We start from the raw sequence: 46,662 nt of genomic DNA on the forward strand, positions 1-46,662 counted from the left end.
GGGAGGGGAGGGAGGGCACCCGGCGGCTGGGTAGACTCGGGCGAGGCGGGCACGGGCCGGAGGGGCCGGCTGGCGGCCCCGGCCGGGGGGCGGTGGGCCGATGGGCTGCGGGCGCGGGACACCGCCGAGGAAGAGGCACGGGTCGAACGCCGCATCCCGCCGTCGCGGGTCGTGTGCCCCTCAAGGGGCAAAGGGGGCCATCTGACGGGGAAAGGCTTGCACCGCCTGCTCAAGGATATTGCCGTCAGCGCGGGCATCAGCCCTGCCAAGGTCACGCCCCATGTGCTGCGCCACGCTTTCGCGACCCACCTGCTGCAAGGGGGCGCCGACCTGCGCGCGATCCAGATGCTGCTGGGTCATGCCGATCTGTCCACCACCGAGATTTACACCCATGTTCTCGACGAGCGCCTCAAAGAACTTGTGCTAGAACATCACCCCCTTGCCAAACGTGATCGCAGCGCTTGAATAGAGCCCCGGTGCACCCCATAACCTGAGCCATGGAAAATTCACTCGACCTTTATTTCTGGATCACCGCCGGTGCCATCGCGCTGCTACTGGCACTGTCTGCGTTTTTTTCGGGGTCTGAGACCGCGTTGACAGCGGCCAGTCGCGCCAAGCTGAAATCACAAGCCGACCGGGGCGAAAAAGGCGCGCAAGTTGCGCTTGAGGTGACCGAAGATAGCGAACGGCTGATCGGCGCGATCCTGCTGGGCAATAACGTGGTCAATATCCTGTCGGCCTCGTTGGCGACCGCGCTGCTGACAAAGGTGTTCGGGCAATCCGGCATCGTGCTGGCCACAGTGGTGATGACCCTGCTCGTTTTGATATTTTCCGAGGTTTTGCCAAAGACCTACGCAATCACCCTGCCCGAGAAAGTGGCCGCGAAAGTGGCCGCGCCGATCCGGCTTTTCACCAAACTGCTGTTCCCTGTCGTGGCGGTGGTGCGCATGATCGTGCGCGGCATTCTGTATGCCTTCGGGATGCGCACCGACAAGAACCAGCATATGTTCTCGGTGCATGAAGAAATCGCGGGCGCCTTGGCGATCGGGCAATCCGAGGGCAAAGTCGACAAAGAGGACCGCGACCGGCTGCTAGGCGCGCTTGATCTGGGCAATCGCACGGTCGAGGAAATCATGCTGCACCGCTCGGGCATTGAGATGCTCGACATCAACCAAGACCCCGATGCGATCCTAACGGCCGTGCTGTCCTCGCCCCACACCCGCCTGCCGCTGTATCGCGAAGAGCGCGAAAACGTGGTCGGCGTGATCCATTCCAAGGACTTGCTGCGCGCGGTGGAAAAAGTCGTGCGCGGGGGGGATGGAACGCTGGAAAGCGTTGCCGATCTGGACCTGTCGAAGGTGATGATGAAGCCCTATTTCATCCCCGAAACCACGCCGCTGGATGAGCAGATGCAAGAGTTTCTCAAACGGCGCACCCATTTCGCGCTGGTCGTGGATGAATATGGCGATCTGCGCGGCTTGCTCACGCTTGAGGATATTCTTGAGGAAATCGTGGGTGAAATCACCGACGAATTCGACCCCAAGGCCGATCGTCGCCTCAAACCCACCGATAGTGGCGACTATATCGTCGAGGGGGCAATGACGATCCGCGACTTGAACCGCGAAACCGACTGGAGTCTGCCCGATGACGAAGCCAACACCGTCGCTGGCTTGGTGATTCACGAGGCACAAACGATCCCGACCGAGGGGCAAGTCTTTGCCTTTCACGGCTTTCGCTTTGAGGTCGCCGCGCGCAAGGATAACCGCCTGACACAGCTGAAAATTCGCCCGCTTTCCAACGGCAGCTAACGGCACTCAGGCGGGCGACGCGTCAAGTCTTCCGGCAAAGATCGCGCTGAGTGCGACCATCACGGCGGCGCATCCCAGCACCAGTGGCAGCCCGCCAATCTGATAAGTGAGGCCCGAAAGCAGCGTGCCAATCAGGCGCCCGGCTGCATTGGCCATATAGTAAAACCCGACATCCATCGTGACCCGCTCGGCGCGCGAAAAGGCGAGGATCAGGTAGGAATGCAGCGATGAATTGATCGCGAAGATCACGCCAAACACCATCAGCCCCGCAATCAGCGTCAGCGTGAACCATGGCGCGGGTTGAGGGGCCAGCGCTGCCGCCACCGTCAGCACAGCGGGCACAAAGAACAGCGCCACCGCCCAATGGCGCGCAGCCCCGATCAGATCGGCCTCGGGACGCGCGGCGGCGCGCAAGATCCGGGGCGCCGCCGCCTGAACCGCACCGTAAAGGATGATCCAGACCGCCATGAACGTGCCGACAAGGAAAAACGCCGCGCGATCTCCCGCTGGCGTGCCATCCGAAAGCACGGCGTAAAAATAGATCGGGATGCCCACAACGAACCAGACATCGCGCGCGCCAAACAGAAACACTCGCGCCGCCGAGAGCCAGTTGACGTTGGCCGACTTCGAGAACACTTCTGAAAATTTCGCGCCTTTGCGACCCGTCGGCAGCCCCGCAGGCATCAAGGATATGATCGCAATCAACACAAGTGCCAGCGCGCCCGCCATGCTTAGCACAGCACCGTCAAACCCCAGCCACGCCAGCAAACCCGCCCCCAGCAAGAACCCCACGCCTTTGACCGCGTTCTTTGACCCCGTGAGCACCGCAACCCAGCGAAACAACCCGCCATTTTCGCGCGGCGCCAGCAGCTTGACCGCAGATTTCGAGGACATTTTCGCAAGATCCTTGGCCACACCGCTCAGGCCTTGAACCGCCATCACATAGGCGACGGACAGCCCGATAGCCCAACTCGGATCAAGCTGCGCCAACGCAAGCAGCGCAACCACCTGCAACGCCAACCCGGCATACAGCGTCACGCTGAGCCCAAAGCGGGCCGCGATCCAACCCGCTGACAGGTTGGTGACCATGCCCGCCACTTCATAAAGGACGAACAAATAAGCCAACTGCACCGGCGAAAACCCCAGCGTATGAAAGTGCAGCAACACCAACATGCGTAGCGCGCCATCACTTAACATAAAGGCCCAATAGGCGGCCGTCACGGCAATATACGCCGCCAAACCCGCGCGCTGAGGGGCCTGTGTCACAGCGAGCCCCCGACCATCATCGCCACATCGACAAGCCGATGCGCATAGCCCATCTCATTATCATACCACGCAAATATCTTTACCTGCGTACCATCCACGACCATCGTTGAGGGTGCATCGATGATCGCCGAGCGAGTGTCATTGGTGTAATCAGCCGAGACCAGCGGGCGGGTCTCATAGCCCAAGATGCCCTGCAGCGGACCTTCGGATGCCGCCTTGAGCAGCGCGTTGACCTCATCGACGGTGGTCTCGCGCTCGACCTCGAAGACGCAATCGGTCAGCGAGGCGTTCAACAGAGGCACCCGCACCGCATGCCCGTTCAAACGGCCCGTCAGTTCAGGGTAGATCAGCGTGATCGCGCTGGCCGAGCCCGTCGTCGTCGGGATCAGCGAATTGAGCGCCGAACGCGCGCGGCGCAAATCCTTGGCGGGGCGGTCCACAATCGTTTGCGTGTTGGTTACGTCATGGATCGTCGTGATGACACCATGCCTGATCCCAAGGTTTTCCTGCATCACCTTGACCACCGGGGCAAGGCAATTGGTCGTACAACTGGCCGCCGTGACAATCCGGTGACGCGCCGCATCGTAGGTCGCATGGTTCACACCGAAAACGATATTCGCCGCCCCGCCATCCTTGACCGGAGCTGAAACCACGACCTTCTTCACACCCGCCTCGAAATAGGGCGCTAAGGCGGCCTCGGATTTGAATACACCGGTGCAATCGATCACCACATCGACACCCGCAAGCGGCAAATCCTCGATCCGCTTGGTGCCGATGAATGGCAGCCGCGTGCCGTCGATCGTGACGCTATCCGCATCATGAGAAAACGCCCCCTCCCAACGGCCATGCACGCTGTCAAATTGCGCCAGATGCGCGTGCATTTCCGGGTCGCCAACTGCGTCATTGATCCACGCGATCTTGGCACCGCGCGCCAACAGCGGTTTCAACGCTAGTTTGCCAATCCGCCCGAGCCCGTTCAAAGCATAAGTGGTCATTGTTTAGGTTCCTGTGTTTGGCGTGCGATGTCGTCGATCGCAGATTGCAAGGCGATCCGCTCTAGCGAGGCGATTGGCAGCGCGGTAAACGCCTCGATCCGGCGTTTGAGCCCCCCGTAAGCCTGTTGAAACGCAATCGCCTTTTCTGCCTGCGTGCCTTGCACCTTGACCGGGTCGGGGACGCCCCAATGCCCGCTGATCGGCTGGCCTTTCCAGGCCGGGCATTCTTCATTCGCGGCGTTGTCACAAACGGTAAAGACGAAGTCGAAATTGGGCGCGTCGCCCTGCGAAAACTCGGCGATATTTTTTGCGCGCAAAGGCGCAATATCGTGCCCCTTCATCTTGAGCAGATCAAGCGCGAAGGGGTTGAGTTGCGATGACGCCTGCGTGCCTGCCGAATAGGCGTTGAAACGATCACCCGCCTGTTTTCGCAACAGAGATTCCGCAAAAATCGAACGCGCCGAATTGCCGGTGCAGATGAATAGCACGTTGTATTTGCGCCCCGAATCGAGAGGCGCGCGCACCTCTTCACGTGATGCTGGCGCGCAAATTTCGGGGCGACCACGGCAGCAATCAAAGAGCAGATAGTCGAAAACCTGACGCACGGACTCCATATCGATTTGGTAAAGACGCTGCGTGCCAGCACGCTCTTGACTGACCAAGCCAACCTGCAAAAGGGACGCAAGATAAGCCGAAAGCGTGCTTGCCTTCAGGCCCAGCGCCAGTGCGATTTCCCCTGCTGGCAGGCGGTCGGGATAACGACGCATCAACAAGCGAAACAAAGCCAGACGATGGGGATGTCCGAGGGTCGTGAGCTGATCTGAGATTTGTTTTTCCATATTTCATGAATATAGGAAATATGGACGTTCAGCCAGTGAAATTTGTGTAACATCCCCACGACAGGCCCCTACGCGCCGCAATCATGATTTGGTGCTGTCACCGGGACCGTACAGGCACTTGGAACCCGACGAGTTGGTTCATTTTGTAGGAAAATAATGGCCGAAATCGTGATGGCGGAAGACCTTCATTAAGATTTTTCACGCACTCTTGGCGAACACAAACATGCAGAGTTGCACCGCTTCTTGTCTTGGGACTGATCACAAATGACCAAAGATAAATCGTCACGCGAAATGATGGTTCCCCTTTGGGAATCGGCGTGGGCGCTGGTCGGGGTGGCGGTGTTTAGTGCAACGATCAACGTCTTGATGCTCACGGGCCCGCTGTTCATGCTGCAGGTCTATGATCGCGTGCTTGGCAGCCGGTCGACAAGCACGCTGATCGTGCTGTTTGGCATGGTGGCTTTCGTCTTTACAACGATGGGAATCCTTGATTTTTCGCGTGGTCGGGTGCTGGCGCGGATCGGCGCGAAATTGCACGCGCGCCTTGACGAGCGGGTATGTCGCGCCGTTTTGCGCCAGGCCGAGCATCCGGCCGCGCGCGCTCGACCCAGCTCTGCGCAAAGAGACCTTGCACAAATTCAGGGTATGTTTGCGGCCCCGGCCTTTGGCACGATTTTCGATCTGCCCTGGACCCCCCTATTCTTGGGCGTGTTGTTTCTCTTTCACCCACTGATGGGGTGGTTTGCGGTCGCAGGAACGATCCTGATTCTGCTGTTGGCAGTGGCCAACCAGGTCCTCACAAAACAAAGCCAGCTTGCAGCCCTGCGCGCCCTGGATGAGGCCGAGATGCGCAGCGCCGCGATGCGAAATGAAATTGAAACCGTCCTAAGTCTGGGCATGCGCGCCAGCCTGATGCGTCGCAGAAACACCGCAAGCGACAAGGCCTTGAAAGCGCGCATTCGTGCCTCTGATTTGGGTGGCGGAATCACAGCGACGACCAAGTCTTTACGTATCTTGTTGCAATCGGCAATGTTGGCCTTGGGGGCGTGGCTGGTCTTGCAAAACGCCTTGTCGGCAGGCGCAATGATCGCCGGGTCGGTTCTGCTTGGACGCGCGTTAGGCCCGGTTGAGCAAACGGTCGCGCAATGGCCACAGATTCAACGCGCGTGGAGCGCGCGCAAGTCCTTGTCGTCGCTGCTCGCAGCTCTGCCCGACCCCGACAAGCCGATGGATTTACCTGCACCCAAAGCCCGTTTGGTGGTGAAAAACCTTGCCATTGCGCCCCCAGGAGGGCGCGCCCCGACATTGCAAGGCCTTCAGTTTGCGGCAAAGGCTGGAGATACTATCGCTGTGATTGGTCCCTCTGCATCGGGGAAATCAACCCTTGCCCGTGCCCTTGTTGGCTTGTGGCCCCCCGCGCAGGGCGAAATCCGACTGGATGGCGCAAAGCTTGACCAATACGACCCGGATCTGCTGGGACGATTGTTGGGGTATCTCCCCCAAGACATCGTGCTTTTTGATGGAACGGTCGCAGAGAATATCGCACGCTTCGCGCGGGACACCAATCCCCGAGCCGTCGTAGCTGCAGCGCAAGCCGCAGCGGCCCACGACCTGATTCTAAGCCTGCCCCATGGCTATAACACCCTTGTCACGGATGGCGGCAAGGAACTCTCGGGCGGGCAACGCCAACGCATTGGGCTGGCGCGCGCATTTTACGGAAATCCGATCATGTTGGTATTGGACGAACCCAACTCTGCGCTCGACGATGAAGGTATTCGCGCCCTCAACCAAGCCATCGCAACAGCGCGCCGTGGAGGGAAGATCACCTTCGTCATGTCCCATCGCCGCTCTGCATTGGCGCATTGCAATCTGGTTCTGATGATCGACGCTGGCCATGTGCGTGCCTTTGGGCCGCGTGATGAGGTGCTTGTTCAAATGATGAACGCCGCGCCCGATGCCATGCAGCCAAGAAAGAGGGCGCAAGCATGACGCGCGACTGGTCGCCGGCCAAATTTCTCATACTTGGAATACTGACCTGGGCGATCGGACTTGGCGGCTCGCTTTGGTGGGCGATCGTCACCGATATTAACGGCGCGGTAGTCACAACAGGGCGTATCGCATTCAAGGCGCATACGCAGATCCTGCAGCATCCTGATGGCGGTCTGGTCGCTGAAATCCACGTGCAGAACGGCGATCACGTTGAGCAAGGCACCCCCTTGATTCGCCTTGATGGCACCGACCTAGAGGCCCAGCGCGCCTTACTGCGCAATGACCTTTACAATACGCTCGCACAGATTGATATGCGGCGTGCGGCAACGAACGACCAATCGACGCTACTCTATCAACCAGAATTGCTGAAAGTCGCGGATAAGACCCCCATGGTTTCACGCCTGCTCAGGGCGGAAAACCACCAAGTGGCTGCACGACGCAAGACTTTCGAACAGACACGCGCACAGTGGCGCGAACGCAAGAAGCAGACCGAAGCCCTGATTGAGGGCTACACTCATCAGCTTGAAGCGCGCAATCGCCAACTCGCACTTATTTCGCAAGAGCTTAGCGATCAGGTTTCACTTTATGAACGTGGGCTGACGCAAGCCTCACATGTTTTGGCCCTGCGCCGTGAGATCGCCAACCTCGAAGGCGGGATTGGTGAAATTGAGGCAGCCATTGCCAAAGCCCATAGTCAGATCGCAGAATATGAGATTGAACGCCTGCATGACGAGGCCGTGCGCCATCAAGAGATTGAAGAAGAAATCCGCGTCTTTGAACAGGACGCAATTCAGTTGCGCGAGAAGCTGCGTCTGATCAGGATCAAGTTGGGTCGTCTGGTGATACGCGCACCAATGACAGGCCGGGTATTATCGCTGAATGTTCACACAATTGGCGGCGTCGTTGCCCCCGGGCGCGATGTGATTTCAATCGTACCGCAAGGGCAGCAGCTTCACTTCGAGGTCAAAATTGATCCGCGTCAGATTGACCGGATACGACCCGGATTAACCGCAGCGATCACGTTTCCAAATTTCAACACCCGAACGACGCCTCACTTTACTGCTACCGTGCGCGCCATCTCTGCGGATACGATTTTCGATGAGCAAACCGGTGCACATTTTTACACTGCAGTGCTGACCCTTTCGCGGGAAAGCAACGCGGCGCTTCAACCGCTAGGTGCGAAACCCGGCATGCCATTCGAGGCGTTCATTGCGACGCGATCACGCAGCCTCGCCTCAATCCTGATCAAACCGTTTACCGACTATTTTTTCCGCGCGATGCGTGATGACTGAAACCGGAACAGGCGGATCGCTGAGAAAAGCTTTTTCTATGTGCCTTGCGGGGAAAAATCGCTAAGAAGTCTACGCGGTCGAAAGACCCCGGGGGAGTCACAGAATTTGCGCCAAAAATTTCTTCAAGCCGTTTTCGCCCTATTTTGCGCCGCCGCGCTTGGCGCGTGCTCCCTGCCACGCGGCATCGGAATGACCAACGAGATCATTGGGCATGATCAAAACGAAAAAGCCGACGCCCCCTTTGAAGTTGTTCGGGTCGAGCGTGACAATGTCAAAGCACTCGGTTCGTGGCCCGCCACGGGATGGTCTGGAAAATATCATTGGCTTGCTGCCAGCCGCGGCTCCAATGCTCCGCTCATCAGCACCGGAGATCGGGTGAACCTACAAATTTGGGACAATAGCGAGAACTCGCTACTCACCGATCAGGCGCAAAAAGTTGCGTCCATCAGACAAGCAAGCGTCGCTCCCGATGGCACGATCTTTGTCCCCTATGCCGGCGATATTTTCATCCGCGGCATGTCCCCCAGCTCGGCCCGCCGCAAAGTTGAAGCGGCCCTGCAGCCCTTCATCGCCTCGGCTCAGGTCCAGCTCACCTATGAGCCTGGTCAGGAAAGCTCTGTCGATCTTGTCTCTGGCGTTTCGAAACCTGGTAGCTATCCGCTGCTTGATCGCAACAGCACGATCTTGTCGATTATCGCGCAGGGCGGGGGCGTTTCACCGGGGCTGCAAAACCCGCTCGTTCGTTTGATGCGCAACGGAAAAACTTATGAAATTCGCGCCGACAAATTGTTCTCGGATGCGTCTTACAACACGGTCGTGCGCGGCGGCGATAAGGTGGTCGTGCAGGAAGATCAGCGCTATTTCACCGCCTTTGGCGCGAGCGGCACGGAAAACCTGATCCATTTCAAACAGGAAAAGATCACCGCACTTGAGGCGATGTCACTGATCGGCGGGCTCGACGATACGCGCGCCAATCCCAAAGGTGTTCTGGTCTTGCGCGAATATGACGCCAAGCAGGTGCGCACCGATGGAAGCGGTCCGTCACAGCGCGACGTTGCCTTTGTCTTTGATGTGACCAGTGGCGAGGGGCTGTTTGCCGCACGGAAATTCCAGATCAACCCGGAAGACACCGTGATCGTGACGGAATCACCGGTGGTGAGTGTGCGCACGGTCTTTGGCCTGCTCAATACGTTGTTGGTGACGGGAAACCGTCTCTAGGGCGGATCGACACCGCACCTTTCAAGACATGAAAACGCGCCCGTCAAAACCATGATGGACGCGTTTCTAAATTTGCAGATGGGCGTCAGATAACGCCATGCTCAGCGAAGAGTTTTTTGACATCAACTTCGGGACGCGCGCCGTAATGCCCGATCACTTCGGCTGCAGCGATACAACCCATTCGCCCCGCCGTTTCAAGGCTTTGACCCGTTGCGTATCCATACAGGAAGCCAGCCGCGAATTGATCGCCCGCCCCCGTGGCATCCACGGGCACGACGCGCTTGACGGGCACTTCGACGCGCTGATCGCCGCGCATCAACACCACATCAGCCCCCGACCGCGTGCACACGACCAGCTCGCATTCGCTCGCGGCCTGTTTGAGCGCTGTTTCCAAGTCTGTTTGGTAAAGCGATTCCCACTCATGTTCGTTGCCGATCACGTAATCCATCTGCTGGGCGACCAACCTGCGGAAATCGGCACGGTGACGCTCAACGCAGAACGGGTCCGACAGGGCAATCCCCGCCTTGCCGCCACCACGATGGCAGCCCTGTGCCGCCTTGAGGAACGCAGCCTTGCCGTGATCCTTGTCGAAAAGGTAGCCCTCAAGGAACAGAATCGCGGTGTTTTCCACCACATCCAGACTGACATCCTCGGTCGAGACCTCGGCAGAAATCCCGAGATAGGTGTTCATCGAACGCTCGCCATCGGGCGTCACAAAGATCATCGAGCGCGAACTGGGCAACTCGCCTTCCTTGACGGGTGCATTCGGGAAATCTGTGCCCTCACCATGCAGCGCAGCCTCATAGAAACGACCCAGCGCATCGTCGCGTACCCGTCCGATAAAGGCGGTCTTGAGCCCAAGATTGCCACAGCCCGCAATGGTATTGGCAACCGAGCCACCGGGGGCTTGTGTGCGCTCTTTCATAGCAGCGAACAGTGTCTCGGCGCGCTCGCGTTCGATCAGCTGCATGATGCCTTTTTCAATGCCCATATGGGCCAGAAAGCTGTCATCGCATTGCGCGATCACATCGACCACGGCGTTACCGATGCCGACAACCTGATAAGATGTCACAGAATTTTCTCCTCGAACTGGCACAGATCCCGGATCGGACAGGCGCCGCATTTGGGTTTGCGTGCCACGCAGATATAGCGACCGTGCAGGATCAACCAGTGATGCGCGTGGCGTTGATATTCGACGGGCACATTGTCTTCGATGGCGCGCTCGACCGCGTCCACATCCTTGCCCGGACAAATACCCGAGCGGTTGCCAACGCGGAAAATATGCGTGTCAACCGCCTGCGCAGGATGACCAAACCACATATTCAGAACGACATTGGCCGTCTTGCGCCCCACACCGGGCAGCGACTGCAGAGCGGCGCGCGAACTGGGCACCTCGCCGTCGTACTGATCCACAAGGATCTGGCTTAGATTGATGACATTCTTGGCCTTTTGGCGAAACAGTCCGATGGTCTTGATGTGCTCCGTCACGCCCTCAAGACCAAGCGCAAGCATCTTTTCCGGCGTATCGGCACGCGCAAACAGTCCCCGTGTGGCCTTGTTCACACCGGCATCCGTCGCCTGCGCCGAAAGCGCCACCGCGACAACGAGCGTGTAGGCATTCACATGCTCAAGTTCCCCCTGCGGATGGGGCTCCGAGGCTTCGAACCGGGCGAAGACCTCTTTCATCGTGGCGTAATCGAATTGCTTGACCATTCCCTCTAATGCCCGCCCGCGCGCACAAGGGCAAGACTGGCGCGAAAACCATGGGGGTTTTGCGCAAATTGAGAACAAATACCGCCAGCAGACCGCGCAGCAGTTAACCCGCTATTTGCCGATTTATCGCAAAGTTGAACGCAAAGGGTTGGATTGGAAAGGGGTTGCAATGGAATACGGGTATCCCATCGGCAGCATTTGTCATGACGCGACGAATAACAGTTGGCAACTTGCGCCAGATTTTGATCCGCTGGGCGACCTTTGGCAAATCGCGCCGCTGGCCGGGGCCAACGCAACGAACGTCATTCTGCGCGACTCCGCCGGTCAGATTGTCAACGAAGGGGCGCTGAGCGCCGATCTACCGCTTTTTCTGGATGGCCCTGACGGCATGATCCGCCTTGATCGGATTGAGATCGACGCAGAGCTGGTTCTGTTTGTCCCCTCCGTGCCACTGGAGCCGGGGCATACTTACAGTGTCTCTAAGCCAGATTGGCAGGCTGGACGTGCTGCCACACCCGAAGAAATCGCGACCTTGCCCGCGCTCGGTGCGGGAACTTTGATCGCAACCGAGAATGGCGAAGTCCCAGTTGATTGGCTGCGGCCGGGCGACAAGGTCTTGACCCGCGACAATGGCTATCAACCGCTTGTGTGGCTCGCCCAGCATGTGGTGCCGCGCCGCGCGCCGGTTCAGTCACGCCCGATTACGCTAGACGCCGGTCAATTTGGCGACGAACAGCCCTCGCAATCCCTTCTCATCAGTCCCGGCTGCCCGGTGCTTTTGGCTGGCGCCGAGCTGGATATCTGGTTCGGGGAAAGCGAAATGTTTGCGCGCGCAACCGATCTGTCGAATCCCGCAACCCCCTCGCTTGGGCGACAGGTAGTATATACCCTGCTATTTGATGCGCCCGAGGTGATTTTGGCAGCTGGGCTTTGGACGGGATCGGTCCATGCCGATGCGGCCTACCTGTCGTTGCTGCCTGCCGCGGTGCGCTCTGCCGTCGCGCCCTATTTGCTCGGCCCGCACCAGCAGCCCGCGCGCGCATGGCTCGCGCAATGGGAGGTAGATATGTTCATCCGGGAGCGGATTGAAAAGCACGAGACATTGGCCGCCTGAATGCGCAGCTTTCGGGTCGCACGATTGCCCGGCTCTGGCTAAGCTGGCGGGCAATCGAAAGGCCCTGCCAATGACCCAAGCCCCCTCCCTGGATGCGCGATACCATTACCGTCTGATCGCGCGCGCCCTGCAAGAAATAGATGCCGCCGAAAGCGCGGGTGAGATGCTTTCTTTGCAGGTTTTGGCTGAACGTCTTGCGATGAGCCCGGCGCATTTTCAGCGCCTCTTTTCGGCTTGGGTCGGGGTCTCGCCCAAACGCTATCAGCAATATCTGCGCCTTGATCTGGCGCGCGACTTGTTGGCGGCGCGTCAGCCGCTTGATGTGGTGGCAGATCGCGCCGGTCTTTCGGGCACCGGGCGGCTACATGATCTCATCTTGCGTTGGGAGGCGATGACGCCCGGGGAATTCGCGCGCGCCGGTGCGGATGTGACGATCCATTGGGGTCGATTTGACAGCGCATTCGGCCCGCTGATCGCGATGGGCACGTCGCAGGGCCTATGCGGCATGGGATTTTGCGCCGAGATGGGCGAGAGCGACGCTTTCGAAGACCTTGCTAAACGCTGGCCAGCGGCGCATTTCGTGCACGATCCCAAGCCGCTCACCGCTTGGGTCACAGCAGCCCTTTCGGGGCGCGGCGAGGCGCGCATGACCCTGATCGGCGCACCGTTTCAGATCAAGGTTTGGGAGGCGCTTTTGGCGATCCCCTCGGGCCATGTCACCACATATTCCGACATTGCAACCGTGATCGGCCACCCCAAAGCCACGCGCGCGGTGGGCACAGCGGTGGGGCGCAATCCGATCTCATATCTCATCCCCTGCCATCGGGCTTTGCGCAAATCCGGGGGCTTGGGCGGCTATCACTGGGGCTTGGGCGTCAAGCGTGCAATGCTAGGTTGGGAGGCCGCGCGCGCCGACGCCGCGCAATAATCCACGGCGTCGAGCCTTGATCGGCAGAGCCTGGCCAGTTTCAGAACTGTGATGGGCGGAAATCTGCCCGCGCGTAAATCGTGATGGAACCTGCTCAAATTTTCTGCATTAGATCAAAGCCAAGCCCTGCTGCATGGGGCGCAAAACAAGGCTGACGAGCATCATGACCATTTACCTCAAGACCAAAACCATTCTTTTGAGCTCCATCGCGGCGATCGCTTTGGCAGCCTGTGTGCCCAGTGGCTACAACGAGACAAGCAATCCCAACCAAGACCCGAACGCCAACCGCAACGCCGGAGCGGTCACTGGTGCGCTGTTGGGCGGTGCATTCGGGGCGACGCGGCGGGGCGATGACAAGCTGGCCAAAGCGGCTGCGGGCGCGGTTGTCGGCGGCTTGATCGGCGGTGCGATCGGCAATCAACTTGACCGCCAGGCGCAAGAACTGCGTCGCGATCTGACCACCAATGGGGTCAGCGTCGTACGCTCGGGCAACCAGTTGATCGTGACGATGCCGCAAGATGTCCTCTTTGCGACAGACAGCGCTTCGGTGCGACCCGATTTGCAGCGCGATCTGTATACCCTCGCGGGCAGTCTGAACCGCTATCCCGATACCACCGTCGAGGTCGTTGGTCATACCGACAACACCGGCGATGCGGCTTATAACATGCGCTTGTCGCGTGAGCGCGCGCGCTCGGTTGCCTCGATCCTTGAATCGGGCGGCGTACCGTATAATCGCGTGATCACGACCGGGCGCGGGGAAAGCGAACCGATCGCCTCGAACCTTACCGCTGAGGGGCGTCAGGCCAACCGTCGGGTCGAATTCATCATCCGCGCGAACAACTGATCGGGCCACTTACGTTCGAAGAGGCCGGGGAAACCCGGCCTTTTTACATTGTCTGAGTCCGGGCGCGGTCATATATCTTGACCAATCGGGAGGAGACATGCCGTTCAAAAAAATCGAATCGGAGAAGCTCGCTAGCGCGGTCGTGCGCCAGATTGAGGATCTCATTTTGCAGGGCATTTTACGCCCCGGAGAGCGCTTGCCCTCAGAACGCGAACTGTCCGAGCGCTTTGGTGTGTCGCGCCCAAGCCTGCGCGAGGCGGTGGCGGAGTTGCAGAAATCCGGCCTTTTATGCACCAAGGCGGGCTCTGGAATCTTTGTCGCAGATGTTCTGGGCTCGGCCTTTTCGCCCGCATTGATCCGGCTGTTTTCGAGCAATGAACAAGCGCTGTTTGACTACATTTCGTTCCGGCGCGACCTTGAGGGACTGGCTGCCGAACGCGCCGCAACCTATGGCTCGGATACCGATTTGAAGGTCGTCGATACGTTGTTTGCGCAGATGGAAGCCGCGCATGCCAAACGCAATCCGGCCGAGGAAGCGCAGATTGATGCGCAGTTTCACATGGCCATCATCGAGGCCAGCCACAATGTGGTCATGATCCACATGATGCGTGCAATGTTCGATCTTCTGGCCGAAGGCGTTTTCTACAATCGCGCGATCATGTTTCGCAATCGCACGACTCGGGTGCGCTTGCTTGATCAGCACCGCGCAATGAACGCAGCCTTGCAAGCGCGCGACCCCGTTGCGGCGCGCGCGGCGGTGGCGGGGCATATGGATTTCGTCGATCACGAGATGTCAGTAATACGCCGCGCCGAGCGCAATGAGGCTACCGCCCTATTACGCCTGTCACATAACGACGAGCGCTAGCGCTCACCGCGCATGAATAGGCATAGAAAAACCCCGGCCACTTGGACCGGGGTTTATTGTTTAGCGCCAAATCGCCAGTTTAGTTGAAGAGGCTTTCGACCTCGCCCAGCGAGGAGTCGATCAGCGCGGCGCGATCCTTGGCGGTGAACTGCTTGGACAGCACATCCCCCGCAGCCGCAACAGCCACGGCCACGGCGCGGTGTTTGACGTCACGCAGCGCTTGGGCTTCGGCAGAAGCGATATGTTCGTCAGCCGCCTTCAGACGACGGGCAATCGACACTTGCAGATCTTCTTTGGCCTTTTCAGCGGCGACTTCAGCGTCGCGCTTGGCAGCCGCCACGATCTTGTCGGCTTGTGTCTGCACTTCGCGCGCCTTGCGCTCGTAGCTGGCCAGCACCGATTGCGCCTCTTCGCGCAGACGGCGAGCCTCTTCGAGGTCCGAGCGGATATTGCCGGACCGCTTGTCCAGCATCTTGCCCAGCGTTCCCGGAACCTTCGCGTAGATCACCAGTCCCACGAAAAGCAGGAAGGCGAGCATCACGATGAAGTTGGTGTTCCAGATCGAAAAGAACGGGCCGGTTGCCGCAAAAGCGGGCTGCGCGGCGATCAGGAAGAGAAGCGAAAGTTTTTTCATCATCTTACCCTTTCATCCGCGCATCGACCGCGCCATTGACAGCGCTCGTGTCAGCCTTGCCGCCCAGTGCCGCAACGATCTCGCCCGCCGTATCCTTGGCGACCGCATCAATTGCAGCCAGTGCGCCATCCCGAATGTCCATGATGCGCTTGGACGACTCTGCAGCCCGCGCAGCAATCTCGGCATCGGCCTTGACGATCGCCGCATCCAGATCCTTCTGGATTTCGGCTTTGGTTTCGCCAGCAATCTTTTGCGCATTTGCGCGCGCTTCAGCCAGTGCCTTTTCATAGGCGGCTTCAGCTTCTTCGGCTTTGCGCTTGAAATCTTCGGCAGCGGCGATGTCGCCTGCGATCGCACCTTGACGATCGCCCAGCACGCCCGCGATGCGGGGCAGCGCAATGCGCGACAGCAACCAGTAGATCACCGCAAGGGCAACCAGAAGCCAGAAAATCTGGTTCGGGAAGCTCCCGAAATCAAGCTGCGGCATACCACCGGCATCGGCAGTATGCATAGGCTCGGCGCCCGGCAGCCCGCTTGCGGCTGCGCTCGCCATGTCGTGCGTTTCGCTTGCCATGTCGTTCCTCGACCCTGCTACACGGTTTCCCTGAAAGGTCACGGGATGGGCCCCGGATGAGCCCACCCGCCTCAAGGAAAAGAGTGCCGGATCAGACGGCGAACATCAGCAGCAGAGCGACGAGGAACGAGAAGATCCCCAGTGCTTCTGCGAATGCGATGCCGATGAACAGCGTCGCGGTTTGGCCAGCGGCGGCCGAGGGGTTGCGCAGAGCGCCCGACAGGAAGTTGCCTGCCACGTTGCCCACACCGATGGCCGAGCCGCCCATGCCCATGCATGCCAGACCCGCGCCGATGTAAGCACCCATTTGAACGATATCGCCTTGCATGATTGTCACTCCTTGAGGTTGCAATTGGCTAATTGATAGTGAAGCGTTGTGATCCCAAATCCGGTCAGTGTGCCGGGTGAAGCGCGTCTTTGAGATAGACGCAGGTCAGGATCGTAAAGACATAGGCCTGGATAAAGGCCACGAGCACTTCGAGCCCGTACATCGCGGCAATCGCGATGATCGACAGCGGGGTCACCGCGATGCCGACACCCGAGAACAGGATCAGCGGCGCGAAGGCAGCGAACACTTTCATCACGGCGTGTCCCGCCATCATGTTGCCCGCAAGACGAATGGAATGGCTCACGGGGCGCACGAAGTAGGAAATCACCTCGATCAGCGCGAGGATCGGACGCAGCGCCAGCGGTGCCGAGGACACCCAGAACAGCCCCAGGAAGCCCGCGCCGTTCTTGACAAACCCAACCACGGTGACCGTCACGAAAACCAGCAGCGCCAGCACGCCGGTCACGGCGATATGCGAAGTGGTGGTGAAGGCGCGCGGCAGAAGGCCAAGGAAGTTCGAGAACACGATGAACATGAACAGCGTGAAGATATAGGGGAAGAACTTGAGCCCGTCCTTACCAGCGACATCTTCGACCATCTTGTGGATGAAACCGTAGGCCAGCTCTGCAATCGACTGCGCACGGCTCGGGATCACGGCGCGACCACGCGTGCCGATCACCATCATGAAGAAGATCGCCGCAACGCAGATTGCAAGCCAAAGCGTCACGTTGGTGGGCGTGTACCAATGCACGGGACCATCGCCAAAGAGCGGCTTGACGATGAACTGATCCATCGGGTGAAACACCAACTCATTACGGACATCCTGCGGCACATCAGTCACGTCTGTCATCCTCTTCATCAGCAACCGATAGCGTCTCAGCCTGCTCGGCAGCACGGTCTTCGTTCATCTCTTTGGCCGAGCGCAACATTACCTTCACGCCCGCCGCGAAGCCCAGCATCGTAAACAGCACCATGAATATGGGCATCGTGCCAAACAGCGCATCCAGCCCCAATCCGATGCCGAAGCCGATACCCAGCCCCGAAACCATTTCGATCACCATACGCCACGCCATATTGGCCTGACTGAGGTGATGATCGACTCTTTGCGGGGGCGGCTCCTGTGACTTCCGCACCGCGGCAAGCTTTTTCTCAAGCGCGGCAAGGCGCTTGGGATCGGGCTCGCCTGGGGGGAGATCGGACATGGAATGACCCCGCTAAACTTGCAAGTTTGATAGACGCCACCCGCGCCTGAGTCAATCGCGTTAAGTCTTCGCTTACGAACATGTAACGTATTGTATTTAAATCATTTTTAGAAATCGGCGAAATTTCACCCCGACCCATCTTCACGAAAATGCGAGCATCAGCATATTCAACCGATCGGTTGACGTTTTCACCAAGGCGCGCCATCACACCTGCATGATGTCCCCGCCCCGCCCCTCACTCGACGCGATTTTCGCCGCCCTGTCAGACCCGACGCGGCGGGCTATTTTGACGATGCTGCTCGAAGACGACATGGCGGTGACCGATGTCGCCGAGCCCTTTGCGATGTCGCTGGCGGCGATCTCAAAACATCTGGGCATTCTGGCAGAGGCCGGACTGATATCGCAGGAAAAGCGCGGGCGCGTGAAATGGTGCAAGCTCGAACCGCTGTCCATGCAAGAGGCGATCACTTGGATTCAAGGATTTGGCCAGTTCGAACCATTGGATTTTGACGCGTTCGAGCGGTTCTTGGAAACCGAATTGAGCCCGGATAGCAGCGCACAAAAAGAGACCCCGGACGCGATGCCGGGGTCAGGTTCGCCACGATAGAAAACGCGGGCGATCTGCGGGCCGCTCACGCGGCGCTGTAATACTCATACATCAGGTCCAGTGCCTCGAGGCCTGTTGCAACGCGTGCTACGGGTGCGGCTTTGGTGGGCTGATTGCGGGTTTCGGGCGTATAATAAGCCAAGTTTTCTTCGACTTCCGTCGCCACTTGCTTGCCCTTAGGGAAGTTTACGATGCTCGCCATGGGAACTCTCTCTTTTGATTTCGAGTTCCTCCCTGCGCAGTAATTTAGGCGGGTTTTCGGCTCTGCACAGTGCCCAATGCTGCAACCGCGCTATGCATTTGCTGCAACGCAGCAAAAAGGGCAGCTTTCGCCGCCCCTTAGCCAGTCTTTGGGACCGGCAGATGCCACCCCCCAATATCGGGTCGCGATCAAACCGTGCGGCTAACCATCATCTTTTTGATCTCGGCAATCGATTTCGCCGGGTTCAGGCCCTTCGGGCAGGTCTTGGTGCAGTTCATGATGGTGTGGCAGCGATACAGTTTGAAGGGGTCTTCAAGCTGATCAAGGCGCTCGGCGGTGGCTTCATCGCGCGAGTCGATGATCCAGCGGTAGGCATGCAGCAGCGCTGCCGGGCCAAGATACTTGTCGCCATTCCACCAGTAGCTCGGGCACGAGGTCGAGCAGGACGCGCACATCACGCATTCATACAGACCATCCAGCTTCTTGCGATCTTCGATCGACTGACGCCATTCCTTTTCGGGACGGTTGGTCTTGGTTTCCAGCCACGGCATGATCGAGGCATGCTGCGCATAGAACATCGTCAGATCGGGGATCAGATCCTTGACCACTGGCATATGCGGCAGCGGGTAGATTTTGACATCGCCCTTCACCTCATCCAGCCCGTAAATACAGGCCAGCGTGTTGATGCCGCCGATATTCATCGCACAGGACCCGCAAATCCCCTCGCGGCAAGACCGACGGAAGGTCAGCGTCGGATCGATCTCGTTCTTGATCTTGATCAGCGCGTCCAGAACCATCGGACCGCATTTGTCCATGTCTAGGAAATAGGTATCCAGACGCGGGTTTTCCCCGGTATCGGGGTCCCAGCGATAAATCTGGAATTTGCGGATAGTCTTGCCATCCGGCTTCGGCCAAGTCTTTCCGACGCGGATTTTAGAATTCTTCGGAAGCGTGAACTGAACCATTTCGGTCCCCCTTTTTCCGTCAATACGAATAGAGCGGCCGCGTGGGCATACGGCCGGATTTGCGATAGACACAGGCGTCATAGGCGGCCGAGGCATCGCCCTGAACCGTCGCGCCAAGATTGAGCTGAAGTTTCATCTTCGTGTAGGCACCGTCAGTGGTAGCCCCCATGCGCCCCTCGCCGCTGATCGGCGCCGAAGAAGCATATTGCGTATAGCACTGGCGTTCTGCGGTCTCGACGGTGACAGGGGCGCAGGCCGAAACAGCCAGCGGCAAGGCCAGCACAGCCATCGCGCGCCCCAAAGGCGCCGCCGATCCGTTCTGCTGACCTGTCCACCCCATGCGCATCCCCTAGTTCAGCCCGAGCTTGTTTTTGGCGATGCAGGTCACGGTATCGGGGCGTTTGGCGACATCCATCACGGTGGACACCGTGCTGTCGTCAATCCCCGTCACCGTAGCCTTGGCGATCGTGAAGACCTCGTTCATCGAGGCATTGTCGATGATGCAATCGGTCACCGGGGCGGCATTCAGCCCCGGCATTTTGCTTTCGACAACCGTGTTGACCACCGTCTTGGCCTGCCCGCGTGCAACCTCTTCAGCAGATTGCTGAAGCGGCGCGCTCATCTGGCAGGCGCAAAGCCCGGTAAGGGCCACGAGGAACGCAAGCGAGCGCATCAATAGACCCGCTTCTTGGGCGCGATCTTTTTGAGATTGATGCCGCCCTGATCTTCGGGCGTCAGCGGGTCCATATGGACGGGGCGGAAGGTCAGATCGACCTTGTTGCCATCCACATGCATGATCGAGTGCTTGCGCCAAGTCTTATCGTCGCGATCGGGATAGTCCTCATGGGCATGTGCTCCGCGGGATTCCTTGCGCGCCTCGGCCCCGACGATGGTCGCCAGAGCGTTGGGCATCAGGTTTTCCAGCTCGAGCGTTTCCATCAGGTCCGAGTTCCAGACCAGCGAGCGGTCGGTGACCTTGATATCGTCAAGCTTGGCTGCCACGGCCGTCATCTTCTCGACGCCTTCGGCCAGCGTCTTGTCAGTGCGGAAGACGGCGGCATCCGATTGCATGGTCCGTTGCATCTCAAGGCGCAACTCGGCGGTGGGGGTGCCACCATCGGCGTAGCGGATCTTGTCGAACCGCTCGAACACGGCGTCGATCTTGGCTTTCGGGATCGCACGGTTCTCGGTCTCGGGGTCAATGATCTGACCGGCGCGGATAGCGGCGGCACGACCAAACACCACAAGGTCGATCAGCGAGTTCGAGCCCAGACGGTTCGCCCCATGCACCGAGGCAGAGCCTGCCTCACCCACGGCCATCAGGCCGGGAACGATCGCATCCGGGTTATCAGCGGCGGGATTGATCACCTCGCCATGATAGTTCGTCGGGATACCGCCCATGTTGTAGTGCACGGTCGGCAGCACCGGGATCGGTTCTTTGGTGACGTCAACGCCTGCGAAAATCTTGGCGCTTTCCGAGATACCGGGCAGGCGCTCGTGCAGCGCTTCGGGCGGCAGGTGGCTGAGGTTGAGGAAGATGTGATCTTTGTGCTCACCCACACCGCGGCCTTCGCGGATTTCCATCGTCATGCAACGCGACACGACATCGCGCGAGGCTAGGTCTTTGTAGGTCGGCGCGTAGCGCTCCATGAAACGCTCGCCTTCGGAGTTGGTCAGATAGCCCCCCTCGCCGCGCGCGCCTTCGGTGATCAGGCAGCCAGACCCGTAGATGCCGGTGGGGTGGAACTGCACGAATTCCATATCCTGCAGCGCAAGACCCGCCCGCGCCACCATGCCACCGCCATCGCCGGTGCAAGTATGCGCCGAAGTGGCCGAGAAGAACGCGCGCCCGTAGCCACCCGTGGCCAGAACGACCATCTTGGCGTTGAAAACATGCATCGTGCCATCGTCGAGCTTCCAGCAAACGACGCCCTGACATTGCCCGTCATCGGACATGATCAGGTCGATCGCAAAATACTCGATGTAGAATTCGGCATTGTGCTTGAGCGATTGACCATAAAGCGTGTGCAAAATCGCGTGGCCGGTGCGGTCAGCCGCCGCACAGGTGCGCTGCACGGGCGGGCCTTCGCCGTATTCGGTGGTGTGGCCGCCGAAGGGACGCTGGTAAATCTTGCCCTCTTCGGTGCGCGAGAACGGCACGCCGTAATGCTCCAGCTCGTAAACCGCTTTGGGGGCTTCCCGCGCGAGATATTCCATCGCGTCGTTATCGCCCAGCCAGTCAGAGCCCTTGATCGTGTCATACATATGCCACTGCCAGCTATCGGGGCCCATATTGCCCAGAGAGGCGGCGATGCCCCCCTGCGCGGCCACGGTATGCGAGCGCGTCGGGAACACTTTGGTCACGCAGGCTGTGCGCAGGCCTTGTTCGGCCATGCCGAGGGTCGCACGCAGGCCAGAGCCACCAGCGCCCACCACAACGACATCGTAATTATGCGTTTCGTATTCGTAAGCTGCCATTGTCTCGTCCTGACTTATCCGTTCGCGCCCAGCAGAAGGCCGATAAAGACCATCTTGCCGAGGGCATAGAGTGCTGTCGCCATGATGACATAGGCCAGCGAATGCATTGCGATCTTGAGCGCCTTGCCCGTGGTGCCGCGCGCGTAATCTTCGATCCAGATTTCGGTGCCCTTAGCGAAGTGGCGCATGCCGACGATCACGACCAGCGCGGTCAGAATTGCCGGGAAGGGCTGCGAGAAGGTGGCGATCACCGCTTGCTGGGGCAACCCAAGGGTCGTGCCCACGATATACAGCCAGGTCGGGATCATAAAGGCCAGCGCCACGGCAGAGGCCGACATCCACCAGTGATGCTCAGTCCCGGTGCCCGAAGCGCCTTTGCCAACGGCGCGTTTGCGATCAGTGAGGTAACGCATCTCGAGCCTCCGTTACAGATGAATGATGATAAGGGTCAGCGCGGTCAGCACGACCGAACCGATGATGCAGATCCAGCCAAGAAGTTCGGCTGTTTTGATATCCATCATCTTGGCACTGTCCCAGATGAGGTGCCGGATGCCCGCAAGGTAGTGATACCACACCCCCAGCAGCGACAACGTAAACACCAGATCGCCAAACCATGAGGTCGCAATCGCGTTCACAAAGTTAAAATAGCCCGGGCTCGTCGCAGCGGCGAGCAGCCACCAGACAAGCAGCAGCACCCCGACGATAATCCCGTTGCCCGTGATCCGCGTCAGGATCGAGGACATCGAGGTCATTTGCGGGCGATAGATTTGGAGGTGGGGGGAAAGCGGGCGTTCAACCGGTTTCGCTTCAGCCATGTTCGGTCCCTTCGTGCTATGCCAATGAGCCGCGTGCGAGGGCACAAATGCGGCGAGGCTGGCCGGAATTGACTTTGGTGTAGCGTAATTTTCGCCGGAGTCACGAGGGCAGAGACAGGAATCCGACGGAAATTCGTCAAACAAGGGCGAAAAATCCGCTTTGTGATCACAAATTTTCAGAGCGTGATCACATGTTACCGCTCGAAGTCCTGCGCGCGGTCTCAGTCAGCACAAAGTGCGGATCAAACCGGCATCAAGGCCCAATAGTCGAGATCAAGCAGCACTTCGGGGGCGTATTTCCCGTCTTCACCCTTATAGGTGAACTCTGTCGCGCCCTGCTTGGTGGCCACCAAGCGCAGCCGGATCGCACCGACGCCGGGCGCAACTGTCTCGACCTTATCGAGCACCTCGGACCATGCCTTGACGGTATCGCCCGCAAAACACGGGTTGGCATGGGCGCCGCCGTTCAGCGCCACGATCATCTGCGCATTGGCCAGCCCGTTGAAGGACAGCGCGCGCGCCATGCTGATGATATGCCCGCCATAGATCAGCCGTTTGCCATCCTCGCGGAAAGTCGCATCGAAATGCACCTTGGCGGTGTTCTGCCACAGTCGCGTGGCGATCATATGCTCGGCTTCTTCGATCGTGACGCCATCCACATGGTCGATCTTTTCGCCGATCTCGTAATCGCCCAGCCGATGCGGCTCGCCTGCCAGCTCGAAATCGTAATCGTCGAAACTCAACCCCTCGGGGATCACCAGATCAGCCGGGTCCACAACGCTCGCAAGATCGGGGACCACCGTTTCGGGCGCAGGCGCGTCAAAGTCGCGTTTGCGCACCATCACCCAGCGCACATATTCCAGAACGATCTCATTCACCTGATTGAAGCCGCGCGTGCGCACATAGACCACGCCTGATTTTCCATTCGAGTTCTGCTTGACGCCGATCACCTGCGATTCCGAGCGCAGCGTATCGCCGGGATAGACCGGTTTGAGCCAGCGCCCCTGCGCATAGCCCAAATTCGCCACGGCATTGAGCGAAACATCCGGCACCGTTTTGCCAAACACGACGTGAAAGGCGATCAGATCATCCAGCGGCGACCCTTCCAACCCGCAATTGGCCGCAAACTCGTCACTGGAATACAGCGCATGGCGCGTCGGATAGAGCGCATGATAAAGTGCGCGCTCGCCCTCTGCCACGGTGCGCGGCACGGCATGACGGATCACATCACCGACCGCGTAGTCCTCAAAGAAGCGACCCGGATTGGTTTTGCCCATCATTGCTCTCCCAGCTTCATGTCGGGGTGATAGTCCCCGTCGATTTCCTTGGTCACCGCCTGCGCGCACCGCATCACGCCGCGCGCGCCGTCAAAGGCATATTGCGGATCGCCATAAATCTCCCAGCCCTTCGACAGCGCCAGCGAGATCTTGTGACAAAAGGCAGACGTGTCGTCTTCGGTGAGCAGGCGGTAGATTTTCATGTCAGGCCCCGAACGGGTTGTAGCCAAACCAGATATGGATCGCAGCGATCAGCCCATAAAGCACCAGCGTGCCCACGATCCCACCGATTTCCTTGCCGGTATTGACCTGCGGATGGGGTATGGCCGGTTTGCTCTGCTTGTTGATCAAGATCACCTCGATCACCGCCCAAGCCAGCAGCCCGCCAAACAGGATAATGCCCGGCAGCGTCGGATTGACGAGCAGGTGGGCCAGCGCCCAGGTCTTCACGCCGGTCAGTTGCGGATGGCGGATCTTGCCGCTCAGCCACAGTTTCATGCCTGAAACCGCGAACAGATACACCGCGAACAGCATCAGCAGGTTGTTGATGCCCTTCAGCGCGGCATTGGGCGTCCAGAGGTAAAAGACCGGATCGCTCATCCGCCAGCCAAGGAACATCAGCACAAGGCTCAGCAGCACCAGCGCGGTCACCATCGGGCGCTCGGCCCCTTTCATCGCGCGCCGGAACCCCGGAAAAAGCCGTTTCGCGAGATGTGCAAGCGACCACATGAGGACGCCGAGAATAAGTAATGCCATTGCGTAAGTCCCTTAGCTGCCAAGCGCGGCAATCGCCTGCGCTTTCGCCAAGACCTGCCGCGCGGTCACGATATGCAGATTTTCTACGATCTTACCATCCACAACCGCCACCCCCTGCCCTGCGGCCTTGGCCGCCTCAAAGGCGGTGATCTGGCGCTCGGCAAGGTCAATCTCGGCCTCGGACGGTGCGAAGGCGGCGTTGCAAACCTCAAGCTGCGCGGGATGGATCAGCGTTTTGCCATCAAAGCCCATGTCGCGGCCCTGATCGCATTCAAACTTGAGCCCCTCGTCATCCTTGAACGCATTATAAACGCCATCGACGATGATCTTACCATGCGCCTTGGCGGCCAGCAGACACAGGCCCAGCCCGGCTTGCATCGGCAAACGGTCAGCGCGGAAACGACTACCCAGTTCCTTGGCCAGATCGTTGGTGCCCATCACCATGCCCTCAAGACGCGGATAGGCGGCGATTGCGCCCGCATTAAGCATGCCCAGCGCCGTTTCCATCATCGCCCAAAGCGGCACGCCTTGGATGAGATCGGCCACGGCATCCAGATCCGCAGGGGTCGAGACCTTGGGGATCAGGATCGCATCAACCTTGGCGCCCGCGCGGATCGCATCGGCAAAAGCCAGCACATCTTCGCGCCCCCATTCGGTATCCAGCCCGTTCACGCGCACGATTTTCAGCCGCGCGCCGTAATCGGCCTCGCTCAGGGTTTTCGCCAAAAGCGCACGCGCATTGGCTTTCTCATCAATCGCCACCGCGTCTTCGAGATCAAAGATGATCGCATCGCAGGCCAGCCCGGTCGCCTTTTCCAGCGCACGCTCTTTCGAGCCGGGAATGTAAAGGACGGAACGCGTCGGGTGAGCCATTTGATTCTCCATGTCGTAATTTTCTTTCGCCAGATCGCACATTTCGGACAGAATCGGCAAGGGTAGATTTGCCGCATCGCAGAAATGCGCTGCGTCGCGTCATCGTGGCGCGCTCGGTTAACCGTATTTTCGGACCTTCGCAGCAGGCTGGTGCTATTGTGTTCCGAGAGGGTTCGCCATGCTGCACAAGATGATCGCCTTGTCCTTTGGCTTTGTCGCGCTGATTCTGCTTAGCGGACGCAGCTTTGCCCAAGAGGCCACCTGCGCCCCACGCGATGATCTTATCGCACAGCTGCAATCGCGCTATCTGGAAACCCGGCGCGCCGTTGCGCTGGCGGCGAACAATTCGGTGGTTGAGGTGTTCGCCGCAGAGTCGGGCAGTTGGACGATTCTTGTGACCCAAGCCTCGGGGATGAGCTGTCTGATCGCCTCGGGCGAGGCGTTTGAGGCGGTGCGTGATCGCCTCCCGACGGCGGGCGCGCCGCTTTAAGTGAAGAGAGATTGCTGAACCAGCTTCAGGGAAATCAGCAAAAGCGCCCAGATCACGATCTTGTAAAAAATTACGGTTGGCATCCGCTTCACCAGCCACACCCCCAGAAACACCGAGGCCGAGGCCGGAACCGCCAAGATCAGCGCCGTGCCAAGACTGTGCCAATTCACCTCGCCCAGCGCGATATAGGGCCCAAGCTTGGCAAGATTCACATAGGAAAACAGCACCGTCGCCGTGCCGGCAAAAACCTGTTTTGGCAGGTTCAGCGGGATCGTATAAGTTTGAAATGGCGGCGCGCCGGAATGGCTGACAAAGCTGGTGAACCCCGCGATTGTGCCCCAAAACAGACCCGGCGCGACCTTGGCCTCTTGCCGCGCGCCCATCTTGTGGCGCAACAACGCGTTCAGCGAGAACGCCACGCCAATCCCCCCCACCATCAACGTCACCCAGCGCTCGGGCACAATTTCGGCAGTGGCCCAACCAATGCCGATGCCGATGGTTGTGGCGGGAATCATGATCAGCAAAACGCGCTTGTCGAATTCCTTGCGATAGGCCCAAAGCCCGAACATATCCGCGATGATATAGACTGGTAGCAGCAGCCCCGCCGCCTCGACCGGGTTCATCACCACCGCCAGCACCGGCACCGAGATCGAGGCCGCCATCGGGATGCCGCCCTTGGACAGGCCAACCATCACCGCCGCCAACAGCGCAATCGCCCAACCCGAAGTCGTCAGTTCCAACATTGCGCCCAAACCTTGTTAGAATCGCCGCCCCTGTGCGCGCCCACAGTGCATGCCACGCAGTTAACCGTTTGGAAACCGTGCGCTTCGCAGAGGCAATGTGCATACGTCCGCCAAACCGCAAGCCCACGCTATTTTTGCATACAATCGCATACATCCCTGCCCCGGAGGCGATGCCGCGCCGCAGAACCCTTGCCCTCGGGCTGGCAAAGCGCTAGGTGAACGGCGTCATATTTTCCCAATCCATCCACTCGGAGGACCAAATGGCCAGACCTAAAATCGCGCTTATCGGCGCAGGCCAGATCGGCGGCACGCTCGCCCATCTCGCAGCCATCAAGGAACTCGGTGACGTCGTTCTGTTCGACATCGCCGAAGGCACACCGCAGGGCAAAGCGCTCGACATCGCGGAATCCGGTCCTGCTGAGGGCTTTGACGCCTCGCTCAAGGGCACGACCGATTACGCTGATATCGCGGGCGCAGATGTGTGCATCGTGACTGCTGGCGTGCCGCGCAAGCCGGGCATGAGCCGTGATGACCTGCTGGGCATCAACCTCAAGGTGATGAAATCGGTCGGCGAAGGCATTGGGGCACATGCGCCCAACGCATTTGTGATCTGCATCACCAACCCGCTGGACGCGATGGTCTGGGCGCTGCAGCAATTCTCGGGCCTGCCGAAAGAGAAAGTCGTCGGCATGGCTGGCGTGCTCGATTCGGCGCGGTTCCGCCATTTCCTGAGCCTCGAATTCGGCGTCTCGATGCGCGATGTCACCGCATTCGTTCTTGGCGGTCACGGCGATACGATGGTGCCGCTGGCACGCTACTCGACCGTCGGTGGCGTCCCGCTGCCCGACCTGATCGAGATGGGTTGGACCACGCAAGAAAAGCTCGACGCGATCATCCAGCGCACCCGTGACGGTGGCGCCGAGATTGTTGGCCTGCTGAAAACCGGCTCGGCCTTCTACGCGCCCGCCACTTCGGCAATCGAGATGGCAGAAGCCTATCTCAAAGATCAAAAGCGCGTTCTGCCCTGCGCCGCCTATGTCAAAGGCGCGCTCGGCCTTGACGGCATGTATGTCGGCGTGCCGACCGTGATCGGCGCCGCTGGCATCGAGAAGATCATCGATATCAAGCTCAACAAAGACGAGCAGGCGATGTTTGACAAATCGGTGGGCGCCGTCAAAGGCCTGGTCGAGGCTTGCAAAGCGATCGACGGTTCGCTGGTCTGATCGACACCTGACTGTTTTGACATTAGGGCGCGCCGGATGGTGCGCCCTTTTTCATGCGCTCATCAAGGGCGCCGGATCAAAGCCGAGCGTGTCATGCAACCGCGCAATCAGATCTGCCTCATGCGCGATCAACGCGCGATCAAACGCGGCGGGGCTAAGATCGACCTTGCTTCCAAACAGCGCGTCAACCTCGGCGGCGATCGGCACATCGGGGCGCGTCAGCAACCCATGTTCTTCAAGTTCCACAGCCTCATAATCACGCAGGCCCTGCACCTGCCACCACAGATCGCGAAGCCCCTCGGGGTCGTCGGCGAAATCCGATGCGGCGGCAAACTGCGCCGTGCGCGGGGCGACATAGGGCACCGGTTGCCCCTGCACCTTCGTGGTGGCACGTCGCAGCATCTTGAGAATGTAATGCAGCGGCGTCAGCCCGTCGAAATGCAGCAGGCGGGCGTTATAGCTGGGGCGATAGGGCAGATCGTTGACCTTGCTATCCCAATGCGACAGCGGGAAATGCACGCCAATTGCATAACCATGCCCCGAGCGCACAATCGGCTTGCCCGCGATATGCCCGCCCACACCCCGGTTTAAAAATCGCTTGCGCGTGCCATAAAACAGCAGGCCCTCTTTTTCGAACCCGTCCCATTTGCGCCGAAATGCGCCCTCGAAAATTGTCGCCCCCGGTCCCTCGTCAAGATAGCAGCGCTCATCGACCTCAAAGCGAATCCAGGCCTTTTGCGGGCCGGTCTTTTCCAGCTCCCACTCCAAGGGGCGCTCAACGCGGACATATTCATCGGCATCGCAATGCACGAGCCAATCCAGCTTGGTCTCATTGAGAATACGGGTCGCGTTGTATTTCTGGCGACCCTGGTGGCGCGCGGGGCGTTTCTTGCGCCATCCCTGTTGCCAATCATCCTCGCCACTCTGATGCACATGCGCGCCCGCGACATCGGCCAAAAGCGCCTCGGCCTCGGGATTGGGGCGGTCTAGAAAGACATGCACTTCGCGCGCGCCCGCTGCCAGGTGATGGGCCACGAACGCCGCGACAAGTGGCGCAGGTTCGTCCACGGTGGAAACCACGCCCCAACTGGGCATTTGCGGGTCTTGCGTCATACGGCCGTCATACTCCGTTCGATAGATACGCGCGCAGGTGACTCGATTTTGACGAGTCGCGCCAGTGCAAGCAGGTCACAGCCGACAAATTTGCTTTTGTGATCACACCCTGATGGCGCGTGATCACAAAAGCAAGATTTTCGCACGACTCTGAGCAAAGACAACCGATTTAGGTTTTTTAAACGGCACAAACGCCCTAGAAGCCCTGCCAATCGCACCAGCAACCAGCATGGGGTATCTGAGGATGAACATCCACGAGTATCAGGCCAAACAGCTTCTCAAGAGCTATGGCGCACCGGTCTCTGACGGCCGCGTTGTGCTTCGGGCCGAAGACGCCAAAACCGCCGCCGGAGAGCTTGACGGCCCGCTTTGGGTCGTAAAAGCACAAATCCACGCCGGCGGACGTGGCAAAGGCCATTTCAAAGAGCCCGAAGCGGGCGAAAAAGGCGGCGTGCGCCTTGCGAAATCGGTCGAAGAGGCCGAAACGCTGGCCAAGCAGATGCTTGGCAAAACACTGGTGACGCACCAGACTGGCCCGGCGGGCAAGCAGGTCAACCGTATCTATATCGAAGACGGTTCGGACATCACGCGCGAGCTGTATCTTGCACTTCTCGTGGATCGCGTGTCCTCGCGCGTTTCGATCGTGTCCTCGACCGAAGGCGGCATGGACATCGAAGAAGTCGCAGCCTCCACCCCGGAAAAAATCCTGAGCTTCTCGATTGATCCCGCCACGGGCTATCAAGCGTTCCACGGCCGTCGCGTCGCGTTCTCGCTGGGTCTGCAAGGTGTGCAGGTCAAGCAGATGGTCGCGCTGTTGGGCAATCTCTACAAAGCCTTCATCGAGAAAGACATGGAGCAGCTTGAGATCAACCCGCTGATCGTGATGACCGACGGCAATCTCAAAGTTCTCGACGCGAAAGTCGGCTTTGACGGCAACGCGATGTATCGCCAGCCCGACATCGCCAATCTGCGCGACGAAAGCGAAGAAGATTCCAAAGAGCTTGAAGCGTCGAAATACGACCTGAACTACATCGCGCTTGACGGTGAGATCGGCTGCATGGTGAACGGCGCAGGTCTGGCGATGGCCACGATGGACATCATCAAACTTTACGGCGCAGAACCGGCCAACTTCCTGGATGTCGGCGGTGGCGCGACCAAGGAAAAAGTGACCGAAGCGTTCAAAATCATCACCTCGGACAAGAACGTCAAAGGCATTCTCGTCAACATCTTCGGCGGCATCATGCGCTGCGACATCATCGCCGAGGGCGTAATTGCCGCGGTGAAAGAGGTCGGTCTGCAAGTGCCGCTCGTTGTGCGCCTTGAAGGCACCAACGTGGAACTCGGCAAAGACATCATCAAGAACTCCGGTTTGAACGTGATCGCGGCCGACAACCTGTCGGACGGTGCCGAGAAAATCGTCAAAGCGGTGAAAGGTTAATCCCATGGCAGTCCTCGTTAACGAAAACACCAAAGTCATCTGCCAGGGCTTCACCGGCTCGCAGGGCACGTTCCACTCGGAACAGGCGATTGCCTATGGCACGAAAATGGTTGGCGGCGTGACGCCGGGCAAAGGTGGTCAAGACCATCTTGGCCTGCCGGTCTTCAACTCGGTCCACGAAGCGAAAGCCAAGACCGAAGCCAACGCGACCGTCATCTACGTCCCGCCGCCCTTCGCAGCGGATTCCATCCTTGAGGCGATCGACGCCGAGATGGAGCTGATCGTGTGCATCACCGAGGGTATCCCGGTGCTCGACATGATGAAGGTCAAGCGCGCGCTGATCGATTCCAAATCGCGCCTGATCGGCCCGAACTGCCCCGGTGTCATCACGCCCGACGCCTGCAAGATCGGCATCATGCCCGGCCACATCCACAAGCGTGGCTCGGTCGGTGTTGTCTCGCGCTCGGGCACGCTGACCTATGAAGCTGTGAAACAGACCACCGATATGGGTCTGGGCCAGTCCACCGCAGTGGGCATCGGCGGCGACCCGATCAAAGGGACCGAGCATATCGACGTGCTCAACATGTTCCTCGATGATCCGGAAACCACCTCGATGATCATGATCGGTGAAATCGGCGGTTCGGCCGAAGAAGAAGCCGCCGAATTCCTCGCCGAGCAGCGCAAAAAAGGCCGCTGGAAACCCACCGCGGGCTTCATCGCGGGCCGTACGGCTCCTCCCGGCCGTCGCATGGGCCATGCCGGTGCGATCGTCGCGGGCGGCAAAGGCGATGCCGAATCCAAGATCGAAGCGATGAAATCGGCCGGTATCGTGGTTGCTGACAGCCCCGCGACGCTGGGCGAAGCGGTCATGAAGGCGATCAAAGGCTAAGGCCAATCGCGCCGCGCCTTTCGGGGCGCGGCGCGGCGAAACGGAGGGCGACCCGATGCTGCTGCACACCGCCATGCGCGCGCGCCACCCCTTTGCGGGGCTGGTGTTTTGCGCGCTGCTTGCGGGATGTGTGACGCAGAGCGACCCCTCAGTCGGGCCGGGCGGCGATCTGGCACCGGCGCGCGCAAGCTCCTCCAATCTCCCGCTGGGTCCGGCTGTCCCGGTCGATGACCGCTCGCATGCGATGTTTCAGGCGCTGACCGGGATCAATGGCGACGCGGTCGCAAGCGTTCAAATTGGCACACCACTAAGTTACGTCTGGTTCGATGGGGCCGCCGCAAACCCGCAACGGGTCGCTGAGGCACCGGTTCGGATGTGCACCGCGCGTGGAAGCCTCGTGAAAAGCACCTATATCACACAGCCTAAGGACAATACGCCCGGGGTTAAGGTTTTGGTTATAGAGTGTCTGACATGAGGTTGCTTTCAAAGCCAAGGGTCGCTTCCACCACCACAGGAGCCATCGCATGACGAAACCGTTTTTCCTGCCCGTCACCGTCATTTCCGGCGCCTCTTTAGCAGCAGAATGCACCGCACCGGGTCATCGCGACCGCGCCTTTGACGCTTATGCTGCGCCTGCGGCCGTCTCGCCTGAAGGCTATGTCAGCCCCTATGCGATCCAGTCGGGCAAAGATGTCGTGCGCCCCTCAACTGCTGCAACCGATACCAACCTGATCAATGCCCCCGCACGGCTGCGCGTGGCCGCGACAAACCCCGCAACGGGACAAAGCGCGATGATCACAAGCCGACCTTTGACGCTGGGCGAGCGCGAGCGCATCAGCGCAGATAAATGCCGCTCTGTCGGCAAGATACTCGTTTCAACACGGCATGTCGGCACTTCGACTATCGCTGACTGCCGCTGATCCATCTTACCCTCCGAGGTTACAAAAATGACCGAACAATCCCCCAATGATCAGTTCAACGCCTCACAATTTCTGCAAGGCGCCAACGCGGAATATGTCGAGCAGCTTTATGCGCGCTTCGCCGAAGACCCGTCTTCGGTGGACACGGCTTGGGCTGCGTTTTTTGCCTCGCTGGGTGATCCCGAGCAAGACGTCAAGAAATCGGCCGCCGGTGCAAGCTGGGAACGCAGCGATTGGCCGCCGGTCTCGTCAGACGATCTGACGGCGGCACTCACGGGCGAATGGCCCGCGACCGAGGGCAAGGCCGTTGCCGAGAAGATCAAGAAAAAAGCCGCTGATGCCGGCGTTGCCATTGATGAGGGCGCGATCAAACGCGCCGTGCTGGATTCGATCCGCGCGCTGATGATCATCCGCGCGTTCCGGATCCGGGGGCACCTTGCCGCTGATCTTGACCCGCTGGGGATGCGCGAAGAATTGCCCCATCCCGAACTGGACCCGAAAAGCTACGGCTTTACCGATGCCGATATGGATCGCCCGATCTTCATCGACAACGTTCTGGGGCTGGAAGTCGCCTCGATGCGTCAGATCATGGATCTGGTGAAACGCACCTATTGCGGCACCTTCGCGCTGCAATACATGCATATTTCCGACCCCGTGCAATCGTCCTGGCTCAAAGAGCGGATCGAGGGTTACGGCAAGGAAATCACCTTTACCAAGACCGGACGCCGCGCGATCCTCAACAAGCTGGTTGAGGCCGAAGGGTTCGAGAAATTCCTGCACGTCAAATACATGGGCACCAAGCGTTTCGGCCTTGATGGCGGCGAGGCGCTGATCCCCGCGATGGAGCAGATCATCAAACGCGGCGGACAGTTGGGCCTGCAAGAGGTCGTGATCGGCATGCCCCACCGGGGCCGTCTGTCGGTGCTGGCCAATGTGCTGAGCAAACCGTTCCGCGCGATCTTCCACGAATTCCAAGGCGGCTCGTTCAAGCCCGAAGACGTGGATGGCTCGGGCGATGTGAAATATCACCTCGGCGCTTCGGCGGATCGCGAGTTTGACGGCAACAAGGTTCACCTGTCGCTGACCGCCAACCCCAGCCACCTTGAGGCCGTGAACCCGGTCGCCTTGGGCAAAGTGCGCGCCAAGCAGGACCAGCTGAACGATCAGGCCGACCGCACCAAGGTGATGTCGATCTTGCTGCATGGCGATGCGGCCTTTGCCGGTCAGGGTGTGGTTGCGGAATGTTTCCAGCTTTCGGGCATTCGCGGTCACCGCACGGGCGGCACGATCCACCTTGTCGTGAACAACCAGATCGGCTTTACCACCGCGCCGCACTTCTCGCGCACCTCGCCCTATCCGACCGATCTGGCCCTGATGGTCGAGGCCCCGATCTTCCACGTCAACGGCGATGACCCCGAGGCCGTGGTGCACGCCGCACGCGTCGCCATCGAGTTCCGCCAGAAATTCCACAAAGACGTGGTGATCGACATCTTCTGCTACCGCCGCTTTGGTCACAACGAAGGCGACGAGCCGATGTTCACCAACCCGGTGATGTACAAGGCGATCAAGACTCACAAGACCACCTTGCAGCTTTATACCGAACGTCTGATCGCAGACGGGCTGATGCCCGAAGGCGAGATCGAGGATATGAAAGCCGCGTTCCAAGCCCATCTCAACGAAGAGTTCGAGGCCGGGAAGGTGTTCAAACCGAACAAGGCCGACTGGCTCGACGGTCGCTGGTCCGGATTTGAGCAGGAAAAAAGCGAGTATGAACCGGGCTCAACCGCGATTTCTCCCGATACATTCGCTGACGTCGGCAAAGCATTGGTCACGCCGCCCGACGGGTTTGCGCTGCACAAGACCGTTGCGCGCCTGCTGGAAAACAAAAAGCAGATGTTTGAAACGGGCACCGGCTTTGACTGGGCCACTGCCGAGGCCTTGGCGTTCGGCTCGCTCGTCACCGAAGGGGTGCCGGTGCGCCTGTCAGGGCAGGATGCCACGCGCGGCACCTTCTCGCAGCGCCATTCGGCCTTTGTCAGCCAGACCGACGAGGACCGCTATTACCCGCTGAACCACATCCGCGAGGGCCAAGCCCGGTTCGAGGTCATCGACTCGATGCTTTCGGAATACGCGGTGCTGGGTTTCGAATATGGCTACTCGCTGGCTGAACCCAGCACGCTGACCCTGTGGGAGGCGCAATTCGGTGACTTCGCCAATGGCGCGCAGATCATGTTCGACCAGTTCATCAACTCGGGCGAGCGCAAATGGCTGCGCATGTCGGGGCTCGTCTGCCTCCTGCCGCACGGCTTTGAGGGTCAAGGCCCCGAGCACAGCTCGGCCCGTCTTGAGCGTTACCTGCAGAACTCGGCGGAAGATAACTGGATCGTAGCGAACTGCTCGACCCCGGCGAACTACTTCCACATTCTGCGCCGCCAAATCCATCGCGACTTCCGCAAGCCGCTGATCCTGATGACGCCGAAATCGTTGCTGCGTCACCCGAAATGCGTCTCCAAGGCCGATGAATTCACCACCGGCTCCACGTTCCACCGCGTATTGTGGGATGATGCGGAAATGGGCAATTCGGATCTCAAGCTGAAATCCGACGACAAGATCAAGCGCGTCGTGATCTCCTCGGGCAAGGTCTATTATGACCTACTCGCTCAGCGTGACGAACGCGGCCTTGATGATGTCTACCTGTTGCGTCTCGAACAGTTCTACCCGTTCCCCGCGCAGGCGATGACCAAGGAACTCACCCGGTTCAAGAATGCCCAGATCGTCTGGTGTCAGGAAGAGCCGAAAAACCAAGGCGCGTGGAGCTTTGTCGAGCCCTATATCGAATGGGTTCTCGCCAAGATCGACGCCAAACATGCCCGTGCGCGCTATGCCGGTCGCGGTGCCTCGGCCTCGCCCGCAACGGGTCTGGCGAGCCGCCACAAAGCCGAGCAGGAAGCGCTCGTCAACGATGCATTGGAGGGTTGATTGATGTCCACTGAAGTCCGCGTCCCGACGCTTGGAGAAAGCGTCACAGAGGCCACCGTCGCCACCTGGTTCAAGAAGCCGGGCGATCCGGTCGCCGCCGATGAGATGCTGTGCGAATTGGAAACCGACAAGGTGACCGTCGAGGTGCCTGCACCCGCCGCAGGCACTTTGGGCGAGATCGTCGCCGCCGAGGGTGAAACCGTTGGTGTCGACGCCTTGCTGGCAACAATCGAAGCCGCCGGGGCTGGCACCGCCGCTCCGAAACAACAAGATAAACCGGCGGAGAAGCCCGCTGCAGCCCAATCGAATGAGGGAAAAATGGTCGACGTAATGGTGCCCAGCCTTGGTGAATCTGTCACTGAGGCCACAGTTTCGACGTGGTTCAAAAAGGTTGGCGATGTGGTCGCGGCCGATGAGATGCTCTGCGAGCTGGAAACCGATAAGGTCTCCGTCGAAGTGCCCGCCCCTGCGGCTGGTGTGTTGCAGGCAATCGTCGCCGAAGAAGGCGCGACCGTGGATGCCTCCGCCAAACTGGCCGTGATCGCCGAGGGCGCAAGCGCCGGTGCAGCACCTGCCGCTCCCGCCGCGAAATCCGACGCCCCCGCCACGGGTGGCAAGGATGTCGAAGACGCCCCTTCGGCCAAAAAACTGATGGCTGAAAAGAACATCGACCCGTCCTCGGTTCAGGGCTCGGGCAAAGATGGCCGGATCATGAAGGAAGACGTGACCAAGGCCGCATCGGCCCCCAAAGCGGCCTCTGTTTCGGTCGCCCCTGCCCCCGCCGCCACCCCGCGCGGCCCGATCAACGCCGATGACGGCGCACGCGAAGAACGGGTGAAAATGACCCGCCTGCGCGCCACCATCGCCAAGCGCCTGAAAGACAGCCAGAACACCGCCGCGATGCTGACCACCTATAACGAGGTGGACATGTCGGGCGTCATGGACCTGCGCAACGAGTACAAGGACCTGTTCCTGAAAAAGCACGGCGTGAAACTGGGCTTCATGTCCTTCTTCGTCAAAGCCTGCTGCCATGCGCTGAAAGAAGTCCCCGAGGTCAATGCCGAGATCGACGGCAACGAAGTGGTCTACAAGAACTACGTCCATATGGGCGTGGCGGTCGGCACGCCGTCGGGTCTCGTGGTGCCGGTGGTGCGCGATGCCGATCAGATGGGCTTTGCCTCGATCGAGAAGACCATCGCTGAAATGGGCACCCGTGCGCGTGACGGCAAACTCTCGATGGCCGACATGCAGGGCGGCTCGTTCACCATCTCGAACGGTGGCGTCTACGGCTCGCTGATGTCCTCGCCGATCCTCAACCCGCCGCAATCGGGTATCCTCGGCATGCACAAGATCCAGGACCGCCCGATGGTCGTGAACGGTGAAATCGTGATCCGCCCGATGATGTATCTCGCACTCAGCTACGATCACCGCATCGTCGACGGCAAAGGCGCCGTGACCTTCCTCGTGCGCGTCAAAGAAGCGCTCGAAGACCCGCGCCGGTTGCTGATGGATTTGTGATCCCTCTGGAAGGCGCCCTCTGCCCTTCCTCTTGATCGAAATATCCCCGGGGGGTCCGGGGGGCAGGCAGCCCCCCGGTCCGCCCTCTCAACCGGGAGCGACCCATGACCCCCGAACTCACCACCCTTGCACTCGCAATTCTGCTGCATATGGCCCTGATGGCCGCCTATTCAGTGAAGGCCAATCGCGAGCTGGGCCCGAAATACCCGCTCTCTCCGCGTGATGCTGCGCCGCCCAAGCCACTGTCGCCCGGCTGCGCGCGGATGCAGCGTTCGGTGAACAATTCCTTTGAAAGTCTGATCCTGTTTGCGCCCGTCGCGCTGATGGTGGGGCTGACGGGGCAATCCACCGAGGCCACGGCCACGTTTGCCGCGATCTTCCTGATCGCGCGCCTGCTGTATATCCCGGCCTATGTGGCGGGACTGGTGCCTTGGCGCTCGCTGATCTGGGGCGTTGGATTTTTCGCAACTCTGGCGCTGGCGATTGCCGCGCTGATCTGAACACCGGCGCGCCCTTTGTGCGCCCTCGAATGAACCGTAAGGAGCAAGAAAATGGCTGATTATGATGTGATCGTTATCGGCGCTGGCCCGGGCGGCTATGTCTGCGCCATCCGCTGCGCCCAGTTGGGACTGAAAACCGCCGTGGTCGAAGGCCGCGAGACGCTGGGAGGCACCTGCCTGAATGTCGGCTGTATCCCCTCCAAGGCGCTTTTGCACGCCACCCACCAGCTGCACGAAGCCGAGCATAACTTCGCCAAGATGGGCCTGAAGGGCAAATCCCCTTCGGTCGACTGGAAACAGATGCAGGCCTATAAGCAAGACGTGATTGACGGCAACACCAAGGGCATCGAGTTCCTGTTCAAGAAGAACAAAGTCGACTGGCTCAAGGGGTGGGGCTCGATCCCCGAGGCGGGCAAGGTCAAGGTCGGCGATGAGGTCCACACCGCCAAATCCATCGTGGTTGCGACCGGCTCCGAGCCCTCCTCGCTGCCCGGTATCGAGATCGACGAGAAGACCGTTGTGACCTCGACCGGCGCGCTGTCGCTTGGCAAGATCCCGAAATCGATGGTCGTGATCGGCGCAGGCGTGATCGGGCTTGAGATGGGTTCGGTCTATGCGCGTCTGGGCGCCGAGGTGACGGTGGTCGAATATCTCGACGCGATCACGCCCGGCATGGACGGCGAAGTGGCGCGCTCCTTCCAAAAGATCCTGACCAAGCAGGGGCTGAAATTCGTCCTTGGCGCGGCGGTTCAGGCTGTGGATGTGAAGAACGGCAAGGCCACGGTGAAATACCAGCTTCGCAAGGATGATAGCCAAGCCACGATTGACGCAGAGACCGTGCTTGTCGCCACCGGGCGCAAACCCTACACGGATGGTTTGGGTCTTGAGGGTGCGGGCGTGGAACTGCTGCCGCGCGGTCAGATCAAGATCGACGATCATTGGAAAACCTCGATCCCCGGCATCTACGCCATCGGCGATGCGGTTGTTGGCCCGATGCTGGCCCACAAGGCCGAAGACGAGGGCATGGCTGTCGCCGAGGTCATCGCAGGCAAGCATGGCCATGTGAATTACGCCGTGATCCCCGGCGTGATCTACACCACCCCCGAGGTCGCCTCCGTGGGCCTGACCGAAGAGGCGCTCAAGCAAGAGGGGCGCGCCTATAAGGTCGGCAAGTTCTCGTTCATGGGCAATGCGCGCGCCAAGGCGGTGTTTCAGGGCGAAGGCTTTGTAAAGCTGATCGCTGACAAGGAAACCGACCGCGTGCTCGGCTGCCACATCATCGGCCCCGGCGCGGGCGATTTGATCCACGAGATCTGCGTCGCGATGGAATTCGGCGCCTCGGCACAGGATGTAGCGCTGACCTGCCACGCCCACCCGACCTTCTCGGAAGCCGTGCGCGAGGCCGCGCTGGCCTGCGGCGACGGCGCGATTCACGCGTAAGCGACCCGATCCGGCAATGACAAAGGGCGGCCCAGTGGCCGCCCTTTTTTATTCCGGCACTGATGCTAGCATCAAAGCGAAACAGATCGGACCAATTTCCAAAGATGCATTTCAGACGCCTCGCCTATCTGGCGCTGACAATTGCCCTAGGCTTGCCAGCGGGTTATCTGCTGCGCGAAAGCTATCACCATAGTCGCCGCGATCCAGCGCGCGAGATGTTCGCGATGTTCGAAGAGCGCTGTCTGCCAAAGCTGTATGGTGCCCCCGAAGACCACCAAGGTTTGATCGAAGCACCGATGTCGCTCCACTATACGGATTTCATCGACCCGCTCAGCCGCTTCTCATTGGCAGGCAATAGCAATGACTGCAGCGTGGAAGACCTCTGTTCCCCGATCGACGCCAAGCAGGCGCGGGAACTGGCAGCCCTTGCTCGAACGCGCATCCCTGAACTCATTGGACTTGCTGAAAGCCACGACATCGACCCCATCGGCGACATGGCGATTGGCTGGATAGAGGGTGAACCTGGATCGCCTGAACGCTGGGGCGTCACCTTCTTTCGCTTCGGACCTGGGATGCTTTCACTGTCGTTGCACCTGCCCGCAGAGTTTCGCCCTCAATCCTCACTGTGATCCGCTGCCGCATCCATCTTCTGCGCGAATTCCCGGCGCAATTCGCGGCGTAGTTCCGCCGCGCGCCAGCGGTGTTTTTCCTCGCGCGTCTCAGGGGCCAGCTTGGGCACGGCGACGGGCTTGCCGTTCGCATCCACTGCGACCATCGTGAAATAGCAGCTATTGGTGTGGCGGCGCGTGCCTGCGGTGATGTTCTCGGCCTCAACGCGGATGCCGATCTCCATTGAGGTGCGCCCCGTATGGTTGACGCTGGCGCGAAACGTCACCAGTTCGCCCACGTTGATCGGTTGCTGAAAGGTCACCTGATCAACGCTCAGCGTCACCGCATATTGGCGCGAGTAGCGCGAGGCGAGCGAGAAGGCCACGCGATCAAGCCATGCCAGCAACGCCCCGCCATGTACTTTGCCCGAGAAATTCGCCTGATCGGGCGTCATCAGCACCGACATTTCCAGCTGTTTGCGTTCTTCCGGGCTTAGCGGGGTCGTCATGGTATTCCTTTCAGATCAAACCGCGATATTGTCGATCAAGCGCACATCGGCCAGCCAAAGCGCAACCAGCATGCGCACGGGCTGTGACAAATCGGACGCGGGGCGAAGGCCATCCACGGTGCGCAATTCCAGATATTCGATATCGCGAAACCCGGCCTCAAGCAGCGCGGCCTGCGCATCCATCAGCGCCGCTTGCACCGCCTTGCCCTCGCGCATGTCACTCGCGGCCGCTTGCATCACCGCATGCAAAACGGGTGCGACGGCACGCTCCGCCGCGCTGAGGCGCACATTGCGCGACGACATCGCCAGCCCGTCTTCCTCGCGGATTGTGGGGCAGCCGATGATGCGCACGGGAATGTTGAGATCGCGTACGAAGCGCTGCACGACCTGCAATTGCTGCCAGTCCTTTTCGCCAAAAAACGCGCGCCCCGCCTGCGTCATGCCAAACAGTTTTGAACAGACCGTGGCGACCCCGTCGAAGTGACCGGGGCGAAACGCGCCCTCCAGCGGTTCGGTGATGCCGCTGACCGAGACGGTGGTAGCAAAGCCGTCCGGGTAAACCTCATCAACGCCGGGCGCGAACAGCACATCGACGCCCTCGCTATCGAGCAGCGCCAGATCATGGGCCTCATCGCGGGGGTATTTTTCCAGATCCGAGGCATTGTTGAACTGCATCGGATTGACGAAAACCGTCACGATCACGCGGTCGGACTGTTCGCGTGCGGCGCGCGCAAGGCTTAGGTGCCCCTCATGCAGCGCGCCCATCGTCGGCACCACGCCCACCAGCATCCCCGAGCGTTTCCACCCCGCCACCTTCTCGCGCAGCTCATCGGCGCTGCGGATCACTTCGGTCATTTTTTCACCTCATCGGCAAAGACATGTTCGGGTCCGGGGAAGCTGCGCGCACGCACCTCGGCGGCATAATCAGAAACGGCCTGATCGGCAGCCTCGCCCAGCGCGCCAAAGCGTTTGACGAATTTCGGTTTGAACTCGGTGAACAGGCCCAGCATGTCGTCAACCACAAGCACCTGCCCGTCACAGCCTGCCCCAGCCCCGATGCCCACGGTGGGAATGTCAATCTCGGCAGTGATCTGATCGGCCAAGCCTTGGGGCACCTTTTCCAGCACGACCGAGAACGCCCCGGCATCTGCCACCGCGCGCGCATCTGCGATCAGGCGCGCACGATCTTCGCCCCGCCCCTGTACCTTGTAGCCGCCCAGCGTGTTCACCGATTGCGGCGTCAGCCCGATATGCGCCATCACCGGAATGCCACGCGCGACCAGAAAGGCGATGGTTTCGGCCATATGCTGACCGCCTTCCAACTTGACCGCGCCGGCCCCGGTTTCGGCCATCAGAATCGCGGCATTGGCGAAGGCTTGCTGCGGGCTTTCCTCGTAGCTGCCAAAGGGCATGTCGATCACCATCAGCGCATTTTGCAGACCTCGCGCCACTGCCTGCCCGTGCATCACCATCATCTCCATCGTGACGCCAAGGGTCGAGGGCAGCCCGTGCAGCACCATGCCCACGGAATCGCCCACCAGCACCAGATCGCAATGTGGATCGACCACCTTGGCAATCGGCGTGGTATAAGCGGTCAGGCACACGATAGGGGCCCCGCCCTTCATCGCGACGATATCTGCGGGCATTTTCTGCCGCGTGTTTGAGCTGGCACTCATGGTCGATCCTCCCTTGCCTTTGGGTCAAATACCTAGCGGTTCAGACCCCGTGAGGGAAGATAACATTGCTGCAACGCGGCGTTACAGGGCAAAGCGGCGTTAAAATTCCCCCCGAGCTATCGCGATTGATTGCCCCGCCGTGATGCTACTTGATCGCGAGGCAAAACCCGCCGATCATCTGGAGATTCAATGCTATCGGAGTGAGCCTCATGAAGATGCGCCTTTTTACTGCCCTTGCCGTGCTTGCGCTATCGGCCACCACAGCTTGGGCCGCGAAGGATACGATCACGCTGGGCATGGTGCTGGAGCCGCCAAACCTTGACCCGACCGCCGGGGCCGCTGCCGCGATCGACGAGGTGGTCTATGCCAATGTGTTTCAGGGTCTGACACGGTTTGGCCCTGACGGTTCAATCCGACCAGACCTGGCCAAAAGCTGGGATATTTCCGGCGATGGGCTGAGCTATACCTTTCATTTGCAAGATGGCGTGACCTTTCAAGACGGGTCGCGTTTTGACGCTGAGGATGTGAAATTCTCGCTTGATCGTGCCCGCGCCGAGGATAGCGCGAATGCGCAAAAGGCGCTGTTTACCGGGATCGAAAGCGTCGATGTGCTTGATCCGCTGACGGTCAAGTTGACGCTCAAGGCCCCCGATGGTGCGCTGCCGTTCAAGCTGGCTTGGGGCGATGCCGTGATGGTCGCGCCTGAAAGTGCCGATCAAAACGCTACCCATCCCATCGGCACCGGCCCGTTCATGTTCAAGGATTGGGCGCAGGGCGATCATATTACGCTAAGCGCCTATGAGGGCTATTGGGGCCCCCAGCCGAAACTGCGCGAGGCGACGTTTCGCTTTATTTCCGACCCAACGGCGGCATTCGCGGCGATGATGGCGGGTGATGTCGATGCCTTCCCGAACTATCCCGCGCCCGAAACGGCAGCGCAATTCAAATCCGATCCGCGCTTTAAGCTGATCATCGGCTCGACCGAGGGCGAGACGATTTTGGCGATGAACGAGCGCAACGCGCCGCTCAACGATATCCGTGTGCGTGAGGCCATCGCCCATGCAATCAACCGCAAAGACCTGATTGATGGTGCGATGTTTGGCTATGGCACGCCGATTGGCACCCATTTCGCGCCGCATAACCCGGCCTATGTCGATCTGACCGCATTATCGAATTACGACCCCGAGAAATCCAAAGCGCTGCTGAAAGAGGCGGGCGTAAGCGATCTGAAGCTGCGCCTCGCGCTACCGCCGCCCTCTTACGCGCGCCGCTCGGGCGAGATCATTCAAGCGGAACTGGCCGCCGTGGGTATTCAGACCGAGATCACCAACATGGAATGGGCCGATTGGCTCGAACGGGTGTTCAAGGGCCATGATTACGACCTCTCCATTGTCAGCCATACCGAGCCGATGGATATCGGCATCTACGCCCGGCCCGACTACTATTTCGGCTATCACAGCGAGAAATTCGACGCGGTGATGGCGGAGTTGGAGAAAACCTCGGACGCGGCCAAGCGCACCGAATTGTTGCAAGACGCCCAGCGCATTTTGGCGCAGGATTACGCCAATGGGTTCTTGTTCCAACTGCCCAAGATCGGCGTGGCGAATGCCAAGATCGAAGGCTTGTGGGAAAACGCGCCCACGCAGGCGAATGATCTGACGGCGGTTTATTGGGAGGAGTAATCGACACGCCGCCGTCATGCATGACGGCTAGTGAAATGCTTGCCAGATTTTTTAGTCTGGCGTCTGATCAAGTCACAGCCCCAACCAAGCGGGCTAACCAACAAATATCAATTTCAAGGAGTCCAATATGACCCGAACCAAGCGCCACCTCGCCAGCCTGATGCTGGGGGCCGCCACCCTTTGCCTGATGGGCACCGCGCCCGCGCGCGCCGAAACCGTCAAGCTGACCATCCTTGGCGTCGGTGACATCTATAATTTCGACGGGGATGGCCAGCGCGGCGGTTTCGCGCGCCTCAACGCAGTGGCCAAGAAAGAGCGCGCCGACAATCCAAACACGCTTTACGTTTTTGACGGTGACATGCTGTCGCCTTCGCTGCTTTCGGGCATCGACGAGGGGCAAAATACGATTGATCTGACCAATCTCGTGCCCTTCGATATCGCGGTTCCGGGCAACCACGAGTTTGATTTCGGACCGGCCAATTTCGAGCAGAAAATGGCGGGATCGAAATATCCTTGGGCCGCGATCAATATCACGCAGGCCGATGGCTCGCCGATCAAGGGGCTTGGCGGGGTGATGACCAAAGAGATCGGCGGCCTGAAAGTCGCGCTGATCCCGGTCGCGCAAGACACCACCCCCGAGGTCGCCAATTCCGGCGATCTGGTCTTTGAACCCACCGTCGACACCGCCATTGCGGCTGCCAAGAAAGCCCGCGAGGACGGGGCGGATCTGGTGATCGGCGTGGTTCAGACCGATCAGAGCAATGACCGCAAACTGATCGCGAGCCAGGATTTCGATGTCATCATGTCGGGCGACGATCACCTCAACGCGATGTTTTATGACGGGATCACCGCCTATGTCGAAACTTCGATTGACGCACGCTACCTGCAGCCGCTCGATCTGACGGTTGATGTGTCTGAGAAAGACGGCAAACGTAAAATCAGCTGGACGCCGTCCTTCCGCTGGATCGACACTGCCGATGTAACGCCCGACCCTGAGTCGATGCAACTTGTTGACGGGTTCAAGAAGCAGCTTGATGACAATCTGGGACAGGTGATCGGCACGTCTGAGGGACCGCTGGATTCGCGGCGCAACGTCGTGCGCTCGCAAGAAAGCGCGATGGGCGATCTGATTGCCGATGCGCTGCGCGATGCGACCAAGGCCGATGTGACGCTGATCAATGGCGGCGGCATTCGCGGCGACACAACCTATGACGCGGGCCACAAGCTGACGCGCAAAGATGTGATGACCGAGCTGCCCTTTGGCAACAAAACCGTCGTGACCGAGATTCCGGGCTCGCAGTTGCTCTCTGCACTTGAGAATGGCTTCAGTCAGGTCGAAAAGGGCGCAGGCCGCTTCCCGCAAGTCGCGGGCATGGATGTGGTCTATGACCCGAGCGCACCTGCGGGGTCGCGTGTGGCCTCGGTGACGATCGGCGGTCAACCGCTTGATCCGAACAAGGTCTATAAGGTCGCAACCAACGATTACATGCTGGGTGGCGGCGATGGCTACACCGCACTTGGCGGTGGCAAGGTGATCGTGAATGCGGGCAATGGCAATCTGATGGCCAATGACGTGATGACCTATATCGAGAAGAACGGCACCGTGACGACCAAGCTCGACGGTCGCATCAAAAAGGTCGGCGAGTAAAACCGAACCGACGCTGAAACGATTCGCATCGCCCTTGGCCGCAGCCTTGGGCGATGTTTTTTTGTGCGGATCGACTTAGGCGTTTACGGCCATTTTTTTCGTCCAACCAAATTTCTGCATCGGCGCATCCACCGGCGTTTGCGCCAGATGGTTGGTGTAGTTCGACATCACCTTTTGCGCGACACCAAGGACCACTTCAAGGATCTGACGCTTGGTATAGCCCGCATCCAGGAACGCTTGCACTTGTGCGTCCGAAACATCGCCACGCTGGCGCACGACCTGCAGCGTAAAGGTCCGCAGCGCTTCGAGATGGGCGTTCGGCAGCGGCGTTTCATCGCGCAGCGCATCGGAAATCGCGTCATCCACCTGCATCATTTTCGCGATGCCGGTATGGGCGGGCACGCAGTAATGGCAGGCATGTTCGACATTGATGGTCTGCCAAACGACAGTCAGCTCATCTTTGTCAAAGCTGGTTTCCTGCGCGAACAGGCGGTGCAATTGCTTATAGCCTTCCAGCAAAGCGGGGGCTTCGGCCATCGTGGCATGCAAACCGGGCAGCCGCCCGAACGCCTTGTTGGAGTCTTCCAAAAGCGCGCGGCTTGCTTGCGGGGCACTTTCGAGCGTGTGGATCGGAAAATCGGTCATGCTTGTCTCCCAGGGATATTTTTGAGCGATCACTCAAGTTCATTTCTCATCCCTAACTTTACTTGAGCGATCATTCAATATATATTTTGAGTGATCGCTCAAGTATCATCAAACCGGGACCGAAACACATGGCAAGACAGGCCAGCTACGACAGAGAAGCCGTGCTGAAACGCGCGCTCGAACTCTTTTGGGCCAAGGGGTATCACGCGACCTCGCTCAAGGATTTAGAGGTCGCGCTTGATATGCGCCCCGGCTCGATCTACGCGGCTTTCGGGTCCAAAGAGGCACTCTATGGCGAGACGCTGCGTCTTTATTCGCAGATGTCACAAACCCAATTCGAGGAACTACTGGCCAAGGCACCGACCCGGTTGGCTGGGCTGGCCGCGCATGTGCGCGCTTTGGGATGCGTCGCGCCCAACAGCGTGCCCTCGCGCGCCTGCATGCTGGTCAAAACCCTGCTTGAGACGCCCGATGATGACCCGGTCTTGCGCCAGTTGACCGAAGACATGATGCGCAAGGTCGAGGTCGCGTTCGCCAATATCTATCGCGCTGCCCGCGACGCCGGAGAAATTCCCGAAACCGCTGACCCCGAGCGACTGGCCAGCCGGTTACAGATCGAGATTTTCGGTCTACGCGCCTATGCGCAACGCACCGATTCGGGGGCGCGTGTTGCAGCCTTGGCGGATGATATCGCCCGCGACATCGAAGCTTTGGCCATATCCAAACCCACCACAGCGAACGCCCCCGCACATTAAAAGCGGCGCCGCTTTCACAAACGACGCCGCCAGATCAATGTCACACGCTCTGTCTTAGTTGCTGGCGCTGCAGGGAGCTGTCCCCGGATAGCCGCAATCAGGAGACTTGGCGGTCTCACCCGAAGACCCGACCTGTTCAGCCATTTGCACCGAAGCCTGATGCTGTTCCTGCTCGATCTTATTGGGGTCGGGGATCATCCCGGCTTTCCAAGCCTCTTCATCGGCATTGATCGCAATCTGATTATAGGCCGACACGACATAGCCCGAATGCAGCTGCACCACCGGGCCCTCCATCTGGAGGCTT

At 59.6% G+C, this 46,662-nt stretch carries 51 protein-coding genes and 1 pseudogene; 24 read left to right on the forward strand and 28 right to left on the reverse strand.

The features are described from left to right. Both QZ571_RS12050 and QZ571_RS12055 read left to right on the forward strand, forming a co-directional pair. Window positions 1-465, forward strand: a 465-nt coding sequence (locus tag QZ571_RS12050) for a tyrosine-type recombinase/integrase (RefSeq protein ID WP_295535043.1), incomplete at its 5' end; no start/stop codon positions are given. 32 nt (window positions 466-497) lie between these two features. Further along, window positions 498-1,808: an HlyC/CorC family transporter gene (locus QZ571_RS12055; protein ID WP_295535047.1), complete on the forward strand. Its 1,311-nt coding sequence runs from the start codon at window positions 498-500 to the stop codon at window positions 1,806-1,808. 6 nt (window positions 1,809-1,814) lie between these two features. Here the strand turns inward: QZ571_RS12055 and arsJ are convergent, their stop codons facing one another. The 3 genes from arsJ to QZ571_RS12070 are packed head-to-tail and all read right to left on the reverse strand — an operon-like array spanning window position 1,815 to window position 4,908. Next, window positions 1,815-3,074, reverse strand: coding sequence for an organoarsenical effux MFS transporter ArsJ (gene arsJ / locus QZ571_RS12060; RefSeq protein ID WP_295535049.1), 1,260 nt, complete (start codon window positions 3,072-3,074; stop codon window positions 1,815-1,817). Beyond that, window positions 3,071-4,069, reverse strand: a complete 999-nt coding sequence (locus QZ571_RS12065) for an ArsJ-associated glyceraldehyde-3-phosphate dehydrogenase (RefSeq protein WP_295535052.1) — start codon at window positions 4,067-4,069, stop codon at window positions 3,071-3,073. Before QZ571_RS12065 ends, arsJ begins: the two co-directional genes overlap by 4 nt. Continuing rightward, the gene (locus QZ571_RS12070) at window positions 4,066-4,908 is read right to left on the reverse strand and encodes a helix-turn-helix domain-containing protein (protein ID WP_295535055.1); all 843 of its coding nucleotides are present in this window, start codon (window positions 4,906-4,908) and stop codon (window positions 4,066-4,068) included. Before QZ571_RS12070 ends, QZ571_RS12065 begins: the two co-directional genes overlap by 4 nt. Window positions 4,909-5,172: 264 nt before the next feature. On the opposite strand from QZ571_RS12070, the gene QZ571_RS12075 reads away from it, so the two are divergent. From QZ571_RS12075 to QZ571_RS12085, 3 genes are all read left to right on the forward strand, one after another. Further along, a complete protein-coding gene (locus QZ571_RS12075) occupies window positions 5,173-6,897 on the forward strand; it encodes a type I secretion system permease/ATPase (RefSeq protein ID WP_295535058.1) in 1,725 nt (574 codons plus the stop codon). Next, window positions 6,894-8,189 carry an HlyD family type I secretion periplasmic adaptor subunit gene (locus QZ571_RS12080; RefSeq protein ID WP_295535061.1) on the forward strand — a complete coding sequence of 432 codons (1,296 nt, stop codon included), beginning with the start codon at window positions 6,894-6,896 and terminating at the stop codon, window positions 8,187-8,189. Before QZ571_RS12075 ends, QZ571_RS12080 begins: the two co-directional genes overlap by 4 nt. 189 nt (window positions 8,190-8,378) lie before the next feature. Further along, window positions 8,379-9,407 (forward strand): polysaccharide biosynthesis/export family protein, encoded by a 1,029-nt coding sequence (locus QZ571_RS12085; RefSeq protein WP_295535063.1) that lies wholly within the window; start codon window positions 8,379-8,381, stop codon window positions 9,405-9,407. 85 nt (window positions 9,408-9,492) lie between these two features. Here QZ571_RS12085 and QZ571_RS12090 read toward each other — a convergent pair whose 3' ends face one another. Together QZ571_RS12090 and nth are read right to left on the reverse strand one after the other, a co-directional pair. Then, window positions 9,493-10,479: an adenosine kinase gene (locus QZ571_RS12090; RefSeq protein WP_295535065.1), complete on the reverse strand. Its 987-nt coding sequence runs from the start codon at window positions 10,477-10,479 to the stop codon at window positions 9,493-9,495. After that, window positions 10,476-11,120, reverse strand: a complete 645-nt coding sequence (nth, locus tag QZ571_RS12095) for an endonuclease III (RefSeq protein WP_295535066.1) — start codon at window positions 11,118-11,120, stop codon at window positions 10,476-10,478. The genes QZ571_RS12090 and nth overlap by 4 nt, the downstream gene beginning before the upstream one ends. Before the next feature lie 169 nt (window positions 11,121-11,289). Between nth and QZ571_RS12100 the strand changes: the two genes are divergently transcribed. The 4 genes from QZ571_RS12100 (at window position 11,290) to QZ571_RS12115 (ending at window position 14,871) form a co-directional block, all read left to right on the forward strand. Next, on the forward strand, window positions 11,290-12,234 hold the full coding sequence (locus QZ571_RS12100) for a Hint domain-containing protein (RefSeq protein WP_295535069.1): 945 nt from the start codon (window positions 11,290-11,292) through the stop codon (window positions 12,232-12,234). Between the two features lie 70 nt (window positions 12,235-12,304). Next, window positions 12,305-13,162, forward strand: a complete 858-nt coding sequence (locus QZ571_RS12105; protein WP_295535072.1) for a bifunctional helix-turn-helix domain-containing protein/methylated-DNA--[protein]-cysteine S-methyltransferase — start codon at window positions 12,305-12,307, stop codon at window positions 13,160-13,162. A 163-nt stretch (window positions 13,163-13,325) separates the two neighbouring features. Next, window positions 13,326-14,006: an OmpA family protein gene (locus QZ571_RS12110; RefSeq protein WP_295535075.1), complete on the forward strand. Its 681-nt coding sequence runs from the start codon at window positions 13,326-13,328 to the stop codon at window positions 14,004-14,006. 97 nt (window positions 14,007-14,103) lie between these two features. Beyond that, window positions 14,104-14,871, forward strand: a complete 768-nt coding sequence (locus QZ571_RS12115) for an FCD domain-containing protein (RefSeq protein ID WP_295535078.1) — start codon at window positions 14,104-14,106, stop codon at window positions 14,869-14,871. A 79-nt stretch (window positions 14,872-14,950) separates the two neighbouring features. Here QZ571_RS12115 and QZ571_RS12120 read toward each other — a convergent pair whose 3' ends face one another. The 5 genes from QZ571_RS12120 to QZ571_RS12140 form a co-directional block, all read right to left on the reverse strand. Continuing rightward, window positions 14,951-15,505, reverse strand: coding sequence for a F0F1 ATP synthase subunit B (locus tag QZ571_RS12120; protein WP_295535080.1), 555 nt, complete (start codon window positions 15,503-15,505; stop codon window positions 14,951-14,953). Between the two features lie 4 nt (window positions 15,506-15,509). Continuing rightward, window positions 15,510-16,079 (reverse strand): F0F1 ATP synthase subunit B', encoded by a 570-nt coding sequence (locus QZ571_RS12125; RefSeq protein WP_295535082.1) that lies wholly within the window; start codon window positions 16,077-16,079, stop codon window positions 15,510-15,512. Window positions 16,080-16,170: 91 nt separating this feature from the next. Then, window positions 16,171-16,407, reverse strand: a complete 237-nt coding sequence (locus tag QZ571_RS12130) for a F0F1 ATP synthase subunit C (RefSeq protein ID WP_295535084.1) — start codon at window positions 16,405-16,407, stop codon at window positions 16,171-16,173. Between the two features lie 64 nt (window positions 16,408-16,471). Continuing rightward, window positions 16,472-17,257 carry a F0F1 ATP synthase subunit A gene (locus QZ571_RS12135; RefSeq protein WP_295535087.1) on the reverse strand — a complete coding sequence of 262 codons (786 nt, stop codon included), beginning with the start codon at window positions 17,255-17,257 and terminating at the stop codon, window positions 16,472-16,474. Further along, window positions 17,241-17,609: an AtpZ/AtpI family protein gene (locus QZ571_RS12140; protein ID WP_295535090.1), complete on the reverse strand. Its 369-nt coding sequence runs from the start codon at window positions 17,607-17,609 to the stop codon at window positions 17,241-17,243. The genes QZ571_RS12135 and QZ571_RS12140 overlap by 17 nt, the downstream gene beginning before the upstream one ends. A 214-nt stretch (window positions 17,610-17,823) precedes the next feature. On the opposite strand from QZ571_RS12140, the gene QZ571_RS12145 reads away from it, so the two are divergent. Next, window positions 17,824-18,216, forward strand: coding sequence for a metalloregulator ArsR/SmtB family transcription factor (locus tag QZ571_RS12145; protein WP_295535092.1), 393 nt, complete (start codon window positions 17,824-17,826; stop codon window positions 18,214-18,216). 25 nt (window positions 18,217-18,241) lie between these two features. Here the strand turns inward: QZ571_RS12145 and QZ571_RS12150 are convergent, their stop codons facing one another. The 11 genes from QZ571_RS12150 to QZ571_RS12200 form a co-directional block, all read right to left on the reverse strand. Then, window positions 18,242-18,418, reverse strand: a complete 177-nt coding sequence (locus QZ571_RS12150; protein ID WP_295535095.1) for a hypothetical protein — start codon at window positions 18,416-18,418, stop codon at window positions 18,242-18,244. Between the two features lie 188 nt (window positions 18,419-18,606). Beyond that, window positions 18,607-19,383 carry a succinate dehydrogenase iron-sulfur subunit gene (locus QZ571_RS12155; RefSeq protein WP_295535097.1) on the reverse strand — a complete coding sequence of 259 codons (777 nt, stop codon included), beginning with the start codon at window positions 19,381-19,383 and terminating at the stop codon, window positions 18,607-18,609. Between the two features lie 19 nt (window positions 19,384-19,402). Further along, window positions 19,403-19,723 (reverse strand): hypothetical protein, encoded by a 321-nt coding sequence (locus QZ571_RS12160; protein WP_295535100.1) that lies wholly within the window; start codon window positions 19,721-19,723, stop codon window positions 19,403-19,405. Window positions 19,724-19,732: 9 nt separating this feature from the next. Then, the gene (locus QZ571_RS12165) at window positions 19,733-20,056 is read right to left on the reverse strand and encodes a succinate dehydrogenase (RefSeq protein WP_295535103.1); all 324 of its coding nucleotides are present in this window, start codon (window positions 20,054-20,056) and stop codon (window positions 19,733-19,735) included. After that, a complete protein-coding gene (gene sdhA, locus QZ571_RS12170) occupies window positions 20,056-21,861 on the reverse strand; it encodes a succinate dehydrogenase flavoprotein subunit (RefSeq protein ID WP_295535106.1) in 1,806 nt (601 codons plus the stop codon). Before sdhA ends, QZ571_RS12165 begins: the two co-directional genes overlap by 1 nt. A gap of 14 nt (window positions 21,862-21,875) precedes the next feature. Continuing rightward, window positions 21,876-22,274: a succinate dehydrogenase, hydrophobic membrane anchor protein gene (locus QZ571_RS12175; protein WP_295535109.1), complete on the reverse strand. Its 399-nt coding sequence runs from the start codon at window positions 22,272-22,274 to the stop codon at window positions 21,876-21,878. 12 nt (window positions 22,275-22,286) lie between these two features. After that, window positions 22,287-22,676 carry a succinate dehydrogenase, cytochrome b556 subunit gene (sdhC, locus tag QZ571_RS12180; protein ID WP_295535112.1) on the reverse strand — a complete coding sequence of 130 codons (390 nt, stop codon included), beginning with the start codon at window positions 22,674-22,676 and terminating at the stop codon, window positions 22,287-22,289. A gap of 242 nt (window positions 22,677-22,918) precedes the next feature. Further along, window positions 22,919-23,953: a MaoC family dehydratase gene (locus QZ571_RS12185; RefSeq protein ID WP_295535114.1), complete on the reverse strand. Its 1,035-nt coding sequence runs from the start codon at window positions 23,951-23,953 to the stop codon at window positions 22,919-22,921. Next, window positions 23,953-24,156 carry a DUF1737 domain-containing protein gene (locus QZ571_RS12190; RefSeq protein WP_038132598.1) on the reverse strand — a complete coding sequence of 68 codons (204 nt, stop codon included), beginning with the start codon at window positions 24,154-24,156 and terminating at the stop codon, window positions 23,953-23,955. The genes QZ571_RS12185 and QZ571_RS12190 overlap by 1 nt, the downstream gene beginning before the upstream one ends. Window position 24,157: 1 nt before the next feature. Beyond that, the gene (locus tag QZ571_RS12195; RefSeq protein ID WP_295535119.1) at window positions 24,158-24,709 is read right to left on the reverse strand and encodes an NnrU family protein; all 552 of its coding nucleotides are present in this window, start codon (window positions 24,707-24,709) and stop codon (window positions 24,158-24,160) included. 12 nt (window positions 24,710-24,721) lie between these two features. Beyond that, entirely contained in the window at window positions 24,722-25,594 is an 873-nt protein-coding gene (locus tag QZ571_RS12200) for a CoA ester lyase (protein WP_295535122.1), read from the reverse strand. Between the two features lie 166 nt (window positions 25,595-25,760). Between QZ571_RS12200 and QZ571_RS12205 the strand changes: the two genes are divergently transcribed. Further along, window positions 25,761-26,072, forward strand: a complete 312-nt coding sequence (locus QZ571_RS12205) for a hypothetical protein (RefSeq protein WP_295535124.1) — start codon at window positions 25,761-25,763, stop codon at window positions 26,070-26,072. Here the strand turns inward: QZ571_RS12205 and QZ571_RS12210 are convergent. Further along, a complete protein-coding gene (locus QZ571_RS12210; protein WP_295535127.1) occupies window positions 26,069-26,815 on the reverse strand; it encodes a sulfite exporter TauE/SafE family protein in 747 nt (248 codons plus the stop codon). The two genes, QZ571_RS12205 and QZ571_RS12210, sit on opposite strands and share 4 nt — an antisense overlap. 260 nt (window positions 26,816-27,075) lie before the next feature. Here QZ571_RS12210 and mdh point away from each other — a divergent pair, with 260 nt between their 5' ends. Next, window positions 27,076-28,038: a malate dehydrogenase gene (gene mdh, locus QZ571_RS12215; RefSeq protein ID WP_295535130.1), complete on the forward strand. Its 963-nt coding sequence runs from the start codon at window positions 27,076-27,078 to the stop codon at window positions 28,036-28,038. Between the two features lie 51 nt (window positions 28,039-28,089). On the opposite strand, the gene QZ571_RS12220 is transcribed toward mdh, so the two are convergent. Beyond that, the gene (locus QZ571_RS12220) at window positions 28,090-29,151 is read right to left on the reverse strand and encodes a glycosyltransferase family 2 protein (protein ID WP_295535133.1); all 1,062 of its coding nucleotides are present in this window, start codon (window positions 29,149-29,151) and stop codon (window positions 28,090-28,092) included. Window positions 29,152-29,395: 244 nt separating this feature from the next. Here QZ571_RS12220 and sucC point away from each other — a divergent pair, with 244 nt between their 5' ends. The 9 genes from sucC (at window position 29,396) to QZ571_RS12265 (ending at window position 39,464) form a co-directional block, all read left to right on the forward strand. Further along, window positions 29,396-30,589, forward strand: a complete 1,194-nt coding sequence (gene sucC / locus QZ571_RS12225; protein WP_295535135.1) for an ADP-forming succinate--CoA ligase subunit beta — start codon at window positions 29,396-29,398, stop codon at window positions 30,587-30,589. A gap of 4 nt (window positions 30,590-30,593) precedes the next feature. Further along, window positions 30,594-31,478, forward strand: coding sequence for a succinate--CoA ligase subunit alpha (gene sucD, locus QZ571_RS12230; RefSeq protein WP_295535139.1), 885 nt, complete (start codon window positions 30,594-30,596; stop codon window positions 31,476-31,478). A gap of 55 nt (window positions 31,479-31,533) precedes the next feature. Continuing rightward, window positions 31,534-31,953, forward strand: a complete 420-nt coding sequence (locus QZ571_RS12235; RefSeq protein ID WP_295535142.1) for a hypothetical protein — start codon at window positions 31,534-31,536, stop codon at window positions 31,951-31,953. A 49-nt stretch (window positions 31,954-32,002) separates the two neighbouring features. Continuing rightward, on the forward strand, window positions 32,003-32,398 hold the full coding sequence (locus QZ571_RS12240; protein WP_295535145.1) for a hypothetical protein: 396 nt from the start codon (window positions 32,003-32,005) through the stop codon (window positions 32,396-32,398). 27 nt (window positions 32,399-32,425) lie between these two features. Further along, window positions 32,426-35,377 carry a 2-oxoglutarate dehydrogenase E1 component gene (locus tag QZ571_RS12245; RefSeq protein WP_295535147.1) on the forward strand — a complete coding sequence of 984 codons (2,952 nt, stop codon included), beginning with the start codon at window positions 32,426-32,428 and terminating at the stop codon, window positions 35,375-35,377. Window positions 35,378-35,380: 3 nt separating this feature from the next. After that, complete coding sequence (gene odhB / locus QZ571_RS12250; protein WP_295535150.1) at window positions 35,381-36,895, forward strand: 2-oxoglutarate dehydrogenase complex dihydrolipoyllysine-residue succinyltransferase; 1,515 nt, start codon at window positions 35,381-35,383, stop codon at window positions 36,893-36,895. Between the two features lie 104 nt (window positions 36,896-36,999). Next, window positions 37,000-37,395 (forward strand): MAPEG family protein, encoded by a 396-nt coding sequence (locus QZ571_RS12255; RefSeq protein ID WP_295535153.1) that lies wholly within the window; start codon window positions 37,000-37,002, stop codon window positions 37,393-37,395. Window positions 37,396-37,446: 51 nt separating this feature from the next. Then, window positions 37,447-38,835, forward strand: coding sequence for a dihydrolipoyl dehydrogenase (gene lpdA / locus QZ571_RS12260; RefSeq protein ID WP_295535154.1), 1,389 nt, complete (start codon window positions 37,447-37,449; stop codon window positions 38,833-38,835). Window positions 38,836-38,939: 104 nt separating this feature from the next. After that, window positions 38,940-39,464, forward strand: a complete 525-nt coding sequence (locus QZ571_RS12265; RefSeq protein ID WP_295535157.1) for a hypothetical protein — start codon at window positions 38,940-38,942, stop codon at window positions 39,462-39,464. Here QZ571_RS12265 and QZ571_RS12270 read toward each other — a convergent pair. Genes QZ571_RS12270 through panB form a run of 3 tightly spaced genes read right to left on the reverse strand, consistent with a single transcriptional unit; the run spans window position 39,449 to window position 41,628 of the window. Beyond that, window positions 39,449-39,952 carry an acyl-CoA thioesterase gene (locus QZ571_RS12270; RefSeq protein ID WP_295535160.1) on the reverse strand — a complete coding sequence of 168 codons (504 nt, stop codon included), beginning with the start codon at window positions 39,950-39,952 and terminating at the stop codon, window positions 39,449-39,451. The two genes, QZ571_RS12265 and QZ571_RS12270, sit on opposite strands and share 16 nt — an antisense overlap. A gap of 15 nt (window positions 39,953-39,967) precedes the next feature. Then, window positions 39,968-40,807: a pantoate--beta-alanine ligase gene (gene panC / locus QZ571_RS12275; protein ID WP_295535163.1), complete on the reverse strand. Its 840-nt coding sequence runs from the start codon at window positions 40,805-40,807 to the stop codon at window positions 39,968-39,970. Then, complete coding sequence (gene panB, locus QZ571_RS12280) at window positions 40,804-41,628, reverse strand: 3-methyl-2-oxobutanoate hydroxymethyltransferase (protein ID WP_295535166.1); 825 nt, start codon at window positions 41,626-41,628, stop codon at window positions 40,804-40,806. Before panB ends, panC begins: the two co-directional genes overlap by 4 nt. A gap of 209 nt (window positions 41,629-41,837) precedes the next feature. On the opposite strand from panB, the gene QZ571_RS12285 reads away from it, so the two are divergent. Then, window positions 41,838-43,310 carry an ABC transporter substrate-binding protein gene (locus QZ571_RS12285; RefSeq protein ID WP_295535169.1) on the forward strand — a complete coding sequence of 491 codons (1,473 nt, stop codon included), beginning with the start codon at window positions 41,838-41,840 and terminating at the stop codon, window positions 43,308-43,310. A gap of 127 nt (window positions 43,311-43,437) precedes the next feature. After that, entirely contained in the window at window positions 43,438-44,958 is a 1,521-nt protein-coding gene (locus QZ571_RS12290; protein WP_295535172.1) for a bifunctional UDP-sugar hydrolase/5'-nucleotidase, read from the forward strand. 75 nt (window positions 44,959-45,033) lie between these two features. Here QZ571_RS12290 and QZ571_RS12295 read toward each other — a convergent pair whose 3' ends face one another. Continuing rightward, entirely contained in the window at window positions 45,034-45,603 is a 570-nt protein-coding gene (locus tag QZ571_RS12295; RefSeq protein ID WP_295535174.1) for a carboxymuconolactone decarboxylase family protein, read from the reverse strand. Window positions 45,604-45,731: 128 nt separating this feature from the next. Here QZ571_RS12295 and QZ571_RS12300 point away from each other — a divergent pair, with 128 nt between their 5' ends. Beyond that, entirely contained in the window at window positions 45,732-46,358 is a 627-nt protein-coding gene (locus QZ571_RS12300; protein WP_295535177.1) for a TetR/AcrR family transcriptional regulator, read from the forward strand. A 54-nt stretch (window positions 46,359-46,412) separates the two neighbouring features. Here the strand turns inward: QZ571_RS12300 and QZ571_RS12305 are convergent. Then, window positions 46,413-46,662 (reverse strand): annotated as a pseudogene (locus QZ571_RS12305) (hypothetical protein); the annotation flags it as partial.

The organism is uncultured Thioclava sp. (assembly GCF_913064665.1).
Taxonomy (GTDB): domain Bacteria; phylum Pseudomonadota; class Alphaproteobacteria; order Rhodobacterales; family Rhodobacteraceae; genus Thioclava; species Thioclava arctica.

Coding starts and splice junctions, on each gene's coding strand:
- QZ571_RS12055 (WP_295535047.1), top strand. CDS start 498: ATGGAAAATTCACTCGACCTTTATTTCTGGATCACCGCCGGTGCCATC.
- QZ571_RS12065 (WP_295535052.1), bottom strand. CDS start 4,069: ATGACCACTTATGCTTTGAACGGGCTCGGGCGGATTGGCAAACTAGCG.
- QZ571_RS12070 (WP_295535055.1), bottom strand. CDS start 4,908: ATGGAAAAACAAATCTCAGATCAGCTCACGACCCTCGGACATCCCCAT.
- QZ571_RS12075 (WP_295535058.1), top strand. CDS start 5,173: ATGACCAAAGATAAATCGTCACGCGAAATGATGGTTCCCCTTTGGGAA.
- QZ571_RS12080 (WP_295535061.1), top strand. CDS start 6,894: ATGACGCGCGACTGGTCGCCGGCCAAATTTCTCATACTTGGAATACTG.
- QZ571_RS12085 (WP_295535063.1), top strand. CDS start 8,379: ATGACCAACGAGATCATTGGGCATGATCAAAACGAAAAAGCCGACGCC.
- nth (WP_295535066.1), bottom strand. CDS start 11,120: ATGGTCAAGCAATTCGATTACGCCACGATGAAAGAGGTCTTCGCCCGG.
- QZ571_RS12100 (WP_295535069.1), top strand. CDS start 11,290: ATGGAATACGGGTATCCCATCGGCAGCATTTGTCATGACGCGACGAAT.
- QZ571_RS12105 (WP_295535072.1), top strand. CDS start 12,305: ATGACCCAAGCCCCCTCCCTGGATGCGCGATACCATTACCGTCTGATC.
- QZ571_RS12110 (WP_295535075.1), top strand. CDS start 13,326: ATGACCATTTACCTCAAGACCAAAACCATTCTTTTGAGCTCCATCGCG.
- QZ571_RS12115 (WP_295535078.1), top strand. CDS start 14,104: ATGCCGTTCAAAAAAATCGAATCGGAGAAGCTCGCTAGCGCGGTCGTG.
- QZ571_RS12120 (WP_295535080.1), bottom strand. CDS start 15,505: ATGAAAAAACTTTCGCTTCTCTTCCTGATCGCCGCGCAGCCCGCTTTT.
- QZ571_RS12125 (WP_295535082.1), bottom strand. CDS start 16,079: ATGGCAAGCGAAACGCACGACATGGCGAGCGCAGCCGCAAGCGGGCTG.
- QZ571_RS12130 (WP_295535084.1), bottom strand. CDS start 16,407: ATGCAAGGCGATATCGTTCAAATGGGTGCTTACATCGGCGCGGGTCTG.
- QZ571_RS12135 (WP_295535087.1), bottom strand. CDS start 17,257: ATGACAGACGTGACTGATGTGCCGCAGGATGTCCGTAATGAGTTGGTG.
- QZ571_RS12140 (WP_295535090.1), bottom strand. CDS start 17,609: ATGTCCGATCTCCCCCCAGGCGAGCCCGATCCCAAGCGCCTTGCCGCG.
- QZ571_RS12145 (WP_295535092.1), top strand. CDS start 17,824: ATGATGTCCCCGCCCCGCCCCTCACTCGACGCGATTTTCGCCGCCCTG.
- QZ571_RS12150 (WP_295535095.1), bottom strand. CDS start 18,418: ATGGCGAGCATCGTAAACTTCCCTAAGGGCAAGCAAGTGGCGACGGAA.
- QZ571_RS12155 (WP_295535097.1), bottom strand. CDS start 19,383: ATGGTTCAGTTCACGCTTCCGAAGAATTCTAAAATCCGCGTCGGAAAG.
- QZ571_RS12160 (WP_295535100.1), bottom strand. CDS start 19,723: ATGGGGTGGACAGGTCAGCAGAACGGATCGGCGGCGCCTTTGGGGCGC.
- QZ571_RS12165 (WP_295535103.1), bottom strand. CDS start 20,056: ATGCGCTCGCTTGCGTTCCTCGTGGCCCTTACCGGGCTTTGCGCCTGC.
- sdhA (WP_295535106.1), bottom strand. CDS start 21,861: ATGGCAGCTTACGAATACGAAACGCATAATTACGATGTCGTTGTGGTG.
- QZ571_RS12175 (WP_295535109.1), bottom strand. CDS start 22,274: ATGCGTTACCTCACTGATCGCAAACGCGCCGTTGGCAAAGGCGCTTCG.
- sdhC (WP_295535112.1), bottom strand. CDS start 22,676: ATGGCTGAAGCGAAACCGGTTGAACGCCCGCTTTCCCCCCACCTCCAA.
- QZ571_RS12185 (WP_295535114.1), bottom strand. CDS start 23,953: ATGGGCAAAACCAATCCGGGTCGCTTCTTTGAGGACTACGCGGTCGGT.
- QZ571_RS12190 (WP_038132598.1), bottom strand. CDS start 24,156: ATGAAAATCTACCGCCTGCTCACCGAAGACGACACGTCTGCCTTTTGT.
- QZ571_RS12195 (WP_295535119.1), bottom strand. CDS start 24,709: ATGGCATTACTTATTCTCGGCGTCCTCATGTGGTCGCTTGCACATCTC.
- QZ571_RS12200 (WP_295535122.1), bottom strand. CDS start 25,594: ATGGAGAATCAAATGGCTCACCCGACGCGTTCCGTCCTTTACATTCCC.
- QZ571_RS12205 (WP_295535124.1), top strand. CDS start 25,761: ATGCTGCACAAGATGATCGCCTTGTCCTTTGGCTTTGTCGCGCTGATT.
- QZ571_RS12210 (WP_295535127.1), bottom strand. CDS start 26,815: ATGTTGGAACTGACGACTTCGGGTTGGGCGATTGCGCTGTTGGCGGCG.
- mdh (WP_295535130.1), top strand. CDS start 27,076: ATGGCCAGACCTAAAATCGCGCTTATCGGCGCAGGCCAGATCGGCGGC.
- QZ571_RS12220 (WP_295535133.1), bottom strand. CDS start 29,151: ATGACGCAAGACCCGCAAATGCCCAGTTGGGGCGTGGTTTCCACCGTG.
- sucC (WP_295535135.1), top strand. CDS start 29,396: ATGAACATCCACGAGTATCAGGCCAAACAGCTTCTCAAGAGCTATGGC.
- sucD (WP_295535139.1), top strand. CDS start 30,594: ATGGCAGTCCTCGTTAACGAAAACACCAAAGTCATCTGCCAGGGCTTC.
- QZ571_RS12235 (WP_295535142.1), top strand. CDS start 31,534: ATGCTGCTGCACACCGCCATGCGCGCGCGCCACCCCTTTGCGGGGCTG.
- QZ571_RS12240 (WP_295535145.1), top strand. CDS start 32,003: ATGACGAAACCGTTTTTCCTGCCCGTCACCGTCATTTCCGGCGCCTCT.
- QZ571_RS12245 (WP_295535147.1), top strand. CDS start 32,426: ATGACCGAACAATCCCCCAATGATCAGTTCAACGCCTCACAATTTCTG.
- odhB (WP_295535150.1), top strand. CDS start 35,381: ATGTCCACTGAAGTCCGCGTCCCGACGCTTGGAGAAAGCGTCACAGAG.
- QZ571_RS12255 (WP_295535153.1), top strand. CDS start 37,000: ATGACCCCCGAACTCACCACCCTTGCACTCGCAATTCTGCTGCATATG.
- lpdA (WP_295535154.1), top strand. CDS start 37,447: ATGGCTGATTATGATGTGATCGTTATCGGCGCTGGCCCGGGCGGCTAT.
- QZ571_RS12265 (WP_295535157.1), top strand. CDS start 38,940: ATGCATTTCAGACGCCTCGCCTATCTGGCGCTGACAATTGCCCTAGGC.
- QZ571_RS12270 (WP_295535160.1), bottom strand. CDS start 39,952: ATGACGACCCCGCTAAGCCCGGAAGAACGCAAACAGCTGGAAATGTCG.
- panC (WP_295535163.1), bottom strand. CDS start 40,807: ATGACCGAAGTGATCCGCAGCGCCGATGAGCTGCGCGAGAAGGTGGCG.
- panB (WP_295535166.1), bottom strand. CDS start 41,628: ATGAGTGCCAGCTCAAACACGCGGCAGAAAATGCCCGCAGATATCGTC.
- QZ571_RS12285 (WP_295535169.1), top strand. CDS start 41,838: ATGAAGATGCGCCTTTTTACTGCCCTTGCCGTGCTTGCGCTATCGGCC.
- QZ571_RS12290 (WP_295535172.1), top strand. CDS start 43,438: ATGACCCGAACCAAGCGCCACCTCGCCAGCCTGATGCTGGGGGCCGCC.
- QZ571_RS12295 (WP_295535174.1), bottom strand. CDS start 45,603: ATGACCGATTTTCCGATCCACACGCTCGAAAGTGCCCCGCAAGCAAGC.
- QZ571_RS12300 (WP_295535177.1), top strand. CDS start 45,732: ATGGCAAGACAGGCCAGCTACGACAGAGAAGCCGTGCTGAAACGCGCG.